The sequence below is a fragment of the uncultured Phascolarctobacterium sp. genome (assembly GCF_937920985.1).
In the GTDB taxonomy this organism is placed as follows: domain Bacteria; phylum Bacillota; class Negativicutes; order Acidaminococcales; family Acidaminococcaceae; genus Phascolarctobacterium_A.
The window spans coordinates 57,672-112,374 of sequence record NZ_CALDXR010000013.1; the positions used below are offsets into that span (position 1 = coordinate 57,672).

A 54,703-nucleotide genomic window follows, 5' to 3' on the forward strand; every position below is an offset into this window, starting at 1 on the left:
CGTACTACTATTCCTGCTACGAAACCGAGGATGAGGTTGAAGTAAGCGACAGAAAGAGAGTAGTTGTACTCGGCTCCGGTCCTATCCGTATCGGTCAGGGCGTAGAATTCGACTACTGCTCCGTACACTGCGTATGGGCGTTGAAGGAAATGGGCTATGAAACCATTATCATCAACAACAACCCGGAAACCGTTTCCACTGACTTCGATATTTCCGATAAACTGTACTTTGAGCCGCTGACTGTTGAGGATGTTCTCAACGTTATCGACAAAGAAAAACCGGAAGGCGTTATCGTTCAATTCGGTGGTCAGACCGCTATCAACCTGGCAGGCCCGCTCTCCCGCGCTGGCGTGAAGATTCTGGGCTCCTCCGTTGACAGCATCGACCGCGCCGAGGACCGTGAACGCTTCGACGAGCTGCTGACAAGCTGCGATATTCCGCGTCCGCAAGGCCACACCGTATTCGATACCGAGGGTGCACTGGTTGCTGCTCACAATGTTGGCTATCCGACCATGGTTCGTCCTTCCTACGTACTGGGCGGCCGTGCTATGGAAATCGTTTATAACGATGACGAGCTGCGCAACTACATGACCTATGCCGTTAAGGCTTCTCACGAGCATCCGGTACTGGTTGACCATTACCTGCAGGGTACTGAGGTAGAGGTTGACGCTATCTGCGACGGCAAGGAAGTATTAATCCCCGGCATCATGGAACACGTTGAACGTGCAGGCGTACACAGCGGTGACTCCATCGCCGTATATCCGCCGCGCAGCCTGAGCGAAAGTGTTATCCGCACTATTATCGAATACACCAACAAGATGGCTCTGGGCCTGGAAGTTAAGGGCATGATTAACATTCAGTACATCGTTCGTGACGAGCATGTATATGTAATCGAGGTTAACCCGCGTTCCTCCAGAACTGTACCGTTCCTGAGCAAGATTACCGGCATCTCCATGGTAGACGTTGCTACCAGATGCGCAATGGGCATGAGCCTCAAAGAGCAGGGCCTGCAAGCAGGTCTGCGCTTCTTCCCGGACTACTATGCTGTTAAAGCTCCTGTATTCAGCTTCAACAAGATGAGCAATGTTGATATCACCCTTGGACCTGAAATGAAATCCACCGGTGAGGTTATGGCCTGCGACTACCAGTACAGCCGTGCGCTGTATAAGGCCTGCATCGCTTCCGGTATCAATGTACCGCACGAGGGTGCAATCCTGATTACCGTTGCTGATATGGATAAGCCTGAGGCAGTTGCTATTGCCCGCGGCTTTGAAGAACTGGGCTACACCGTTATCGCAACCGACGGTACTGCGGAATATCTGCAGCAATACGGTGTAACCGTTGAGGTTGCTACTAAAGTAAGCGAAGGTCATCCGAACCTGATTGATGATATCAAGAGCGGCCGCATCGGTATGGTTATCAACACCACCAACCACGGTCGTGACGCTGAACGTGACGGCTTCAAGATCCGCCGTTCTACCGTAGAGCATGCAATTGCCTGCCTGACCTCTATGGATACTGCACGCGAGCTGCTGAACGTTATGAGCGCAATGCGTCGTCGTAGCGTTGTACGCGTTACCGCTCTGCAGGATCTGACCTGGGAGGATTGATTATGTCTAAAACTATTGCGAGTGCCAAGGTAATTGGTCAACGAGTTTTAAATAGTACGACAAAATTAATAAATGTTTATGCACCGGAAATCGCTGCCGAAGCTGTCCCCGGACAGTTCGTCAACGTGAAGGTGTGCAAGAATACTGCTCCGCTGCTGCGCCGTCCCTTCGGCGTAGCAGGAGTTAACAAGGCTGAGGGCACCATCACCATGATTTATCGTATCATCGGTGAAGCAACTCATATTCTGGCTGACGTTTGCAGCGGCGACGAGCTGAGCATCGTCGGCCCGCTGGGACACGGCTTTGATATGAGCGCCAAGAAACCGCTGCTGGTCGGCGGCGGTCTGGGCCTGGCTCCGCTGCTGTTTTTGGCAGAGGGCTTCGGTGAAGGCAATACCGATATCCTGATGGGCGGCCGCAGTGCCGAGGAATTGTTCTGGACCAAGCTTTATGAAAGTCTCAGCAAAAATATTTACCTGACCACCGATGATGGCAGTGTCGGCACCAAGGGCACCGTAATGGCCCTGCTGCCGCAGCTGTTGAAAGAGGGCGGCTATGACTGCGTATACGTTTGCGGTCCTGTACCGATGATGCGCGCAGTTGCCAATGCCTGCTTAGAGGCTGGCGTAAAATGTCAGGTATCTCTGGAAAAATACATGGCCTGCGGTCTTGGTGCGTGCCTGTCCTGTGCCTGCGAAGGCATCGGTAAACGCATTAAGGTCTGCAAGGACGGCCCGGTATTCTGGGCAGAGGAGGTAGGAGAATGGTAAAAGCATTGTATGATGGTCGCCTGGCAGTTGATATTGCCGGTGTGAAGATGGCTACACCTGTTACTACCGGCTCCGGCACCTTTGGCTTTGGCCTGGAATTTACCGATTTTCTCGACCTGGAAAAGGTTGGCGCTGTTACCGTAAAGGGTACATCCTTAGAGCCTGCAGCAGGCAATAAGGGCCAGCGTGCAGTAGAAACCCCGTCCGGCATGCTGAACTGCATCGGTCTGGAAAACCCCGGCAGCGAGTACTTCTTGGAGCACACTCTGCCTGAGCTGAAAAAATATAATGTTCCTGTTATTGTCAACATCTACGGCCATTCTCCCGAGGAATACGGCGCTGTTGCCAAAAAGCTGGACGTAGATGGTGTTGATGCTGTAGAAATCAACATCTCCTGTCCGAACGTCAAAGAGGGCGGCATTGTTTTCGGCACTGTGCCGGAGGCAGCTGCTGAGGTTGTACGTGCGGTTAAGGCCAACACCAGCAAAATGGTTATCGCCAAGCTTTCTCCTAACGTAACTGATATCGTGGTAATGGCCAAGGCTGTAGAGGCAGCAGGTGCAGATGCAATTTCCATGATTAACACGCTGCTCGGTACCAAGATTGATATTGAGCGTCAGCGTCCTGTGCTCGGCAATGTAACCGGCGGCCTCAGTGGTCCTGCTGTACGTCCGGTAGCAGTGCGCCTGGTTTACCAGGTAGCGCAGGCTGTGCATATCCCCATCATTGGCATGGGCGGCATCATGTGTGCCGAGGATGCAATTGAGTTCATGCTGGCAGGCGCAAGTGCGGTAGCAGTTGGCACCGCAAACTTTGTACAGCCTGATATCGCTGAAACCATTGCCCATGGTATGCTGGCATATCTGGACAGACACAACGCGCAGAATATTTCCGAAATTGTCGGCCTGGCATTACCTGAAGGTAAAAAAAGCATGCCGTTGTTTAACGAAGCTGAATAACGACGATTTATAACGTTATTCTCCGGCGTCTTGGAAAAATATATTTAATAGGGAGATTTTCTCATGCAACATGATGATAGATTAATAGTCGCACTCGACTTTCCTACCTTGGAGCAGGCTAAGGCTTGCGTTGTCGAATTGGGTGACGCAGTAAGCTACTACAAGGTTGGCATGGAGCTTTATTATGCAGTAGGCAGCGAAATCATCCGCTTTTTAAAGGAACAGGGCAAGCATGTTTTCCTGGACCTCAAGCTGCAGGATATTCCTAACACTGTTGCTCATGCACTTACCGTACTCAGCGATTTGGGTGCAGACATGATGAACGTTCATGCTGTCGGCGGCAAAAAGATGATGGCAGAGGCTGTTAAGGCTGTGCATGAGGCTGCTGAGGCAGCAGGCCGTCCGGCACCGAAGCTGATTGCTGTAACCATTCTTACCAGCATGGATGATGAACAGTTTGCTGATTTGAATTATAAAAATACCATTGCCGAGCAAGTTATCAGCCTGGCTAAGCTGGCGAAGGAAGCAGGCATGGACGGCGTTGTTGCTTCTCCTAAGGAAGCTGCAGCTATCCGTGAGGCTTGCGGTCCTGAGTTTTTGATTGTTACTCCGGGCGTACGTCCTGCGGGCAGCTCTCTGGATGACCAGAAGCGCGTAGCAACACCGGCAGGCGCTCTGCAAAACGGCAGCAGCCACATTGTAGTAGGCAGACCTATTACTAAGGCTGAAGCAAGACAGGCAGCAGCATTGGCAATTGTAGAAGAGATTAAAGGAGTGTAAGCAAATGGCAGTTTTAGAAGAAAAAGATGTTATGAAAATGCTCGAGGAAACTGAAGCAGTTCTCCATGGTCACTTTTTGCTGACCAGCGGTCTGCACAGCCCTATGTATGTTGAAAAATTCAACGTACTGCAGCATCCTAAATATACCGAGCGCCTGTGCCAGGAAATCGCACGTCGTTATGAAAACGACAATGTTGAACTGGTAGTTGGCCCGATGACCGGCGGCATTCTGCTGGCTCATGAGGTTGGCAAGGCTCTGGGCACCCGCGCTATCTTCACCGAGCGTGAAAACGGCAAAATGACTCTGCGTCGTGGCTTCCAAATCCCGGCAGGCACCCGCGTACTGGTTGTTGAAGACATCGTAACCACCGGCGGCAGCGTTAAAGAGGTTATGGAAGTAGTTAAAGAGCATGGCGGCGAGCTCGTAGGCGTTGGCCTGCTGGTTGACCGCAGCGGCGGCAAGGTAGACTTTGGCGTTCGCACCGAAGCTCTGCTGCACCTGAACGTAGAAACCTTTGATCCGGCAACCTGCCCGCTGTGCGCTAAAGGCGTACCGTTCACCAAACGTGGCAGAACTGGTAAATGAGACACAGTTTGTCGCAAGCGTAGCGCCGCGAGAAACTGAATGTCGAATTATCCTCGAAGAGGGCAAGTAAGCCAATCTAACCTAAATTTCAAAGCACCTGTTTATCAGCAAAATGATAGGCAGGTGCTTTTCCCTTACATACCAAAGCTTTCCCTTAAAATTACCCTATTTTTAAGGGAAAAACTTATAACTTCTTTCCTCTTGACAAAATCTGAAAAATCAGATAATATATATTCGTAAGATTTTTGCACGCCTGCCTGGAGTACGGTCGTCGCAGCGTCATTGAGAACGCCTTATGTATTATTGAAGTAGTACATAGGGCGTTTTTTTAGGAAGGGAGTTGAAGTAATGCAGACAAATGAAACAAGTCAAGAAAGCGAAATCAAGCAGGTCATTGGCAGCCTTTGCATGATGAACAATAGGTTTATGAATTTTATGCTAGATGACAACAAAAAAGCAGCGCAGGTTTTCTTGCGCGTTATCCTGAGAGATGATAAAATTAAGGTGAGAAATGTCAGGATACAGAGCTTTATCCAAAACATCTACGGACATTCTTCTCAACTGGATATTTTAGCGCAGGATAGCAAAGGACGTTATTTTAACGTAGAGGTGCAGAGAAGCGATGAAGGCGCACCTGCAAGACGCGCCAGATTTTACAGCAGTATCCTTGATACACACTTCCTGCAGCCTGGTAAGCTCTACGAAGAACTGCCGGATACCTACGTAATTTTTATTACAGAAAACGATGTCTTGCACGATAATTTGCCACTGTATAATATCAGGCGCAGAATCGATGAAAATGCGAAATGCTTTGAAGATGGTTCGCGCATTATCTATGTCAACAGCCAGCGTCGAGATAATACAGCGCTTGGTAAACTGATGCAGGATTTATATTGTACAGAGCCAAAGAATCTGCATTATCATGACTTTGCTGAGCGCATGGAGTTTTTGAAATACAGCAAGGAGGGCGAAGAAAAAATGACTGATGTAATTGAAGAATATGCTGCAAGAAAGGCCGAAGCATTAGCGAAAGAAGTAGCGAAAAAAGCTGAAGAAAAAGAGCAGGCAAACAGAATAGAGCTTGCCCAAGGCTTACTGGCTGACGGTATGAGTATCGAGTTCACCGTCCGTCACTCTAAGCTTACAGAAGCAGAGGTACGCGAATTGGCTTCTAAGCTGTCTGCGTAAGCTAAAAGGGTATTACCGCAAAAACAAAAATACAGTAAGTATAGGCACCTGTTTATCAGCAAAATGATAGGCAGGTGCTTTTTTTGCGCATTTTTTGCTATTTAACATGCTCTTAACATCGGCATAATACTTCCTTAACAATGATATATTATACTAGCATCATAAACCACGAACACTACTGATAAGGCGCAGAACTTATCGGAAATAAATTATTAGACGATGGTTGAAGGAGGAAATATATTATGAAATTGAAAAAAGTCGCATGTTTAGGTTTGGCAGCTATGGTAGCACTCGGTGCTCTGGGCTGCGGCAGTGATAACAAGGCTGCAGATAACAAAGCAGGCAGCAAGGTTACCGGCAGTGTAACCGGCAGCGGTTCTTCCGCACTTTTGCCGCTGGCAAAGGATGCAGCAAGCAAATTCAAAGCTATTAACCCGGATGTTTCCATCACCCTTAACGGCGGCGGCAGCGGCACCGGTCTGAAACAGGTTGCAGACGGCAGCGTTAACATCGGTAACTCTGACGTACCGGCAGAAAGCAAGCTGAAACCCGAAGTTGCTAAAGGACTTGTAGACCACAAGGTTTGCGTAGTTACTATGGCTCCGGTTATCAACAAAGACCTGACAGCTAAAGTAAAAAGCCTGACCAAGGCTCAGCTGACTGACATCTTCACTGCTAAGGTAACTAACTGGAAACAGGTTGGCGGCCCGGATGAACCTATCGTTCTGATTACCCGTCCTGCTACCAGCGGCACCCGCGCTCTCTTCCAGGAGTTCGCTCTGGGCGGTGCTAAAGAAGCAACCAACAAATCTCTGGAAACTGATGACTCCGGCACTCTGCTGCAAAGCGTAAAGGATAACAAAGGCGCTATCGGTTATGTTGCTCTGTCCTACCTCGTAAATAACAAAGACGTTGCAACCGTAGCAATCGACGGTGTAGAGCCTACTCTGGACAACACCTACAACGGCAAATATCCTGTATGGGGTTATGAGCACATGTATACTAAAGGCGAAGCTACCGGCGCTGTAAAAGCATTCCTGGACTTCATCCTCTCTGCTGATTATGGTAAGGAAATTGAAAAACAGGGTTATGGTGTTACTGCTAAAATGCAGGTTAAACGTTAAAATGGACTTCGGCTAAGGCGCATCTGCGTCATATCATGAGTCATTAAATTTATTACGCTTCCATCTAAATGGGAAGCAGGAAGACAGCATACGCCAAGAGATGCGTCTTACCGGTCTTCTCATCCCCTTTAGAATAAACATCAAGGCTGTGCCGGGCAGAAGCTGGTAAGTTATCAGCTGCGAGCCTTTGCATAGCCTTTAGTTTTACGAAAGAAATATTCACGAGTTATATCAGAGGAGAATAGTTTATGCAACAGGTTACAACAAATGCTTATAGGCAGGATGCGTTGTGGCGCTATATTATTACCGGCTGCGGCCTGGCGCTCATTGTTCTGACGCTGTCTATTGGCGCTTTCCTGTGCTACAAGGGCGTAGGCACGTTTACTACATACAACCACAGTATTGCAGAGTTTCTTTTTTCAGCAGATTGGGAGCCGAGTGACAGCACTGAGGGCGGCGGCAAGGTTGGTGCAGCCATCTTTATTTTCGGTTCTGTTATTACCTGCGCGTTGGCGCTGGCGATTGCTACACCGTTCAGTTTGGCAACCGCAATTTTTATGACGGAGATTTCGCCGGAGCTGGGCAAGCGCTTTGTCCAACCGGCTGTGGAAATTTTTGTCGGCATTCCTTCCGTAGTTTACGGCTGGATCAGCCTGACCATTTTGGTACCGCTGATTAAAAATATTTTTAACCTGCGCTTCGGCTTTTCCGTATTAGCGGCAGGTATTGTACTGGCGGTGATGATTTTCCCGACCATCACCAGTCTGGCGGCAGATGCACTGCGCAGCATCCCTAAAAGCTACCGCGCTGCTTCCTATGGTCTTGGCGCAACCCGTTGGCAGACTATTGCCAAGGTGGTAGTGCCTGCGGCAGTTACCGGTCTGATGACGGCTGTTATCCTGGGCCTGGCGCGTGCCTTCGGCGAAGCGCTGGCTGTAGCGATGGTTATCGGCAAGATGCGTGCCTTTCCAAGCTCGCTGCTTGCTCCGACCAACAATTTGACGGCGGCGATTGCGGCAGATATGGGCGGTGCCATGGAGGGCAGTGAATACAACATTGCTTTGTGGACAATGGCGTTGCTGCTGTTTATCATTTCTCTGGCCTGCATCTTTGCCATCCACTTTTTAACTGCTAAAGGAGGGAAGCAGGCATGAACGACAGTATAGCGCGTGCAAAGTTTATTGATAAGCTGATGACAGCTGTGTTTTATTGCGTAGCAGGCTTCTTTATCCTGCTGCTGGTAGCCTTTGGCCTATATGTTATTATTAACGGCTTCAAGGATTTCAGCTGGAGCCTGATATCCTTTGAGGGCAGCGGCATCGGTAATTTGTTCTTCAACACTATTTATCTGGTTTTCCTGTCGCTGCTGGTGAGCGTGCCCTTGGGTGTCGCTGCCGGCATCTATATGGCGGAATACGCTAAGCAGGGCAGTTTCACCAAGTTTCTGCGTATGTGTATCGAAACGATGTCCTCATTGCCGTCCATTGTTGTCGGCCTGTTCGGTTACCTGGTGTTTATCGTGATGACCGGCTCGCAGTGGAACCTGTTCAGCGGTGCGCTGGCAGTTTCTATCCTCAGTATTCCGCTGATTATGACGGTCACGGAGGATGCCTTCAAATCGCTGCCGCAGGGCTATAAGCGCGGCAGTCTGGCCATGGGCGCAACGCTGTGGCAGACTATTTACAAGGTGCTGCTGCCGGCGTGCCTGCCGCGTATCATGACTGGCGTGATTTTGGCTGCAGGCCGTGGCTTCGGTGAAGCGGCAGCTCTCTTGTATACCGCAGGCATGAGCACCGATATCAACTGGAACAGCTGGAACCTGCTGTCTCCGACCTGCCCGCTGAACCCCTTCCGTCCGGGCGAAACGCTGGCGCTGCATATTTGGGCATCGCGTACCGAGGCGTTGGCTGCGAATGCGGCGCAGATGGCCAACCTTTCTTCAGCAATATTAATGCTGCTTGTGCTGTCCTTTAGCCTGGGCGCACGTTACCTGAGCACTTATTTAGACACAAAAACCGGAGGTAGCAGAAAATGACGATTGATAACGCTGCAACTAAATTTTTAGTGCAGGATCTGGATTTGTATTACGGCAAATTCCAAGCGTTGAAAAAAATAAATCTTGATATTAAGGAAAAGGAGATTACCGCGCTTATCGGTCCTTCTGGCTGCGGCAAATCCACCTTTTTGAAAACACTGAACAGAATGAACGACCTGGAGGAGGGCGTGCGCATTGAAGGCAGCATTGCACTGGATGGCAAGGATATTTTTGCGGAGATTGACCCTATCAGCCTGCGTCACCGCGTTGGTATGGTCTTTCAGCAGCCTAACCCCTTCCCGAAAAGCATTTATGACAATGTTGCCTACGGTCCACGTATTCATGGCGTGACGAAAAAGAGCGAGCTGGACGAGATTGTGGAGCGCAGTCTGCGTCAGGCTGCCATCTGGGACGAGCTGAAGGACAGACTGAGCAAGAGTGCGCTGGGCCTGAGCGGCGGCCAGCAGCAGCGCCTGTGCATTGCGCGTACCCTGGCTGTGCAGCCGGAGGTTATCCTCATGGACGAGCCTACCAGTGCGCTGGACCCGATTTCTACGATGAAGATTGAGGATTTGGCTCTGGAGCTGAAAAAGGATTACACCATTGTTATTGTTACGCATAATATGCAGCAGGCTGCGCGTATTTCTGACAAAACAGCCTTCTTCCTTTTGGGCGAGCTGATTGAGTTCAACGAAACGAAGCAACTGTTTGCTAATCCGTCTAATCCTAAGACAGAAGAGTATATTACCGGCAGATTCGGTTGATGCAAGAAGAGGCGCGTAAATGCGACACGGAAAGGCTCTCCTAGGGGACAAAGTAAGGTATACTGTCGAAATGCTAATAAGTGCAGTCCCCTCTCAGTCGCCCTGTGGGCGCCAGCTCCCCCCAAGGGGAGCCTCTCATGTATCGCTGCTTACTTTGCATTTAAATTTGTTGAGAAAGGAACAATAAAATGACACGTAACAAATTCAACGAGGAGCTGAAGCAGCTGCTCAACAGTGTGCGCGTGATGGGTGTAAATCTGGAGGATACCCTGGATAAGGTTATCGCCAACCTGGAGCAGAAGGACGCAGCCTTAGCGCAGCAGATTATCAGCGATGATGATAATTTTGACAACAGCGAGGTCAATATCGAAAAGCAATGCCTGGAGCTGGTGCTGACACAGACTCCGGTAGCAACTGACTGGCGCGAGATTGCCAGCTGCCTGAAGCTGGTGGGAGATATGGAGCGCATTGCGGACCATTGCAGTGACATCAGCCAATACACCTTGAAGCTGATAGAAAAGGAGCCTGTGCCGCTGCCGGATAACTTTATGGCTATGCTGCAGGTAATGCGCCAGATGGTGTATGATAGCATCAGCGCAATCAGCGAAAATGATTTGGAGCTGGCCAATAAGGTTATTGCTACCGATGATGAGGTAGACAATTATTTTGCCGAAATGCGTCAGCATCTGACTACTGTTATGCAGCAAAAACCGCAATATGTACCCCAATATGTTGACTATCTGATGATTGCCAAATATGTGGAGCGCATTGCCGACCATTCCACGAATATCGCCCAATGGGTAATGTTTGTGGTAAAGAACGAACTGAAAAACTGAGCTTTGAATGGCAATCACGGCCTCTGTAGCAATGCGGGGGCTTTTGTTTATGCTACGGTTGTTGCGGCGTTAGCGGGCCGCGTCATTTGGCAGACTGGTTTTCTATATTCGTTGATTTGTGTTATAATATAATATTAGAGTATTTGCGGACAGGGCAGCGTCATGTGTTATTACAGGCACTGGTTTTATGCATAGACATATGCTGTAGGCTGCACTTGTCACGATTTAAAATGATAATATTTTTAGAGCAGATTCAGGAGGGATTCAATGCATATTGATAGACGATTAGAAACTATTGCCAACCTGGTGCCGCAGGGCTGTGTGCTGGCTGATATCGGTACAGACCACGCGTATCTGCCGGTTTGGCTGCTGGAAAAGCAAAGAATTTCCCGGGCAATTGCCGGTGATATTGCCGCAGGCCCCTGCCAGGCTGCGCGCACTACCGTGGCACAGTTTGGCCAGCATGAGCATGTTGATGTTCGTCAGGGCAGCGGCCTGAAGGTGCTGAGCCCCGGTGAAGCAGACTGCATTGCTATTGCCGGCATGGGCGCTTCTACTATTATCAGCATTCTGGAGGATGATATGGAGGTAGCGCAGAGCGCCAAGCTTTTGGTGCTGCAGCCTATGGCCGGTGCTGCATCCCTGCGCGCGTGGCTGTGCAGCCACGGCTGGCAGCTGGCTGCCGAGGAGTTGGTGGATGACGCTCCGCATTTTTATGAGATTATTGCCGTTAAGCGCGGCTCTGCGCCTGTTTACAGCGCGGCAGAGTGCGCTGTAGGCCCGTTGCTGCTGGCGCAGAAGCATCCGCTGCTGGCTAAGCAGCTGGCACGCCAGCTTGCTACCTGCAGCCAGCTGCTGGAGAATATGGGACGCAGCGAGCGCGCACGCGCGAGCGAAAAGTATAAGGAAGTACAGGCGTTGAAGACAGAACTGGAGGTGTTGCAAAATGGCAAGCGTAGTGACAGTAAATGATATCATCAACCTGCTGGAGGAGATGGCGCCGCCGGAGCTGGCGGAATCCTGGGATAACGTCGGCCTGATGCTGGGCAGACGCCATAAGCCTGTGCGCAAGCTGCTTTTGGCACTGGATATGACACAGGAGACGGTGACGCAGGCCTTGGCGAAAAAGGCTGATATGCTGATTACGCATCATCCGGCAATTTTCCATAAGCTGGGCAATGTGACGGATGCCGACTGGCAGCAGGAGCTTTTGCTGCAGCTGGCGGAAAACGGCGTTGCTGTTTACAGCGCGCATACGAATCTGGACTGCGTGGCGAACGGTGTCAACAGCGTGCTTGCCAAAAGACTGCGTTTGCTGGAACCTGACGTACTTGATACAGTAAGCGGACTGGGACGCATTGGCGAGCTGGCGCAGCCGACCAAGCTGCAGGACTTTGCACTCTTTGTCAAAAAGGCTTTGCAGGCCGATTATCTTACCATAGGTGATGCGGGCCGCAAGGTTCGCCGTGTGGCTGTTTGTGGCGGTGCCGGTGCTGATCTGATCGGTCTGGCATTGGCGCAGGGTGCAGACACGCTGGTGACGGGTGATGTGAAGTATCATGAGGCACAGCAGGCTGTCTTTAGCGGGCTGAATATTATCGATGCAGGCCATCAACCGACGGAGCTGCCGGTGCTGGACGACCTGGCTGACAGATTATCGCTGCGTTTTACGGAGAAGCATTGGGACGTGGCAATTCAGGTAGCACGCGAAACACTGCTGCTGAAGCATATATAGAAAACAGGTGATAGAAGAATGATTAAGGATTTTAAGGCCGGCACTAAGGTATGCCAGGCAGTTTTAGTAAGAGTACAGAAGGTAGGCAATTCCTCTAACGGCGGCGTATTTGCCCGCGGCATGATGGAGGATAACAGCGGACGCATTGCCTTTATCTGTTTTGATGCAGTGCTGGTAGACAAGCTGCGTGAGCTGGAGGGCCCCACCGCCTTCATGATGGGCGGCAACGTCGACATCAACAAATTCAATAACGATATGTCGCTGCAGGTGATTGTGCAGCGTCTGGAAAACCTGCTGCCACAGGACGATATCAGCAATCTGCTGCCTCAGGGTGATTTTGATGTAGAGGCTTATAAAACTAAGCTGACAAATTATATCAAGGCAGTGCGCACTCCGGGACTGCGCATGCTGCTGGAAACTATCTTCAGCGGTGCCACCTATGAGCGCTTTGTGACCAACCCTGCAGGCATGCGCATGCATCATGCTTATCTGGGCGGCCTGCTGCAGCATTCTATTGATGTTACCGGCCTGGCAGTGGCCCTGGCGGAGCAGATTGAGGGCGTAGACAAGGACCTTGTTATTGCTGGCGCTCTTTTGCATGACATTGGCAAAATCCGTGAGATTTCTGCGGAAATCGGCTTCCCTTATACCAGTGAAGGACGTCTTTTGGGACACATTACCATGAGCTGCATGATGGTGCAGGAGGCCGCTGCCAAGCTGCGTCTGCCTGCTTCCCGCCTAGAGCAGCTGCAGCACATTCTGCTGGCACACCATGGTGATAACGAAAAGGGTTCGCCGGTAGCCTGTGCGACGCGTGAGGCCTTTGTGGTGCATTACGCTGATGAAATCAACGCTGTAATGAACCAGTTTGACGTGCATGAAGGCAAGAGTGCCTGGGAGTTCAACCGTATGCTGGGACGCAATATCCTGGTAGACAAGCTGTGAGCAGCAAAATAATACGCCAAACAGCGTTGAAGCTGCACGGTCTGACGATAAATCTGCAGTTTAAGCTGGTCAAAAATATTACGCTGCGTATCAAGGAGGATGGCGCCATCTTTCTTACTGCTCCCCTGGGAATGAGCATAAGCGAGGTGCAGCAATTTCTGGAGAGCAAGGAGCAGTGGCTGCGCCAAAAGCTGCAGCTGGTGCTGCAGGCGCAGCAAAAGCAGGAGAAGAAGTACAGCATGGGCGAGCTGCCCTTTGACGGCCAGCATATATGGCTGTGGGGCAGGCGGCTGCCGGCGTGCTTTGTGCTTAGCAGTAAAAAGCACGGCACCTATGAGGTGCAGGCGGACGCTGTCTGTTTTTATTACCGCAGTGAGCTGAGTGCGGAAGCCCGGTGTGCTTTTGTGGAATTCTTCTATAAGCAGGAAGTGCTCTACAGTGGTGCGCAGCTGATGGCAGTCTGGGCAAAGAAAATGGGCGTGCGTCCTACAGGCCTCAATGTGCATCGCATGAAAACGCGCTGGGGCTCCTGCAACGTGCGCACCGGCAGTATCAATTTGAATACGCTGCTGGCCTGCTGGCCCAAAGAGTGTCTGGAATATATTGTGGTGCATGAGCTGGCGCATTTGCAGGAAGCAAATCATTCACCGCGCTTCCACGCTATTGTTGCCACCTATTTGCCGGAGTGGCGCAAGCGCAAAAAGCTGCTGGAGGATTTTAAGCCTGTTTTATAGCCGCTTCAAGCATAAGGTATAAGCATTTTCTGTGACAAATAATGCATTTTGCTTTGTATTGATGATAAAAACAGTATATATATGTAAATCTTTTGTGAAAGCATACTAAGAAAGCAAGTATTTGTGCTATAATTATAGTAACATCTTGTAGGGCTCTGTCATTTGCTGTAATAAATAAATGACATGAGTCAGTTCAAAGGCAGGAGTGATGATTATGGCAAAACAGAAAATATTGATTGCTGATGATGAGGCGCAGATTCGTGAGATTTTGCGCATATATTTTGAGAAGGAAGGCTTTGAGGTTATTGAAGCTGAAGATGGTGCTGCCGCAATATTGAAGGTGCAGTCCGAAAAGCCGGATATTTTGCTGCTGGATATCATGATGCCCGTTCTCGATGGCATTGAGGTTTGCAAGCAGGTACGCAAGATGTCGGATCTGCCGATTATCATGGTTACGGCTAAGGACGATGATGATGACCGCATCGCCGGTCTGGAAATCGGCGCTGATGATTATATCACCAAGCCGTTTAATTCGCGTGAGGTTGTGGCCCGCGTGAAGGCTGTGCTGCGTCGTGCAGGCACCCAGGAGAAGAAGGGTGAGGTTTCCCGCATCACTTATCCTGGTCTGATTATCGATATGGACCAATATCAGGTAACAGCCTTCGGCAACAAAATGACCTTTACGACTAAGGAAATGGAGCTTTTGTGGTGCCTGGCATCTAACCCTGGCAAGGCCTTCAGCCGCAACCAGCTGCTGGAAACAATCTGGGGCTATTCCTATTATGGCGATACACGTACTGTTGATACGCACATCAAGCGCATCAGACAGAAGCTGAATATTCCGCCTGATTCCAAATGGGATATCACGACTATCTGGGGTGTTGGCTATAAATTTGAATTAAAGGACAACTAAATTATGAAAAAATCCCTAAGCACACGCCTGATGTATAGTTTTATGACTATCATAATTATCGTCGTTGTGGGGATTACAGCAGGCATATCGTACCTGATTGCCGACTACTTTTTCCAGATTAAGGAGCAGGAGCTGGCGGAAAAGGGAAATGAGATGGGGGAAACAATTGAAGCCTTCATCCGTCTGCAGGACCGTGATATGCTTTACCGATATATTTTAGCTGTAGATAAGCTGGTTGGCGCACGCATCTGGCTGTTTGATGATAATTACGAGCTTTTGGCGGCCTCTAGTTTTGAGTCCGTTAAGGAGACCGGAGAAAATGCCTCTATGAAGGAATTTCTCAGGTATGGCGCACCCTCCAGGCAGGTATTGCAGGAGAGCGTCAGAAAACTGGATCAGGATATGAAGAGCAGTAATTTATCGTATCGCATTAAGGTGATACTAAATGATGTTTATGCCGGGAAGTCCTTCAAATCGCAGATTTATCATCCGTATTACAAGGAGCAGGTGATCCTGGTTGGTGTTCCTTATACCTTTGGTAATGGGCACACAGGCGCTATTTTGATGATTGAGCCCTTGAGCGGTTTCGAAAAATTCTTGCGAAATGTTTACATTTATATTATGATTGTAGGTATCATTGCCATTATTTTCAGTTTGTTTTTAGTTAAGCGTCTGTCAGGCCTCATTATCCGGCCGGTGCTGGATATGAAGGACAATGCACAGGCGATGGCTTCGGGAGATTATTCCCGCAGGCTGGAGGTGCATGGTGATGATGAAATTGCTGAGCTGGGGAATGCGCTCAATTCTTTAGGCAAGGATTTGGGTGATTACATTGCCAAGATGGAGCGGACGGAAAAAATCCGCCGCGATTTTGTGGCTAATGTATCGCATGAGCTGCGGACACCGATTACGATTATCCGTGGCTACAATGAGGCAATTTGTGATGGTATGGTAACGGATACTGATCTGATTCAGCGTTATCGTGGCCTGATAAATGAAGAGACAGTCCGCCTGGAGCGTATGGTACGCGAGCTGCTGGATATCAGCAGGCTGGAGTCCAGTGATCCGCTGACTGTCAGCAATATGGATGAGCTGCCGCTGGCCGGTATCATCCGTAATGTCGCCGAAAAATTATCGGTGCGCTGCGTGAAGAATAATGTTACGATTAGTGTTCATGCCGACGATAATATCAAAATTTTGGGCGATGGAGACCAAATGGTACAGTTAATTATGATTTTGTGCGATAATGCCTTGAAATATTCGCCAGAAAATGGTACTGTATCAATAGGTGCGAATAAGCTTGACGATGGCAGCGTGCTTGTAACAGTTGCTGACCAGGGCAAGGGTATTCCCGAAGAGGATATTCCCTTTATCTGGGAGCGCTTCTACAAGGTTGAAAAATCGCATTGCCGCAGTGTTCCGGGAACCGGTCTGGGGCTTGCTATTGCCAAAGAAATTATTCGCGTCCACGGCGCCAGTGCCGAGGTAATCAGCAAATGTGGTTCTGGTACCACGTTTGAAATAAAATTTCCAAAGGATAAGGTAGTATGATTTTAAAGTATGTTTGCCCCGATTACAGAGTAAAAAGTTTATTTGACATTTCCGCAAAATGGCTGAAGCGCAATGGCTACACCAAAATTGTTGTTGATATTGACAATACCCTGCTGCCGCGCGACAAGAACCTGGTAGGCCCTCGTGCTATGACCTGGATTCGTCAGCTGCATCAGATGGGTATCAATGTGGCATTGATTTCCAATAATGGTGGTGACCGCATTAAGGGTATCACCCGTCAGACTGGTCTTGGCACCATTATGCGTGCCGCTAAGCCTTTGCCGATGGCTTACAAGCAGATTACTAAAGCTATGGGCGGCGGTAAGATTCTTTTTATCGGTGATCAGCTGTTGACCGACGTTTTAGGCGCTAAGGTTGCCGGTCATCCTGTAGTCTTTGTTGAATCCTTAGGCGGTAAGGAGCATTTTATTACCCGCTGCACCCGCAAGCTGGAGAAATTCTTCCTTGGTCGTCTGAACAGCAATAATATGATGCCTAAGGAGCGCGTATTATGAAAATAGCTTTGCTGCAGCTGGAGGTTCTGGAAAAGAATAAGGCGGCCAACGTGGCCCATGGTCTGCAGCTGGCAGCGGAGGCTGCCAAGGAGCATGATTTACTGGTGCTTCCCGAGGTGTGGACAACAGGCTATAGCCTGGGACACCTGGAGCAGGATGCTGAACCGCAGGCTTCGCCTGTGCTGGCGCAGCTCGCGGAGCTGGCGCGCAGCGAGCAGTGTGCAATCCTCGCAGGCTCGGTACCGATGCGTCATGCTGATGGCAAGGTTTATAACACCTCTGCGGCTATCAATAAAAATGGTGAAATTGTCAATCTTTATGATAAGGTACATCTTTTCGGCCTTTTCCATGAAGAGGATTTCTTTGCTCCCGGCAATAATTTTCAAGCCTTTACATTAGATGGTCTGTGCTGCGGCTCGACTATCTGTTACGATTTACGTTTCCCCGAGCTTTTCCGTCACCTGGCTTTGCAGGGAGCACAGCTCATTTTCTGCCCGGCTGAGTGGCCTGAAGCGCGGGGAGATATCTGGCGCTTGCTGGCACAGGCACGTGCTGCCGAAAACCACACCTTTGTGGTGGCGGTAAATTGTGCGGGCAGCTTTAAGGGTGCGCCGTTTTACGGTCATTCGATGGTGGTTGCGCCCAGCGGCAGGATTCTTGCTGAGGCAGGGATGCAGGAGGAGGTTGTTTCCTGCGAAATCGATCTGGCAGATGTTGCGAGAGTACGTAGCAGGCTTAATGCTTTAGCTGATGTACGCAAGGAGCTGATTCAATAGTGAATTATCGAAATTTGCTGGCCGGCCTGGCGGCCGGTCTGCTTTTCTATGTCCAGACGGGAGCGGAGCTTGCTTTGGCTGCTGTGCCTAATGATGCGCCGAAGGATATTAAGTATATTCTTGGTTTTTATTATGGCAATGGCGAAAATATTCTTATCCGTGAGAATAATGGCCGTCTGGAGCTGTTATACCGTACTGCGCAGGAGGACAGGTCTTTTGCTGCGGCTAATCTTTATCCGCTGAGCAAGGTGCATTTTGATTCCTATACGCTGCAGGAGTCCGGTCCGATGAGTAATACTGAGGCCAGTGTGCGTTTTGAACGTGACAGTGATGGCTATGGTATTTCGTGTCGCGTTGGTGGTAATACGTACAGCCGTTACTTTTTTGGTACGACGCAGGGGGAAAGGGCGAAGCCTTTCCGCCTGGAGGAGCGCAGTGCTGAGGAATGGGCTAAGCTACGCGAGGAGGCTGCGAAGGCAGCTGTTCCTGCGGTCTTGGCAGCAGGGGAGCAGGCGCAGCTGGTTGATGCTGCTTCTGTTGCCGGTGTGAAGGTTAATTCTGTTTACGCCGGTAGTGATAACCTGTTTGGTGCACCGCTTTATACTACGCCGAAGCTCTTTGTTTCTAAAGAGGCTGCAGTTGCTTTAGGCAAGGTGCAGCAGCGCTTGGCACCTTACGGTTACGGCCTGGTGCTGTGGGATGCGTACCGTCCCTGGTCTGTGAGTAAGCTGGCTAATCTGGCTTTGCCTGAGGGTAAGAAGGATATGCTGGAGGATCCGGAGGTTAAGGGGAGCACGCATAATACTGGTAATGCTGTGGATGTGGGCTTGTATAGCCTGGAGAGCGGCGAGGAGCTGGATTTGGGCTGCGGCTTTGATGAGCCGTCGCTGCGCCAGTACGCCAGCTATGCTGGCGGTACGTCGCGCGAGCGCTATCTGCGCAGTTTGCTGCGCGAGGAGATGGAGCTGCAGGGGTTCAAGGGGATTGAGATGGAGTGGTGGCATTTTGAGTTTGGCGACTGCTCTAAGTTTGCCCATTTGAATGTAGGTATGTGAGTGAATCGTAATAGCGTCGCAAGCGATATGTCACTTGCTTGCGTTGGCGTGCTGTAGTGGTTGTATAAGTGTCCCTGTGTTGATGTGTAGTATTTTTCTATGTTTGTTTCTTACGTTAGTGTAAAAATATATTATTAGTGAGGTGTTTAGTTATGAACGTTTATGATAATGCAAATGATCTGGCTAAGGCTATGCGCGAGAGCCACGAGTACAAAAAGCTGAAGGAAGCTGCTGTTGTTCTGGAGAAGGATCCGGATACCAAGAAAATGGTTAATGAGTATCTGATGGCTGCTCAGGAGGTTGAGTTTGCTAAGCATCAGGGTAAGACTCCGGATGCTGCTGCTATGGATAAGCTGGAGAAGCTGCAGGGTATTTTGAATCTGAACAGTGATGCTATGCAGTATCTGAATGCGTTGATTCGTTTCCAGATGATGCTGATGGACGTTACTAATACTATTCAGGACGTTGTTAAAGAGGCAATGGGAGATAAATAATGACGTTGCAGGAGATTTTCGCAGGCTGTACTGCTAAGCCTTTGTTGGTGCAGGAGCCGATGGCGAAGCATACGTCCTTCCGTATTGGCGGTCCTGCTGACCTGATGGCTATGCCGCAGAGCGAGCAGGAGCTGCAGCAGCTGCTGCAGCGTGCCGGTGAGGCAAAGGTGCCGGTTACGCTGATTGGCAATGGTTCTAACCTGCTGGTGCGCGATAAGGGCATCCGCGGTCTGGTTATCAAGCTGGGCAATATGCTGAATGATGTTGTTGCTGATGGCTGCACGCTGACTTTTGGCAGTGGTGTTTCTTTGGCTGCTGCTTCCCGCAAGGCTGCAGAGCTGGGCCTGAGCGGCATGGAGTTTGCTGTGGGCATTCCCGGAAGCATTGGCGGTGCTGTTTATATGAACGCCGGTGCTTATGATGGCGAGATGGCCAAGGTTGTTACCAGCGTGCGCGTGATGGAGCTTGACGGCACAATCAGCGAGCTGCCTGCTGCAGCTCTTGATTTTGGCTATCGCCACACTGCGCTGCAGGGCAGCGGTAAAATTGTTACCGCAGTAACTGTGCGTCTGATTGCAGGCGATAAGCAGGCTATTGCCGATAAGATGGCTGATTTCAGTAACCGCCGCATCACTAAGCAGCCGCTGGAGCTGCCGAGCGCAGGCAGTATGTTCAAGCGTCCTCCCGGATATTTTGCCGGTACGCTTATCGACCAGACCGGTCTTAAGGGTTACACTGTCGGCGGTGCGCAGGTTTCTGAAAAGCATGCCGGCTTTGTGGTGAACATCGGCGGAGCTACGGCAGCAGATGTGCTGCAGCTTATCTGCGATGTGCAGGATAAGGTGTTTGCGGCGCATGGTGTACATCTTGAGCCGGAGGTTTTGGTCCTCGGCGAAGAATAAACTAGGGGAGAGCGCCTATAAGACGTCATCTGCGTCGTCAGGACTCCTAGGAGTATATGAGTGGCGCTTTCTAAAGAAAAAAGTATTGGTAGGCTTTACTGGTTTACCGATAGTTTACAGGAGAAGAGAATTTTGGAGCAGCAGCTTTTAACAGAGCAGGAAATTCACGAGCTTGGCTTGCAGGCTCTCGTTCCCTGGCTGGAAAGTCATAATTTTAAAATTGATTATATGCAGACTGATATGAATACTGTACCGCATATTTTTGCCCTGAGCGGCAAAATCCTGACGGTTATCATCGTAGCAACGGCAATGTACCCGCATAAGGGCGTTGTCGGTGAAGCAGACAAGGCTTATGCTATGCGTGTAGCAACACAGCTTGGTGCTCTTTGTGCTACCGCTTCTATCGGTCTGGTAAATGTAGATGGTTTGCCTGACGATAAAAAGCTCATGGGTACGCCTATGCGCAACGGTCATTATAAGGCAGATTTTAGTGGACTGGAATACATTCACTATACCGATAATGCACTGTGAGGTGACGTTATGGACTTGTTAACAGTTAATCAGGAGAAATGCCTGCGTTGTGGCATTTGCGTAGAATGCTGTCCTTCCTGCATTCTTTCGATGGGTGAAAACGGACCGGAATGCAATTTTGACCGTGGCTGTATGAGCTGCGGCCAGTGCGTTGCTATCTGCCCTGTAGGAGCGTTGGATAATAAATATACGCCGCTGGCGGAGCAGCGTCCGGTGACGATGCCGTTGCCGACGCCTGAGGTTGCTTATGAATTTTTGCGCATGCGCCGCAGTGTGCGCAACTTTAAGCCGCAGACACCGACGGATGAGGAAATTACCCGCATGCTGGATGTGGCACGCTATGCGCCGACTGCCGGCAATTCACAGGGTATGTACTATATCGTTATCCGCGATAAGGAGCAGATTCGTGCAATTGCCGATGCTGTTGCCGACTGGATGGAGGACGAGGTTGCGGCAGGCACTGAAAACAAACGCTATTTTCAGGTGGTGCTGCGCGCTTACCGTGAGCGTGGACAGGATATCATCGCGCGTAATGCGCCCTGCCTGATTTTTGCGCTGGCACGCCGTCTGAACATTACCGGTGTGAGCAATGCAGAGCAGAGCTGGGCCTACGCTGAGCTGTTTGCCCCGACCATCGGTTTGGGAACAACCATCGCCGGCTTTATCCAATCCTGCGGTATTGCAGGCTATCAGCCGCTGTTGGATTTGATTGCGGTGCCGCCGAAGCACAAGATTGTGGGTACGCTGATGGTTGGTTATCCTAAATACAAATATCAACGGATGCCGGAAAGACAGCATCTGAAGGTTGATTTTCGCTAGTTTATTTAACCTAATCCGCCAGAAGTCCTCCACCTCTAAGGTGGTGGAGGAAGGCGGGTCTGGCGAATTTACGTAAGTAATTGAGCCAGACAATTGCTCCGTAGATAGCTTTATGATATAATCAGTCATAGAAGTGAAAGGGCTGATTATACTATGAAATTAGACAATAATAACCATTCAGTGTTCTTGCTGTGTTACCATCTTGTTCTGGTAGTAAAGTACCGTCGTAAGGTGTTTTCCGACCAGATGAGCCAATATGCAAAAGACATATTTGTTCGCATAGGCTCTTCATATAACGTCACATTGGAAGAATGGAATCATGATCAAGACCATGTACATATCATGTTTCGTGCCCATCCTAATACAGAGATGTCTAAATTCATCAACGCTTACAAAAGTGCCAGTTCTAGGCTAATCAAAAAAGATTTTCCAGAAGTTAGGCGTAATTTGTGGAAAGAAATGTTTTGGTCAAGAAGCTATTGCTTGCTGACGACAGGCGGTGCTCCTATTGAGACAATTCGTAAATACATAGAAAATCAAGGCAGGTGATTATAGTGAATAAGGCATACCGATACAGGCTCTACCCGACAATTGAACAGAAGATTATGTTTGCCAAGACTTTCGGCTGTGCCAGATTCATCTATAACAAGATGCTTGGAGATCGTCTTGATTACTATAAGGAAACAGGCAAGAGGCTTAACAATACACCTGCACAGTACAAGAAAGAATTTCCTTGGCTGAAAGAGGTTGACAGCCTTGCTCTCGCCAATGCCCAAATAAACCTGAACAAGGCGTATAACAACTTTTGGAGCAATAGGAAGCATTTTGGCAAGCCACACTTCAAGTCGAAGAAAACAGGTCATGCTTCATATTCTACGAACAACCAACATGGCTCAGTAAGAATCGAGGGAAACAAAGTCAAGCTGCCTAAAATAGGCTTGGTGAAGCTGTGTCTGCATCGTCCATTGATGGAGAATAGCACCATAAAGACTGTAACCATAAGCAAAACACCGTCAGGAAAATACTATATCAGCATTTTGGTGGAGTATGAAAACCAAATACTTCCCATTATACCGAAGAATTTTCTTGGATTGGATTTTGCTATGCACGGGCTGTATGTTGCTTCCGATGAGGACAATGCCGATTATCCAAATTTCTTACGGGAAGCCGAAAAGAAATTGGTCAAGGCACAAAGAAAACTCTCCAAGAGACAAAAAGGGAGCCGTAACAGGAATAAACAAAGACTGCGTGTGGCTGTACTCCATGAGAAAATTGCTAATCAACGCCGTGACTTCCTGCATAAGAAAGCTCGTTATCTTGCAGACCGCTATGATGCGATTGGCATAGAGGACATTAGCGTAAAGGCCATGGCGAAGCGAAAGAAGGGTGGCAAGTTCAGCTTTGGTAAATCCATATCCGACAATGGCTGGAGCATGTTCACAAGTATGCTGGAATACAAACTTGCATGGCAGGGTAAGCAACTTATCAAGATAGACAAATGGTATCCAAGCAGTCAGCTATGCCATGTCTGTGGCTACCAGAACAATGACACCAAAGACTTATCTGTGCGGGAATGGGATTGCCCTAAGTGTGGCAGTCATCATAACCGTGACAAGAACGCTGCAATAAATATTAGAGAAGAAGCTAGGCGAATATCTGCCTAGCGTAACTCATAAAGTACCGTGGGTCGCACGGGAATCTACGACTGTGGAGAGAGTGTAAGTCGCCATAACTCTTCGGAGTTAGTGGTGCTGTTCTCGCTGAAGCAGGAAGCTCCCGCTTCTATAGGCAGGGGTACGTTCACGCATGAACTATTGCCGTGGTTCATGCTTTTTTATTCTTGTGTTATTTGCTAAAGAGTTCCTAATTGCATGAGATGCGGGACATGATTTATTGTAGAGCCTGCATGGGTGTGGTATAATATATAAGATTGAGTAAAGTATAGTATACCTAAATTTATTTGAATTTTATGATGAAGTATGAGCATGAGGTGTATGTATGTCAGAAGCAGTTTTGAGTGTTAATCATTTATCTATAGGCTATGGCAGCCGCTGCGTTATCAGCGACGCCAGCTTTACTATCGGCAAGGGTGAGCTTGTGGGTATTATCGGCTGTAATGGTGCCGGCAAGAGTACTCTCTTGAAAACAATCCGCGGTATGCTGCCGAAGCAGAGCGGTGAGGTTTTGTTCTTTGATAAGCCGATGGAGGAATATACCGACAGAGAGCTGGCGCGTGAGGTTGCGTATCTGCAGCAGCAGGTAGAGGTAGGCTTTGGTTATACAGGACAGGATATTGTTATGGCGGGCCGTTATCCTTACCTGAAATGGTGGGAGCGCGAAAGCGAGGACGACAAGCGTCTGGCGCTGGACTGCATGGAATATACCGGTACACGCGAGTTGGCAGAAAAGCCGGTGACAGAGGTTTCCGGCGGTCAGAAGCAGCGTATTCTGCTGGCGAAGGTTTTGGCGCAGCAGACTCCGGTGCTGTTCCTCGATGAGCCTACTACCGGTCTGGATATGGTTTACCAGGAGGAGATTTTCCGTTTTGCGCGTGAGCTGGCGCTGATGGGCAAGACGGTGCTGATGGTTGTGCATGAGCTGAATTTGGCAGCCAAATACTGCAGCCGTATCCTGCTATTGGGCGAGGGCAAGCTGCTGGCAGACGATACTCCGAAGCGCGTATTTACGGAAGCTTTGCTGAGCAGAGCATATTCTGCTGATATTGCCGTAAGCCGCAATCCGGTGAATAATAATCTGGAGATTACAACGCGTGTAGATGAGGCAAGTAAAGAAAAGGATGCAGCTTTACTGAAAAAGATTTGCTGCGAATAGGTGAAGTATGAGAATCTTATATATCCTGCTGGCGCTGCTGTGTCTCACGCAGCAGGCCTTTGCAGGCGTAAAGCTGGAGGCAGTGTATCCCTACAATTTGGATAAGAGTGCCGCACATGTAGTACACGGCGGCAGCACAATGCCTTTATTTATCAATATTACCGGCTTTGATGTACCGCATGAGCAGCCGGCGCATTTGCGTGTCATTTTACCGGAAGGCTTTAAGGCACTTGCCAATGGCAAATGGCGTTTGGGAAGCGCTGACGGCCGCCAGACGGCGGAGGCAGATTGGGTGCTGCCGGCAGATTTCGGACAGAGCTTTGATTTGCTGTATATTCAGCCGCAGGCAGACCTTGCACGTGGCGCAAAGCAGCTGACGGTGGAGGTCAGCGGTGAAGGCTGGCATGAGCGCAAGGAGCTGAGCTTTGGTTATGAGCCGGCGGCGGCAGCAGCGGTAGCTGCGGAACCGACGCAGGGGAAGAAGCTGGACCGCAGCAAGTTCAACTGGTATATCCAGAGTGTTACTCTGCCGGTAGATAATTTGGGCAATAAGGATGACCGCGCGGCAGAAGGCGTGGTTTTTATCCGCGATACTACGCTCGAAGGCTTCCGTAACCGCATGACGGGCGATGGTGCGACGAACTGGTCGGCAGTGTTTAACCACCCTGCGACTTTTCTGGTGCTGGATATGCGCAATCCGCAGCGCGATGTGCGCCTGCTGAAATTTAAGGCGGAGCTGATTGATAAAAAGACAGGTAAGGTTATGCCCGGTCTTTGTACCGCCGGCAAAAACAATGAGGATTCCGAGCATGGCTGGGCCGGTGATACCGGCAGCGTCAACGAAACTACGGCGCTGATTTCACTGGACGGCAAGAAAACTCAGGCCTTTATCATTCCGTTATACGTAGATTATTTTACAGTGTTGGAGGGTGATTACAGCCTGCGTGTGACCGTAAGCGGCAACGGGCAGGAGAAGGTGCAGGAGGTACCGCTGACAATCGCCAAAAAGCATAATCTGGGGTTGCTGGCAGTAGGCTTTTCCTTTATCTGCCTGCTGGCTGTGCTGGCCTTTAGCTACAAGCTGAAGGGCTGCATTTACCGCATCGGTGCGCGTGGGGCTATTACTGTGGCACTGTTTGCGGCGCTTGCTTTTGGCGGCATTACGCTGCCGACGACGCTGATCGGCGATTTGCTGCATGTATTCTTAGGGCCTTTCTCCGGCTTGGTGACAGGCATTCTGAGCGGTATGCTGCTGTATTTGCTGGTAGTGGCGCTGCTGGTGCTCTTCCGTGCGCCGGGCGTGCTGACACTGATGTATTTTGTCAAATATATGCTTGCCGGTCTGATGTTCGGACATTTTACACCGTTAGGACTTTTGAGCATGTGTGTAAACGTAGCGATTTTGGAAACGCTGTTGTATCTTTCCGGCTTCTACCGCAGGCAGGAGCTGGGCAAGGGCTATATGCTGTTTATCTGCCTGCTGATGGGCGTGGGCGATGCACTTGTCACCTTCGTCAATATGGAGCAGATGATGTTCTTCTACCGTTTGTATTACGCAGATTGGTATCTGGCGCTGTATATGCTGGTCAACGGTCTTTTATACAGCAGCATCGGTGCCTGGCTGGGTGCTAAGACGGGCAGTAAGCTGCAGCAGGTTATGGGGGAATAGAGATGCTAAAAATAGACAATTTATCTTATCGCTATCCCTCAAGGAAGCAGTTTACCTTAAAGAATATCAACCTGACGCTGGCAGACGGTGAAATGCTGCTTTTGGCAGGACGCAGCGGCTGCGGCAAGTCGACGCTGATTAAAGCAATCAGCGGCCTGTTGGGCAGCGAGGAGCGTGGCGAGCTGCAGGGAGCAATTTATCTGCAGGGCGAGGATATCAGCAAATGGCCGCCGGAAAAAACAGGTCAGATGGTAGGCACTGTGTACCAGTCGCCTGATGACCAGCTATTTGCGATGACGGTGGCGGATGAAGTGGGCTTTGCATTGGAAAATCAGGGCGAGGAGCCTGAGGTTATCGCACGCAAGGTGAGCGAAACTCTGGAGCTGGTAGGCTTGGGCGGCTTTGAAAATTACAGCATTCACAAGCTGAGCGGCGGCCAGAGGCAGCGCTTGGCACTGGCTTCGATTCTTGTTACCAGGCCGGGACTTTTGATTTTGGACGAGCCTGTGAGTCAGATGAATCCGCAGGGCGTGCAGCGCTTTATGCAGCTTTTGGTGCGCCTCAACCGCGAGGCAGGCATTGCTATTTTGATGATTGAGCATCGTGTGAACGAGCTATGCAAATATTTTTCGCGTCTGGCTGTAATGCAGGAAGGACGCATTGTGTATGACGGTCTTGTTGCTGACGCCTGGCAGGCGATGACAGGACGCAGTGATTTGGGCTTGCGTGAGCCGCAGACGGTGAAGCTGTGCCGCGCACTGCAGCTGTCGGAGCTGACAACAGACCAAGGAAGAATTGTGCAGATGCTGCGCAGCGAATGCGAGCCTGTAGAAGCTGCTGCGCAGGCACAGCCTGCAGGGCAGCAGCCTCTTCTCGAAGCACGCGATTTGTATTACACCTATCCCGGCAGCAAGGAGCCGACGCTGAAGAATCTGCAGTTTACGCTGTACCAGGGGCAGATTACCGCGATTATGGGCTTCAACGGTGCCGGCAAAAGCACGCTGATGAACCTTTTGGGCGGCCTGACGCAAACGCAGCAGGGAAGCATGCTGCTGGAGGGAAAGCCTGTAGACAAGCAGCTGGGCAAAATCGGCTACCTGCGGCAGGAGCCTGACCTGATGCTTTTGGCAGACACAGTACGCGAGGAATTGTGCTGGAAGAACCACACGATTACGCAGCAGGAGCTGCAGCAGCTGTTGGAGCATATGAATCTGGCGGAATACGCTGATGATTTTCCGCTGGCGCTGAGCAAGGGACAACGTTTGCGCGTCGTTTTGGGCGCTATGCTGGCGAAGAAGCCGGCGCTGCTGCTTTTGGACGAGCCTACGACAGGACAGGACGAGCAGAGTCTGGCGGAAATCCGCCGTCTGCTGTTGGCTTATAAGGAGCAGGGGGGCAGTATCTTCATCTGTACGCATGATATGGAGCTGGCGGCACAGGTTGCTGACAGCGTAATTGTTTTGTGTGCGGGGCAGATTATTGCCGACGGCCCGACAGATGAGGTTTTGAGCAATAAGGAGCTGGTGGAGGCCGGCGGTCTGACACCGTCAGCGCTGCTGCCGGTGTGCGAGCAGGCGGGGCTTCCTCCCTGCATCACGGTAGAGGGGGTGAAGCGCTATGTCCGTAAGACAGCTGTGGGAAGGCACTGATGCCGCAGGTTGGGCGCAGAAGCTTAACGGGCGTACTAAGCTGCTGTTCCTCTTCCTCTTTGCGATTTTGATGATTACCGTGGATAATCCGCGGACACTCTTTATTTTATTTACGTTTACCTTATTACTGCATCTGGCAGCGAAAACTTCCATCTACAAATGGAAGGTGATGGCGATTCTGCTGCTCTTGGGCCTGTGGGGCTCCATGTTCAGCCAGGCGCTGTTCTTTGCGCAGACGCCGCGTACACCGCTGTTTGTGCTGATTGCTCCGGAGGCAGGCTTTATCGGCCAGCTGACGGGCGGACTTTTCATCTACCGCGAAGGCATTTTGTACGGTGCGGTGCAGGGCTTGCGCAGCGCCAGCATGCTGGCCTTGGGGCTTTTGGTCTGCTGGACGAGTGACCCGCGGCAGCTGCTGCAGGCCTTGCTGGCCTGGCGCCTGCCGCCGCAGCTGGCGTTCATGCTGGTGACGGCGATTCGCTTTTTGCCGGTGCTGGCAGCCGAAACAGGCGAGGTCATCACAGCGCTGCAGCTGCGCAGCGACAGCCAGAGCGGACGCACTGCTGTGCTGCGTCATTTGCCGTATATCGCCAAGCCTTTGTTGGCGCGCTGCCTGAGGCGCGCGCAGACGCTGGCACTTTCGGTTGTAAGCCGTGGCTTTTTCGCAGGCGGAGCTGCAAAGCGACGCCAACAGTGGGATGCACGCGAAAAGGCAAGCTGCCTGCTGCTGTTTTTGGTAGTAGTTGTTGTTGTAAGCAGTAAAATTATTTACCTGTTGTCGGAGCAGGGATTCTACTTTGGCGTATTTCGCCAAATCTATGATTGGACGGTGCTGTATCTATGAATAAGATTAAAGGCTGGCTGGCGCTTGTGCTGCTGCTGCTTTCCTGGTGCGCACTGTACTGGATTACCGGCAGCAGAACGCCATGGAACCAGTTTCATGTTGACAATGATGGCTCCGGTGTGAGCGTTTATCTGGGTGATATCCCGACACAGAATTATGACCGCATGGGCTTTACGAAGGCGGTGGTGCGCTATGCTGCCGACGAAGAAGGCTGGATTGTCGGAACGGAGCGCGGTGAGCTCTTCCTCTTTGACAACGAAGGACGTCAGAAGTGGAAACGCTCCCTTGGCATAGGCAAGCTGATAGCACTGTGCCTTACGCCTGACGGCAAGCTGGCGATAGTAGGCGAGCAGAGCGCTGAAGGTAAGCTCTATGCTGTTGATGTTCATACGGGTGATATCCGTTGGCAGTATAAGAGTGCTGACTTTGTCGGCTCCGATGCTTCGCAGCGTTCCTATCCGTCGGTGGTGCATATTGCAGTCGATAAGGAAAACAATGTCTACGCCAATGCTTACCGCTTTTTGATGCGCAAGGACGGCAGCAGAGGCTACAATGCCAAAATGCTGGCGGTAAACGAGGAGGGCAAGCTGCTGTGGCAGTTCCCTAAGAATGAGGTTATCGACAGCTGGATAAACTGGTGTGATGTCAACGATAACAACGGCAGAGCTGTGTTTTCTACCTCCGCCTATGATTACCGTGAGGATATGAAGTATAAGGATACGATGTATTTCCTCGATAAAAGAACCGGCGAACTGCTCAATTCAACGCATGTGCCGCCGATTCCGCCTTTTGATAACACCGTTATGCGCGGCAGTCCCAACTTCAGTGCGGACGGCAAATATCTGGCAGCAGCTGCCAGTGACGGACGTGGAATTTTGTTTGACGAAACCGGCAAAATCATTTGGACAAGGTCTGTATCTAAGCCGCAGCAGGTGGATGGTGCATATGTAAATGCCAGCGGCCGCGACGGTTTCGTAACACCCTACGGCGTGCTCTTTACCACGATTAATACCTTTAACCGTGAAAATTGGCAGCTGCCGACACCGGTAGAGCATCCGAGCAACAACAGTATTTTTGTTTTCAATACAGACGGTACCTTCCGTTATCAGTATATGGCAGACGGTACGATGGAGGAAATAGCCTTCGCCGGCAGGCTGGCGGCCTGCGCGGTGGGGCGCAACGTGCGCACGCACAATTACAAGGCGCATGGAGCACTGGTGCTGGACCTGGAAACAGGCAAAAAGTACAGCTATTTCCCAACCGAAGGACCTTGTCAGGCGATTGGTATTTCACCTGACGGACAGTGGCTGGCAGGCGTGGAAGCGCCGGCACTGACTCCCGATGGTAAGATTATCGGTGCTTACCGTTTACATATCTGGAAAAATAACGCAGGAGGAGCAAGGTAAATGTTGCAAAAAATAATTCATTATTATAAGCCCTATAAGCTGATTTTGCTTTTGGTGCTGATGGGCTCATGCTTCTCGGCCTTAATGGAGCTGCTGTTCCCTTATATCGTAAGGCAGATGCTTAATGTTCAGATTCCTCAAAAGAATATTGACGAGCTGCTTTACTGGGCTGGGATACTTTTAGCTTTATATGTTGTAAACTTTGGTCTGCTTTTTTCTATCAACTATTATGGTCATGTGATGAGTTCCGGCATTGAGAACGATATGCGTCGCGATTTGTTCGGACATATGGAAAAAATGTCCTTCCGCTTTTTTGATAATGCCCGTACAGGACAGCTGCTGTCGCGCATTACAAGCGATATCGTGGAAATCAGCGAGCTGACATTTAAAGGACCTAATGACCTTCTTGTCTGCACCATCAGTATGCTGGGTACTATTTTCATGATGCTGTATCTGAATCCGTATCTTGGCTCTATTATCGGTGCCATGCTGATTATTAAGGCGGTGCATTCTGTTTTCGTCAACAGAAAGATGAAGCGTGCCTTCCGCCGCAGCCGTGAAAAATCCGGTGAGGTTTCCGCGCAGGCAGAGGAGGCTCTGAGCGGTATCCGCCTGGTAAAGGCCTTTGCTAATGAACAGCTGGAGCTGGAGCGCTTTATGCGCAAGAGTAATGAGCTTTTGCGTGTGCGTACCGAATCATTTGCGATACTTTCATATTTTTCGGGAACTATTACCTTTTTTACCAACGCAACCAATCTGGTAGTTTTGGTTTGCGGTGGTATGATGGTTGCCAATAACCAGTTGGCGCTTAGTGATTTTGTTGCCTTCTTCCTTTATGTTAATATCTTTATGAAGCCTGTTTTCCGTCTGCTGATGTTTACGGAAATGTACCAGCGCGGTATGGCCGGCTATCACCGCTTTAATGAGATGATGCAGCATAAGGTGGAGATTGACGATGCGCCTGATGCGATTGCTGCAGGTGAGATTAAGGGCCGTATTACCTTTGAGAATGTAACCTTCGGCTATCTGCAGGATAAGCCGGTGCTGAAGCATTTTGACCTGGACATCGCTCCCGGTGAAAAGGTGGCCTTTGTAGGTGCTACGGGTGCAGGCAAGACAACGCTGGCAAGCCTGCTGCTGCGCTTTTACGAGCCTACGCAGGGCAGAGTACTGCTTGACGGCGTAGACATCAGAAAATATAAGCAAAGCTATTTGCGTAACCACGTTGGTCTGGTGCAGCAGGATGTATTTCTTTTCAGTGATTCCGTTAATTTTAATATTGCGTATGGCAAGATTAAGGCGAGCGAGCAGGAGATTGAGCAGGCTGCCAAGCTGGCGGCGGCGGACGATTTTATCAGCGCTCTGCCTGAAGCCTACGAAACTAAGGTCGGCGAGCGCGGCGTGAAGCTGAGCGGTGGACAGAAGCAGCGTATTGCTATTGCCCGTGCCTTCCTGAAGAATCCACCGGTGATGGTATTTGACGAAGCGACGAGTGCGCTTGATACCAAAACGGAAAAGCAAATCCAGAAGTCTTTGGATAAGCTGGCTGAAAGCCGCACGACGCTGATTATCGCACATCGTCTGTCGACGATTATCAACGCTGACAGAATTGTGGTGCTGCATAACGGTGAAATTGCGGAAATCGGCACGCATAAGGAGCTGATGGCCCTTGGCGGCATTTATAAGCGCCTTTATGAGCTGGATGAACAGGATTAATGGCGGCTTCGTTTCTGAAAAATACATAGCTCGATGCTTATAGTTGCGGTGTACGATAATATAGCTTTGTGCTATAATGCTATATAGGAGATTAGTCAAAACGGAGGAGGTAATGGAAATGGGCTTATTTCTTAATCCTGATAACAGAGCCTTTCAAACGGCGATAGATTCGGAAATTTACGTTGATAAAACCGGGCTCATAGAATTTACCAACAAGGTTTTGGGGACGCAGCAGGCCTTTATCTGTAACAGTCGCCCACGCCGTTTTGGTAAATCAATTACAGCTAATATGCTGGCTGCCTATTATAGCAAGGGCTGCAATTCGCAGGAGCTTTTTGCCGGACTGGCTATCGAAAAAAGTCCTGCGTATCAAAAGCAGCTCAATAAATATGATGTTATCCATTTTGATGTGCAATGGTGCTGCAAGGAAGCAGGCAGTGCCGAAAAAACGGTTGCCTTTATTTCGCAGGTGCTTATGGAGGAGCTGCGTGAGGCCTATGGTGAATATATACCGGAAAAGGTGACTAAGGTTTCCACTGCTTTAGCTTATATCAGCGATGCAACCGGTAATCGTTTTGTAATTATTGTTGATGAATGGGATGTGCTGATTCGCGACGAGAGCACGAATAAAATTGCGCAGGAAGAGTATATTGATTTTCTGCGCAGTCTGTTCAAGGGTATTGAGCCGACACGCTATATAGCCTTAGCTTTTATGACAGGCATTCTGCCGATAAAAAAATTCAAAACGCAATCTGCGCTGAACAACTTTGATGAATATACTATGCTTGATTCCGGCGTTCTTGCTCCGTATATTGGCTTTACGGAGAGCGAGGTGCGAGGCTTGTGTGAGAAATATCACAAGGATTTTGCGGAGGTAAAGCGTTGGTATGATGGTTATCAGCTCGGCGGCTATCATGTTTATAACCCCAGAGCGGTGGTAGGCGTAATGCTGCGGGGAACCTTTCAGAGCTATTGGTCACAGACGGGTACATATGAATCCATCATTCCGCTGATTAATATGAATTTTGATGGGTTGAAAACGGATATTGTTACCATGCTTTCCGGTGATGCAGTTTTGGTGCGCACTAATTCATATCAAAATGATATGGTGACCTTTAAGAATAAGCATGATGTTATGACGTCGCTGATTCATTTGGGCTATTTGGCATATGAGCAGCAGGAGCACAAGGCTTATATACCTAATGAAGAGGTTCGCAGCGAATTTGTTAATGCTTTAGAGGAAACAGCCTGGGATGAATTTGCTGATTTTCAGAGGCTGTCACGCGAGGTGTTAAATGCTACGCTTGACATGGATGCAGCTGCTGTGGCGTCTATGATTGAAAAGGTGCATATGGAATATACATCTGCGATTAAGTATAACGATGAAAATTCGCTTAGCAGTGTTTTGACCATCGCATATCTGAGCGCTATGCAGTATTATTTCAAACCTGTACGCGAAATGCCGTTAGGTCGCGGTTTTGCTGATTTTGTGTTTATTCCTAAGCAATATTATGCTCATAGCTATCCTGCTTTGCTGGTGGAGCTGAAGTGGAATAAAAATGCAGATACTGCCATGAGGCAGATGAAGGAAAAGAAGTATCCTGTAAGCTTGCAAAATTTTACTGATGAAATTTTATTGGTGGGTATCAATTATGATAAGAAAACCAAGGAGCACACCTGCAGTATTGAAAAATTTATTGGAGGAAGCAATCAATAAAATAACCAAATAAGCTTATGTATAATGCTGTAGCTGCAGATAGCGGTTGCAGCATTAGCTTTTCTGAAACAAAAAATTGCGCTTGCTGCTCCGTTTTTTCTGCCAAGCAGGCGCTCTCAATTGCTTGCGCTTATTGACATTCACAGGCAAAAATTATATAATTTTTTTATATGCAATCTTTGTTTGCTGCGGCATTTTCCGCAGCAATGCAGTATTATTTTTCGAAGGAGCGAATGAACTACTATGAAATACATGACTGGTAACGAAATCCGCGAAAAGTTTTTGAAATTTTTCCAAGATAGAGGCCATCTTATGCTTCCGAGTGCTTCCCTGATTCCTCAGGATGACCCGACTCTGCTGATTATCGGTGCTGGCATGGCACCCTTTAAGCCGTTTTTCACTGGCAAAATGAAACCGCCTGCTACTCGTATCACCACCTGCCAAAAATGCGTGCGTACCGGTGATATTGAAAACGTTGGCCGCACTGCGCGCCACCATACCTATTTTGAAATGCTGGGCAACTTCTCCTTTGGCGATTACTTCAAAAAAGAGGTTATCCCCTGGAGCTGGGAGTTCCTGACCGAGGAGCTTGGTCTGCCTGTCGACAAGCTGTACATCACCATCCACACTGAGGATGATGAAGCTTTTGATATCTGGCACAATGTTGTAGGTGTTCCTGAAGAGCGCATTGTTCGCCTGGCTGATAACTGGTGGGAGATTGGCAGCGGTCCGTGCGGCCCTGACTCCGAAATCCACATCGACCTCGGTCCTGAACGCGGCTGCGGCAAACCGACCTGCGGCCCCGGTTGTGACTGCGACCGCTTCCTGGAAATCTGGAACCTGGTATTCACCCAGTTCAACCAGATGCCTGATGGCACCTATCCGCCGCTGAAAAATAAGAACATTGATACCGGTGCCGGTCTGGAGCGTTTGGCAAGTGTTGTTCAAGGCAAGCCGTCCAACTTTGAAACTGACCTGATTTTCCCGATTATTGAATATGCAGCTAAGATTGCCAATGTTGAATATGCCAAGGACAAGGCTACCGACGTATCCCTGAAGGTTATCGCTGACCATGTACGTAGCATGACCTTTATGATCGGCGACGGCATCCTGCCGTCCAACGAAGGCCGTGGCTATGTACTGCGCCGCATCCTGCGCCGTGCTATCCGTCACGCTCGTCTGCTGGGCATCAACGAGATGTTCCTGACCGGTGCTGTTGACGTTGTTATCGGCATGTTCGGCCATGCGTACCCCAACCTGGTAGAGAAGGCTGACTTCATCAAAAAGGTTGTGGAAATGGAAGAAGCCAGCTTCCTGCGCACTCTGAAACAGGGCTGCGAGCTGCTGAACGAGGAGATTGAAAAGCTGAAGGCTGAAAACAAAACCGTTCTCGACGGTGCAACTGCCTTCAAGCTGAACGATACCTTTGGCTTCCCCTGGGAGCTGACTGAAGAAATCCTGGAAGAAGCTGGCATGACTATGGATAAAGAAGGCTTCGACGCTGCGCTGGAGGTTCAGCGTAAAATGGCGCGTGAAGCACGCAACGATAAAGAAGGTCGTCCGATTGTTTATAACACCAGCGGCATCAATGTTGCTGAGCTGAAGGTTGACGAAGCTGCAACCGAAGCTAAGATTGTGAAGATGTATCCTGCGCATGACGCACAGCCGATTGAAAACGCTGCTGACGGCACTGATGTTGCTGTTATCTGCGACGTTACCGCTTTCCATGCTGAGGGTGGCGGCCAGCTGGGCGATATCGGTACTATTACCGCTCCGACCGGCGTTATCGCTGTAAATGTTACCAAAAAGCTGCCTGACGGCGCTGTTATTATGATCGGTTCCGTAACCGAAGGCACTGTTGCTGTAGGCGACGCTGTAACCTTTGCTGTGGACAAGGCACGCAAGATGGATATCGCTCGTAACCATACCGCAACCCATCTGCTGCATGCTGCTCTGAAACAGGTTCTGGGTGCTCATGTTAACCAGGCCGGCAGCTATGTAGGTCCGGATCGTCTGCGTTTTGACTTCTCTCACTTCTCTCAGGTTACTGCTGAGGAGCTGAAGGAGGTTGAGGCTATTGTCAACGAGCAGGTGCTGGCTGGCAAGGCTGTTAATATTGAAGAGCTGCCGATTGAGGAAGCTAAGAAGAAGGGTGCAACCGCTCTCTTCGGCGAAAAGTATGGCAACATCGTTCGCGTTGTTACCGTTCCGGACTTCTCTATGGAGTTCTGCGGCGGCAGCCATGTAAGCAATACAGCACAAATTGGTATGTTCAAAATCGTGAGCGAAGGCTCCAGCGGTGCAGGCGTGCGCCGTATTGAGGCTGTTACCGGTCATGGTGCTGTGGCTCATGTCAATGCTACCGAGGAAATGGTGAACGGTCTGGCTGCTGAGCTGAAATGCCGCTCCTGCGACGTTCCGACTCGTCTGGAGGCTCTGCAATGCGAGCTGAAGGCTGCTCAGAAGAAGGCTGAAGAGCTGGCTGCAGAAATCGCTAAGGCTCAGGTAAGCAATGTTGCTGACCAGATTAAAGATGCTAACGGCGTTCCTGTTCTGGTACAAAAGGTTAATGCTGACAGCGTTGACGCTCTGCGTAACTTGGGTGACCAGATGCGCGATAAGGTGGGCGGCGTTGTTGTGTTGGCTGCTGTTATGGGCGAAAAGGTAAGCATTCTGACCATGGCTACTAAAGATGCTGTTGCTAAAGGCGTTCATGCGGGCAACATCGTTAAGGCTGTTGCTAAGCTGTGCGGCGGTGGCGGCGGCGGTCGTCCGGATATGGCACAGGCCGGTGCTAAGGACGTAGCTAAGGTTGATGAAGCACTTGCTGCTGCTTTTGATATCGTTGCTGCTATGGTGAAATAAGCTTAGCGCTGAATTTTACGTATAAAAATAAACTGACGAGGCAATTTTGCTTCGTCAGTTTTTTTAGCTTAATTTGTTATGATTTCTACTTTCTTGCCGCTGAAGGCAATACCATATTTGTAAATAGTTTTGATGTTTTGCTTGCGTAGCTCGGTATCATATTTTTTGTTTTCTATTTGCGCTAAGGCTTCTACTGCTAACTTTTTCAAACTTGCATCCGAAGAATCAGCAGTTGCTTTTATTTCAATGATTATACCTGGCATATCTATGTTTTTAGGCAGGAGCTGGATATCATATCTGCCCTCGCCACTTTCACGGTTAGAGCTGATGTAATAGGTATTAGTGAATAATCCTGTCATACCTAAAAGCAGGCCCTGGTAATAGTTTTCTTTAAGCGTGTCATAGTAGCTGACAGTTTCTAAAAGAAACTTTTTCAGCACATTTTGCAATGCTGGCCCATTTTTAGTTATGAGATATTGCTGGAGTAAATTAATCGCTGTACTGTCAATCTTGTCTGCTAGCAGAGCGACAATCTCCTGACTGTAAACGCTTTTAATTTCTTTATTGGGAATACTGAGCTCACATAGACAGATGCCGTTGGCTCTTGTGGTTTTTATAGATTTCAAATAGCCTGTCATTAGCAGAAAGCCAAATATATTAGTTTGTTGCTCCTTTAGCTTTGGATAGATGATGTTTGTATCAACTATAGATTCTACAGCAGAGCCATTTAACAAAGCTCGAAGATTTTCACAGGTGCTGTTATCAAGACCGCTGATAATCTCACGGATAGTGGAGTTTTCAGAAGTTTGTACCCAATATGGTTCTGCTTCACAATAATTGTTGAAATATTTAAGAACAGACCAGGGATTGTAAATCTCCGTATTACCAAACCTGTAACCATCATACCATTCTTTGATTTCGGGGATTTTATCAATCGCTTGATAGTATGCAGCCATAGCATTTACTTCAGTATCGGTGAAGCCAAAGAAATCACTATAGCGCTTATCTAACAGCGAGTTAACGTTTACATTGTTAAGACCACTAAAAATACTTTCCTTGGCAACGCGTAGAATACCTGTCAAGAAGCCGAAGGAAATGTGCTGGTTGTCTTTCAGAACAGAGGAGAGCAGGTCGCGTGTGAATTGTATTGTTGCATCATAAAAACCGTGAATATAACCTGCCTGGATAGGCGTGTCATACTCATCAATAATAATTATAGGTGCTTTGGCATAATGCTCATGCAGCATTTGCGAAAGGCGGAGCAGACTGGTGGCATAATCCGTTTCCGTACCCAGGCCGCTGGTAATTTTTTCGTAGAAAGCAGGATTAGATAAAATTTTGCTGTCTTTTAGTTCCGAATGACGCATAAATTCATCTCTTATCGTTTCTTTCAGCCTCGCATATAAGTCTGGCCATTTATTTTTATTCGCATCCTTAAAGCTTAAGAAAATAACAGGATACTGGCCTTGGTGCTGGGTATATTTTTCACCTGTCTGCCAAATATTTTTATTAATAAAATATTTACTTGTATCGTCTTTGGCTTTTTCGAAAAAGGTACGCAGCATATCCATGTTTAGAGTTTTACCGAAGCGGCGCGGGCGGGTGAAAAGAGTAACCTTCGCTTGCTCGTCAAGAATATCCTTTATAAGTAGTGTTTTGTCAACATAGTAGTAATCCTGGCTGACTTTTTTGTAATCAGATGCGCCAATAGGTAATGGTAATTTGTTTTGCATGGAGTACAGCCTCCTCTCATTATCATTTTCCTTTATTATAACATTTTTAGATTTAATGGTATAGAGAATATGGTTTAGAAATACTGCTCGCCAGACGGATTATTATGTGTACGTTGAGTTGCGATTGATGCAGGATGTAGTCATCAGCCGTTTTGCCAGCGGCGATGGTGTCGCTGTATCTGTTGTAGCGGTCGGTGTTTTTCTCTTCGTAGATGTAGGCGTTACTGTACAGGTTGGCGGCGCACGTAACGGACTGGATGCTTATTGAGGGTGTTGGGGTGGATGCCCGTGCCTTTGTAGTTTGAATTAAGAAAGAACGTCGTGAGGCTATGGGCTTGATGTTTGCCCCCGATACCAGATGCACGGTATTGGGGGTATTTTTATGTTATGCAGTCAGGAGTATTACAGAAGGCGTGCAGAATTATATCGACAGGGGAAATGGTCGCAGGCGCTAAAAGATGTTATAATATAGGAAGAAGCAAAGAAAGGGGAATTCTCATGCAACAGACAAGATTGCCGCTGCCTGTCGGCACTACTGACTTCAAAAGAATCTGCCGGGAAAATTATTATGTCGACAAGACGTTGCTTATAAAGGACCTGCTTGATGAAAAGGTGAGCAACATTCTTTTTACGCGTCCGAGGCGTTTTGGCAAGACCTTGAACATGGATATGCTCCGTACTTTCTTTGAGAAAACAGACGCAGATACCAGTAGCTATTTCAAGGATAAAGCAATCTGGCAGCAGGGCGAAAGCTATACGCAGCAGCAAGGGCAATATCCTGTTATCTTTTTATCGCTGAAGGATATAAAGGCGCAAGATTGGGAAACAGCATATGAACTGTTGAAAATGATTATCAGCTCCGAGTATGCAAGACACCCGGAATTGCAGGCTGGTAATGAGATATCCCAACAAGACAAGGATTTTTACGAAAAAATAGTCAATAAAAATGCTAATAAAGCAGATTATATGCTCAGCCTGCAGATTCTTAGCAGAATGCTTTATCAGCATTACAAAAAGGCTCCTGTGATAATCATTGACGAGTACGATACTCCTATCCAGGAAGGCTTCGTCAATAATTACTATAATGAAGCTATTGAGTTTATCAGAAATTTCTTTTCGGCTGCCTTGAAGGATAATCCTTATATAACTATGAGCATTATGACGGGTATCCTGCGTGTCGCTAAAGAGAGTATCTTCAGCGGGTTGAATAATATCCGTGTTGATTCTGTACTTGATGATACTTTTAGTGGTTATTTTGGATTCACTGAGGGTGAGGTCAAGACTATAACGCAGTATTATAATGTAACTGAAAAGCTGGCAGAAATCAAAAGCTGGTATGATGGCTATAGGTTCGGCAGCACTGAAATCTATAATCCGTGGTCGGTGATTAATTATATAACGAGCAGCTGTAAGGCTATCCCGTATTGGAGCCAGACTTCGGAGAATACTATTATTCATGAAATACTGAAGAAGTACAATGAAGCAACTTACAGGAATCTTCATGAATTGCTTAAAGAAAACGGGCAGGTAAGCTCTGTAATTAAAACGAATATCATTTATCCTGAACTTAAGGGGCCTCAGACAGATATTCTTGGTTTTCTTCTGATGACGGGTTACTTGAAGGCAACGGAAATGACTCTTAACGAAGACGGTGAGCATTTGTGTCGGCTTAATATTCCCAATAAGGAGATACGCACGATCTATCGTAAGGAAATTATTAGTCTGCTGATAGCGGAAGTCGGTGATATGACGGTAACGGATTTAAGAGACGCTTTATTAAATAAGGATAGTGCTGTCATCAAAGAGACGCTGGGAAGATTTATGATGCAGACAATCAGCTATTATGACGGGCTTAGGGAAAGCTATTATCATGGCCTGATGCTGGGACTTATAACTATCTTTGAATATACTCACTTTATCCGCTCCAATAGAGAAAGTGGAACTGGCAGATATGATATTCAGCTTATTCCTAAAAACGCAGGTATGCCAGGGATTATTATTGAAATAAAAGCTGGTGAAGCAAAGGACGATGATGGTGCTTTGAGCAAGCTGGCGCAGGTTGCGTTCGACCAGATTGAAGAAAAGAAGTATGATACTGAGTTGCGTTCACTGGGCGTAAGTGTTATACACAAATACGGTATTGCGTTTGCTAATAAGAGGGTTGAGTTGAAGACGAATTAGATATTGTTTTTTACAGCAAAAAAGCCGCCTGCGAAGGCGGCTTTTGGTGTGTAGTCTTGCCTGCCCCTTGGGGAAGGTGTCGAGCGAAGCGAGGCGGAAGGGGGCGGAGAGGGGACTGTGAGCGACGCAATTAAATATCATTCCAGTCAGTAGCAATTTTCCCGTGCCATAGGGCACAACGCAAATTTCGTGCGGAACCAGGACGAAGCATCGGTAAAATTTGTCAGACGGTAAGAGAAAGTTACGTACCCTTGCTTCTATGGTTCCAAGCACTCATTTGCTAAAATTGCTATTCCTTACACGATATATTAATTGCTCGTCTAGCCTTCTTGCCTCTCCTAGGGGAGAGGTGGCATCGCGAAGCGATGACGGAGAGGGGACTGTGGCGACGCAATTGATATATCGCGTTGCAACCCTTCCACCTTCCATTTTAGGGAAGATATGTAGGCAGGTTTTAGAACCATAATTTATTTATTTATTTATTTTCATAGAATCCATTAGAGCTTAAGGTTCTCCATGTAGCGTACATTGTTTCATAGTTATCTTTTATGAATTTTTGGATAGAAGTGATTTCTCTATCCTTTAATCTGCCTCGTACTGTTAATTTGGAACTACCATCACTACGAACAAAGAATTTTGCAGAACCTGGTTCTGTAAGTTCTTCGTTGCTGGCATGTACATGCATACATTCTACTACGCAGTGAGCAGTAAAGTATAAGTAATAACCACAAATTTTAAAGGGAAAGTATTTAGGCATTCAGACTCTCCTTTAATAAATCTTTGTTGCGATTATAATACTTCATGACAATATTATCTTCTTCATCGCTCATTACAGATTCCACGAGTTCATCGTTTTGAATAACAGCTGTTTTGGTTATATTGCTTAAGTCGGTGATTTCTATATAATTATCTTGAACCTTATAGGCATATCCAGCAACAATCATATCTGCTTGGTCAGCAATTTCCTGAACCTTCATAACACCTTAACCTCCTTAATATTATCAAATATATCTTTTGGCAGTCTTAAGCGTTTGGCAATGTAACGCAAATCAATGTATTCTTCTATAGGAGTATCTAACGTAGAATATTTTGCCATGCATTCGATATAGCCGTTGTTCCATTTAGTAATGGAAGTATATTTTTGTAAAAACGGGGAGGTTTTAAATTTTATTTGCAAATCTCCAATTTTAAAAATGCTGAATTTATCTGTGTTTGTTAAAATTCCAATCATAAAAGATCCTCCTTTCGTTTCGTTTTTGCTTGATTAAAACATAAAAATGAATTAGGTCACTTTGAAGTAAATATCTTCTTTCAAGTGCATTATACTTCACTGGCTTAGTAAAAGCAAGTGAATTTATATAGAAGTCAAAGTAGTTGGAATATATATTATCTGAGTATTAAATGCAGTACTTAATATACACTAAAACGTGAAAACACCGACGTCTGCCGTACCAGGGGTACGGCGGATGTCAGTGTTTTTTGTTGGGCGGAAGGGGGCGGAGAGGGGACTGTGTGGCGACGCAATTAAATATCATTCCAGTCAGTAGCAATTTTCCCGTGCCATAGGGCACAACGCAAATTTCGGCGGAACTAGGACGAAGCATCGGTAAAATTTGTCAGACGGTAAGAGAAAGTTACGTCCCCTTGCTTCTATGGTTCCAAGCACTCATTTGCTAAAATTGCTATTCCTTACGCGATATGTTAATTGCTCGTCTAGCCTTCTAGCCTCTCCTAGGGGAGAGGTGGCATCGCGAAGCGATGACGGAGAGGGGACTGTGGCGTCGCAATTGATATATCGCGTTGCAACGAAAAATTTTCCAGCGAATCGCTTACTGAGTTATATGTTTGATGCTAAATGTGAAGAAGCGATTTGCGGACGGTAATTTCGTGTGGAACCAGGACGAAGTGCCGCAAAACTCGCGCTATGCTAAGAGATTTTGCTATAGTAGTAAGCTTATCGCTCAAACAGTTGCGACACTTCTATGGTTCCAGACACTCATTCCCTAAGATTTTTATGTTTTCACTGCGATATGTTAATTGCTCGTCTAGCTTTCTTGCCTCTCCCCTTGGGGAAGGTGCCGAGCGCATCTCAACGGAAGGGGACTGCGAACCGCGGAAGAATTTCTCCACTATTTTACAAAAACCTGACCGGCATTTTAAAATATTTTTGACTTTATCTGTTATATTAATAATGTAGACTGCTAGTACTGAATGCATAAAATAAAATAATATCATATAAAGCATACTTGAAAAAACAACGGATAAAACGGTGCGTTGTGTTTTGTATACAGTAAAAAATCTTATTTGAACTGATTGACTCCAAAACTTCAAAGTAGTACAATATTCTTAAATGTAACTGAGTTTGATTCTTCTTGTTTTTGTACATTAGTATTACATAAAATAAAAATCAGGCTCTAGTATAAACAAAGGTAAGATTTCTCTTGATCGATATTCATTCCCACATTATTTTTGGAATAGATGACGGCAGCAAGGACGAGGTAATGAGCCTGAAAATGCTGCAAAAGGCTGTGGATTCCGGTACGACTTCCATTTTTGCAACGTCGCATTTGCTACAGGATGCACACAATCCTGCATGGCAGGATTTTTTAGTTGGTGCAGAAAGGCTGCGCCAGCTGGCGGGTGAGCACAATTTACCGCTGGCGATTTATTCCGGCTGTGAAGTGTTTATGGATTGGGATTTGCTGGACATCATTGCTGAGAATGGCAGCTTTTGCCTGAACGGTGATGCTTGGGATGCAGCGAGGGCCAGTTATATCCTGGTGGAGTTACCTATGTATTTCATACCGAATTATGCTGATGACTTTTGGTATGAGCTGCGGTTGAAGGGGGTTGTGCCGATTTTAGCACATCCGGAGCGTTATACTGAATTAATGGCGAAGCCGGACCTGCTGTTGCGTTGGCGACGTGAGGGCTTGCTGCTGCAATGCAATATTGGCAGCTTTGCAGGGAGCTTTGGCGCGCATGCCGAGCAGGCAGCGAAGCTGCTTTTGACGAACGGTCTGGTTGATTTTGTGGGCAGTGATGCGCACAGGGACAGCGGGCGCGATACGGATATGCGCGCCGGTGCTGCTGTAATTAGGGAGCTGGCCGGTGAGGCTGTGCTGCAGCAGCTGACGCAGATTAATCCGCAGAGGATTATTGACGGCACTCCTTTGAAAGTTAAGGCACCGCAGCAGTTAATTGCAAGGGAAAAGAAATCTAAGTGGTGGAACAGGTTATTCAAATAATAAATCTGCCATTTTTTTTGTTTAAAAAGTTTGATAAAGGAGTATGAAATGAAAAAGTCATTAGTAGTATTGGCATTGGCGCTGGCGTTAGGGACCGGCAGCGCTGCACAGGCGCAGGTGCAGGATTATGTGATGTGCCCGGGCGATGTGCTGCAGGTTGTGGTATATGGTCACGAGGATTTGAGTACGCTGGCGGGTAATACGCAAAATTCGCCGTATGTGGTGCGCCCCGACGGCAAGGTGTCCTTCCCGCTGATTGGCGATGTGGATGTTACTGGCAAGACAGTGACGCAGTTCCGTGAGGAGCTGGTGAGCCGCTTCGGTTATTACCTGGTGCAGCCCCGTATCAGTGTGAATGTGGTGAAGCTGGGCACGACGCGTGTGTATGTGCTGGGTGAGGTTAAGCGCCCAGGCCTGTTTGAGCTGGAAAAGAGCCACCGTGTGCTGGATGCACTGGCTAAGGCGGAGGGCTTTACCGAAAAATCTGCCAAGAGGAATGTCTTTTTGGTGCGTGCCGGTTCTACCGAGGTGCAGCAGCTGAACATCAACAATTATCTGAGGAAGGCTGACCAGAGCGCAAACCTGGAGCTGCATGAGGGCGACTGCCTGTATCTGACCAGCAACCATAAGGTTATCTTCAGCAAGGATATTATGCCGTTCCTGACCGGTGCATATTACATCAACGAAATCAAGAATAATGACTGAGGAGAATAGATGTGAATAAGGATTTACATAATGACGAAGAAATTACTATAGACCTGCTGGAAATAGCCAATATTTTGAAGCACAATGCAGGCAATATCGCCCGCGTTACCGGTGTTTTTGTGGTGGCAGCAGGCGTGTACCTGGCTGTTGCAACGCCGGTGTATGAATCGCAGGCTTTGCTGCGCGTTAAGCAGCCTAAGGGCATTGGCACCAGCCTTTTGGAATCCATGCCGATGGGCAATGCCATGGCCAACACACAGCTGATGAACACTTATGCGGAGATTTTGAAGAGCCGCAGTGTTGTGGTACCGGCAATCCAAAAGACGGAGAAGCCTAATAAGGATGGCAAGTATCCTGCTTATGAAGCTTATGTGAAGGGACGCATTACTACCGCGCCTTTTAAGGATACCGAAATCATGCAGCTGACGGTGCGTGCAAATACGCCGGAAAAGGCCCAGGAGGCTAATAAGCTGATTGTGGACGGCTTTTTGAAGCGTTTGACGGACCTTTCGCGTGACCAGCAGAAGGCTACCCGTGGCTTTTTGGAGGAGCGTGCTGTGGCTGCCAAAAATGAGCTGCAGACTGCGGAAGATAAGCTGACGGATTATAAGAAGAAAAATAATATTATTGCTCCCGATGATGCTGTGAAGCTGGCGAGCGAGAAGATGAGCATGGTGGATAAGCTGAGCGCGGAAAACAAGGTGGCGCTGGCTACTGCCAATGCGCGTCTGGCAGCGGCTAACGGTCAGCTGCAGGGCGAGGCTGTTTCCATTGCGGATAACAGGACGATTCAGGCTTATAATGCGAAGCTGGCAGAGCTGGAGGGCGAGCGCATCAGCTATATGGATAAATATACTGCCAACCACCCGAAGGTGCAGCAGGTGAACCAGGAGATTGCCGGTCTGAAGACTAAAATTCAGAACGAGATTAACAAGGTTGCTGCTTTGCAGGCTCCCAGTGATAACCCGGTACACCAGCAGCTGCTGGCCAGCAAGTTCAGCAGCGAGGCTGAAGCGAGCGTGGCACAAAGCAACCTGGCCAAGCTGGCGCAGATTGACGGCGAAAACAAGAACGGCTTAAAGGAGCTTTCCGATAAGGAGCAGCAGTTTGTAGGCCTGCTGCGTGATGTGACGGTGGCTAACGAGATTTACGTTATGTTGGCCAAACGCCTGGAGGAGGCCAAGGTTGCGGAAGCAAGCGTTGCCACCGAGGTGCAGGTGGTGGACAGCGGCACACTGCCGGAAGCCCCTGTGAAGCCGCGTAAGGCGATGACACTGCTTTTGGCAGCACTGCTGGGCATTTTGGCAAGCAGTGGCTTTGTAGTGGTGCGCGAGCTGCTCAACAGAACGATCAAGACTGCCGATGATGTGGCACAATACCTGGATTTGCCGCTTTTGGGCAGTGTTCCTGATTTAGAGGATTTGCAGAAGAATATGCAGGAGAAGGATAAAAAACCTGGCCTGGCTGTGAGAATGTGGAGGAAAATATGGAAGGCATAAACCTGATTGCATATAATGATTTGAAGAACCCGGCGACGGAGGCATACCGTGTTATCCGCACCAGCATCCAGTTTGCGCAGGCCGGTAAGGAGCTGAAGACGCTGGCTGTTACCAGCTGCACGCCTAACGAGGGCAAGAGCACGACTATTGCCAATTTGGCGGTGGTGCTGACGCAGGCTGGCAAGAGCGTACTGATTATAGATTGCGATATGCGTAACTCGACTGTGCACAAGAATTTTGGCCTTTCCAATAAGCTAGGGCTTTCCATCTGCATCAGCATGGACACACCGCTGAGCGCTGCAGTGCAGGCTACGAAGGTGGATAACCTGTATGCGTTGACAAGCGGCGTTATTCCGCCGAACCCGAGCGAGCTGCTGGGCAGCGAGCGCATGCGGGAGCTGCTGCAGGAGGCCAGAGAGATTTATGATTATGTGCTGATTGACCTGCCGCCGGTGCTGCCGGTTGCGGATGCACTGGTTTTGGGCGCTGTGGTTGACGGCGTGGTGCTGGTTATCGACAGCGGCGAGGTGAAGGTTGACCTGGCGCGCGATGTGAAGAAGCAGCTGCAGCATGCCGGGGCGAATATCCTGGGCGTTGTGCTGAACAAGGTGCGCAGCGAGCACCATGGCTATGGCTATGGCTATTACTATTACTACGGAAGCAAGGAAGCTTCCAACGGGGAGGGGAAGTAAGCTAAACGGCTGAGCTGACTGATTTAAGTTGTTATTTTAATTGATGTGTTTTAAAGAAAGTGTTTGTGATGGATTCGTATGAGAATTAATGAAGTTAGCAAAAAATTAAAGATAAGATGGCTGCTGATGGCTTACGACATCGCGATTTTCCTGCTGGTTGTGTTTTTTATGGTCAGCGCTTACGGAATTCATTCAGAAGATATAACGGAGTTTGTGGAGACTGTTATTGCCACGCTTGCTTGTCTGCTGTTTTGCCGCATTATGGGTAATGTTTACCATATGGTAATCCGTTATGGCGGCGTAGGCGTGTATATGCGTATTTTTGCGACAGATCTGACGGCACTGCTGTTTTACTTCCCGTTGAAGTACGGTTGTGGCCTGCGCAATATTGAAAGCAAGACCTGGCTGATTGTTATTATGCTGAACCTGTTGGGTGCTGTGGGCATTCGCCTGATGTACCGTTATTGCTACCGCTACGGCGTACGCAAGGATAAGAAGGGTGAGTTCCTGCGCTGGCTTTTGGTGCTGTGTGCCGGTGAAACTGTTATCAAGGAGCGCCGCAATGAAAATAAGCGTATCCGTGTGGCGGTGCTGGGTGCAGGGCGTTTGGGCGCTGTGCTGGCGGATGAGCTGTTGAGCAATGACAGTGCTGCCTATGTGCCGGTTTGCTTTATCGACCAGGATCCCAACAAGACAGGACGCGAGATTATGGGCTTGCCGATTTTGGCTGAAGGCGAAGATACCCTGGATGACCTTAAGGAGATGGGCGTGCAGGAGATTGTTTTTGCGATTACCAATATCGTGAATACGAAGAAGGAGATGCTGTTCAACTTCTATCGTAAGGCAGGCTACAAGGTTAAGGTTTATGACTTTTCCGTGGCGGACGTTGCCAAGAGCGGCAAGCGTATGCTGCGTGAGTTTGATATTGATGAATTGCTGTTCCGCCAGCCTATTGTAGTAAACAATGAGTTTGTTGCTGATTATTATAAGGGCAAGGTTATTCTTGTTACCGGCGGCGGTGGCAGTATCGGCAGCGAGCTGTGCCGTCAGCTGGCGAAGATGCAGCCTAAGCAGATTGTGGCGCTGGATATTTATGAGAACGGCGTTTATGACCTGCAGCAGGAGCTGCGCTTGCGTTATGGCGCTGAGCTGGATTTTAAGGCAGAAATTGCCAATATCTGCTGCGAGCGTTCCATGCGCAGGATTATGGAGGAATACCATCCGCAGATTGTGGTGCATGCTGCAGCACATAAGCATGTGCCTTTGATGGAAAAGAACTGCATTGAGGCGGTGTTAAACAATGTTTTTGGTACGCTGAATGTGATTAAGCTGTGCGAGGAGTATGGTGCGCAGCGCTTTATGATGGTTTCTACAGATAAGGCGGTCAACCCCACGAATATTATGGGCGCGACAAAGCGTATGTGTGAGATTATCGCAAGGGCGCACAGTGCATCCGGCAGCAGTGTTGTGTTCAGTGATACGCGCTTTGGCAATGTGCTGGGCAGTGCAGGCAGTGTTATACCGCTGTTTAAGCGCCAGATAGCCAACGGCGGACCGATTACGCTGACGGACAAGCGCATTATCCGCTATTTTATGACGATTCCGGAGGCCAGCCAGCTGGTGCTGCACAGTGGTGCCATCGCCAAGAACGGCGAGCTGTTTGTGCTGGATATGGGCCAGCCGATTAAGATTTATGACCTGGCGGTGAATATGATTAAGCTTAGCGGGCTGGAGCCGTTCCGCGATATTGATATTATCGAGACAGGCCTGCGCCCCGGTGAAAAGCTTTATGAGGAGCTGCTGGTGAAGAGCGAAACACTGCGCAAGACGGATAATGATTTAATCTTCATCGAGAAGGACGAACCAATCAGCATGGAGGATTTGCAGGAGCGCTTAGATATTTTGCGTGAGGCTATCCGCTCCAACGATGATGAGACGGTGCGTGCTGCGATGCGCAGGGTTGTGCCGACGTACAAAACGCCGGAAGAGGTTAACTGCAGGGCTGCGCAGGCAGCGGAGATGCAGAATGCGAAGGTTGTAGAATAGAAAGAGGGGCATTTAAATGTTTGTAAGAAAAGCAGATTTTAAACCGTTTGACAAGAAGGTATGGCTGGCTACACCGACCATGCATGGTGAGGAGCTGAAGTATGTTACCGAAGCTTATGAAACTAACTGGATGTCGACTGTAGGTGAGAATATCAACGAGGTTGAACGCATTGCAGCGCAAAAGGCTGGCGTAAAATACGCTGTAGCACTGGCTTCCTGCACTCCGGGCCTGCACCTGTGCGTGAAGCTGGCAGGCGAAAAGCTGTATGGCAAACCGGCAATCAGCCACGGTGCACTGGAAGGCAAGCGCGTTTTCTGCAGCGATATGACCTTTGATGCTACACTGAATCCTGTTGTTTACGAAGGCGGTATTCCTGTTTTTATTGATACTGAACGTAAATCCTGGAATATGGATCCTGTGGCTTTGGAAAAGGCTTTTGAGATGTATCCTGAGGTTAAGCTGGTTATCAGCGCTGAGCTTTATGGCTTCAGTGGTGATATTAAGCGCATTAAGGAGATTTGCGAGGAGCATGGCGCACTGTTGATTGAAGATGCAGCAGAAGCTATGGGTGCAACCTGGGACGGCCAGCCCTGTGCTTCCTTTGGTGATTATTCCGCTATTTCTTATAACGGTAACAAGATTATTACCGGTTCTGCCGGTGGTTGTCTGTTGACCAATTCCCTAGAAGATGCTAATAAAGCACGTAAGTGGTCTACCCAGTCCCGCGAAAATGCTCCCTGGTATCAGCATGAGGAGGTTGGCTACAACTACCGCATGAGCAATGTTATTGCAGGTGTTGTACGTGGTCAGTATCCGCATTTGGAGGAACACATTGCGCAGAAGAAGGCTGTTTATGAGCGTTATAAAGAAGGCTTGAAGGGCTTGCCTGTGGAGATGAACCCTTTTGATGCTGAACGCTGCGAGCCTAACTATTGGCTGAGCGCGCTGATTATCAAGCCGGAGGCTATGTGCAAACAGGTACGTGGCGAGCAGGATGTTTGCTATGTTGCTGAACATGGCAAGAGCTGTCCGACAGAGATTTTGGAGGCCATTGCAGGTATTAATGCAGAAGGCAGACCTATTTGGAAGCCTATGCATATGCAGCCCATGTACCGTATGCATGAGTTTATTACGGTTGATGGCAGCGGCAGATGCAGAACTAATGCATATATTGCCGGTGGTGTAGAGGATGTTGGCGCTGATATTTTCCAACGTGGTCTGTGCCTGCCGAGTGATAATAAGATGACGCCTGAGGAGCAGGACAAGATTATTGAAGTGATTAAGGCTTGCTTTGAGTAAACTTATATTGACTAAAGGTGCTTGGTATGAATAAGACGACTAAGGAAAAACAACATATAGTTCCACAGTTTGTGCTTAGAAATTTCTCCGATAAAGGCAGGATTTATACGTTTGATAAGCAAACAGGAAGAGCCTACTGCTCAAATGTAAAAGATAGTGCCTGCGAGCGAGGCTTCTATGACTTTGAAACTGAAATTGGTGGAGAAAAGATTGTCGGAACAATTGAAGGAAAACTATGTGAAATAGAAGCTAATGCTAGTCGTGTTATAAAGAAGATTCTCAAGCAGGATGATGTAAAAAATATTACCGATGAAGAAAAGGAGCATATGGATTATTTTTTAGCTGCGCAAATGATGAGAACTAAAAATGTTAAGGAAAATTTTAAATCAATGCCAGAACAATTAAGAAATGCAATTAGACAGAGAATACCTAAATTAGCTAACGATGTTGGTTTAGATGAAAAATTTCCTGATTTTGAGGATGATGCTCTAAATTTGCATTTTGACGTGTTGATAGCAAATTCAACAGAAAGATTAAAAGCTTATTTTAAAGGTTTAGAGTGGATTTTAGTTAAAACGGATGAGAGTAAACCTTTTCTTATAGGTGATTCTCCTGTTATTGTGTATAACGAGCTTTACTCTGATGAAGAGGAATCATTTTATTTTTCTAAATATGCAATAGGTTATAAAGGCAGTTGTGTATTTTTTCCTATTTCTCCAACCAGAGCTTTATGGCTTGTTTCTCCTGAATTAATAGAGACGTATGTTAAATCCAATAAAGAGCTTCTGAATCTATTTTTGGTAGGAGTGAAAGTTGCTAAAGATGTTATTAAGATGGGAACGCAAGTACAAGATTTCATAAATATAGAAGAAGGTTTTACAAAAACTAAAAAACTTACTTTCTCTAGCCAGTATGTGGATAAATACAACTATTTTGAAATTATAAATGCTGAGAGAAAAATATTTTCAAAGTTTCCTGACTTTAATCAAGTTGAAGAACTAATAAAGCAAAATGAGCATTATAAGCATGGTATAAGAGTAGTATGTAATTAGCTTTTAATATGCTTGTTTAGTTAGGCATAGTCAAGCAAAGTATTATTCATAGAAGGGAAATTTTTAATAATATGTATCGTAGTTTCTTTAAAAGAATATTTGATGTTTTTTCGTCTGGGTGTGCTTTAGTTTTTCTATCCCCTATATTGCTATACACAGCATATCTTGTAAAAATAAGACTTGGTTCACCGGTTCTGTTTACACAGATTCGCCCTGGCAAGGATGGCAAGCTGTTCAGAATGTACAAGTTTCGCTCTATGACAGATGAGCGTGATGCAGAAGGCAACTTGCTTCCTGACGATGTGCGTTTGACAGAGTTTGGTAAAAAGCTGCGTGCAACTTCAGCTGATGAGCTGCCAGAGCTGATTAACATTTTTAAGGGTGACATGAGTGTAGTAGGCCCTAGACCGCAGCTTGTGCGCGACATGGTTTTCTTTACGGAAGAAGAGATGAAGCGCCAGCGTGTTTATCCCGGTCTTACCGGTTTAGCACAGATTTGCGGTAGAAATAACATTACGTGGAAAGAAAAATTTGCTTTTGATCTGCAATATATCAAGGATATCAACTTTTTTGAGGATATGCGGATTATTTTCCGTACAGTGTTTAAGGTTTCAGCGCAGGAGAATATCGCTACTGACGGTATGGAAACCGCTGAGGATTATGGTGATTGGCTGCTGAGAACAGGACAGATTGAAAAAGAAGAATACGATAAGAAGCAGGCAGAAGCGAAGAAGATGTTGGATGAGTTTGAAGGGTAGATTATGAGTGATTTAGTTAGTATTATTAGTCCGAGTTACAACTGTGAAAAGTTTATCGGAAAGACAATTGACAGCGTTTTAGCTCAGACCTACGAGAACTGGGAGCTTATTATTGTTGACGATTGTTCTACAGATAATACCGATGCGATTGTAACAAAATACAATGATAACCGTATTAAGTATTTGAAGAATGAAAAGAACAGTGGTGCTGCGGTTTCACGTAACAAAGCTTTGCGTGAAGCTAAAGGCCGTTGGATAGCTTTTTTAGACAGCGATGATTTGTGGTTACCGCAAAAGCTTGAAAAGCAGATTGCTTTTATGGAAGCTAATGACTATCACTTTTCATATACCAATTATGAAGAAATTGACGAAGATGGTCATAAGTTAGGTGTAAAAGTGACTGGTCCTAAAGTGATTTCTAAAACAGGTATGTTTAATTACTGTTGGCCAGGCTGTTTGACAGTGATGTATGATGCTGAAGCTTATGGATTACTCCAAATTGAAGATATTAAGAAAAATAATGACTATGCCATGTGGCTTAAGGTTTGCAGGAAGATGGACTGTTATTTGCTAGACGAGTGTTTAGCTGAATATCGTAGAGGACGCAAGGGATCAATAAGCACACATAGCTATTGGAAGCTTATCGAATGGCATTATAAGCTTTGGCATGATGCAGAAGGCATGGGATGCATTCACAGTTGGATTAATACTGGCAGAAATTTAGTGTTTGGTGTTTATAAAAAACTTATGTATGTGATAAAATAATAATCCTTTTCTAAGCACTTTTAACAAGGAGGCTACTGATGAGAGAAGATATTAGAACGTTGAAGGTTTACGGAGGTAATTTTGTACCGGAAGCAGTTTTTAATTTTTTTGGTAATGATACTCAGGTAAATAAAAGAACTCCTTGTTGCCTTTTGTATGGTAGAAACGGTTCTGGCAAAAGTACAATTGCTAGAGGTTTTCGCAAAATTGCTGGTGAAGAAGAAGAATCTATTAATAATGCTATCCTTTGTAATGAAAATGGTAATGAAGTTTCTCTTGGTGAAGAAGAGAAAAGTAAGATACATGTTTTCGACCAAAAGTTTATTGATGATAATATCAGATTTGAAGAGGATGGACTTGATACAATAGTCATGGTTGGTAGCCAGGTTGAATTAGATAAACGAATAAAGCAACTAGAACATGATATTAGTTCTCAAGAAAAAGAATTGGACGGTCAAAAGATTACTTTTGATGAATATAACGACGCAAGGAATCCTCAAGCCCCTAAATATTATGTAAATAAGATGATAGAGGCACTTAAAGGTGATGATAATTGGGCTGGCCGTAATAAATTGATAAAGGGTACTCGAATCAATACTTCTGTAAGCAATGAAAGTTATAAAGAATTCATTGGCTTAAAGCCAGAAAAGACAAGGGATGAATTAATAGTAGCTTTTAAAGATAAATATAAAGAGTTAGAAAGTGCAAGGAATGGAGACCAACGTATAGAATTTCGTGTTATAACCAATATTGATGAAATTGATATAGATAGAATCAACGAGTTATTACTACAAAAAATTGAAGAACCAGAATTAAGTTCTAGAGATAAGTTTCTGATAGATATTTCCAAGAAGCGTAGCATGGATTTTGTTAATGATATTAAAACTACTTTTTCTAATAGTGATGTCGAGAGATGTCCTTTCTGCGCAAGACCTATAAATGAGGATGAAAGGGAAGACATTATAAAAGGTATTGAAAAAATACTTAGCAAATTAGTTGAAGAGCATCAAAAGACACTAGATTTTTTAAGACCAAAGAATGTAGTAATTAATTTGGAACCTGTCAAGCGATTTAGTGAAGCAACAGCTAAAAGTATAAGGGTATTGGAACAATATAATGATTACATTGATAGAATAAATAAACAGATTTCGGTTAAAATAGGTAATCCTTATGAACCTATTTCTGATGTAGTATCTAAATCAGAACTTGATGCATTACGCCAAGAAGTTATAGAAAACTTAACAGCTTTAAAAAAAGAGAAGAATGCTTATAATGATAGAATCAGCGATACTAAGCAAATTATTTCTGAATTAACATGCATTAATTCAGAAATAGCATATTGGGATATTCATGAATATTATGAAGTACATCAAGAACAAGTTGAAAAAAAGGACTCCTTTACTTCAAAATACGATACTTTGAAGGAAGAGCATGAGAGTTTAATACATAAAAAGGAAGAGTTGGAGGCACAAAAGAAAAATGTAAATATAGCAGTGGATTTTATCAATCGTAGCTTAAGGTACATTTTCTTTTCTAAGGATAGGCTAAAGCTAGAATATGTTAATGGACTATATCAGCTAAAAGTAAATGGTTTTACTGTTAAACCTAATCAAATTTCTACAGGTGAGACTAATGCCATAGCTTTGAGTTATTTCTTCAGCAAGGTTGTTGAAGGCAAAAAAGCAGAAGGTTTTTATAAAGATAGCTATTTGGTAGTGATTGATGATCCTATAACCAGCTTTGATGCTGAAAATAAGGTAGGAATGTTATCTTATTTAAAGAGCCAGGTACATAGGTTTGTATTAGGAAATTTAGAAACAAAATTCTTGATAATGACGCATGACATGATGACCTTCGAAAGTATTTATCATATTACTGAAGAATTGGCGAAAATTGTAAAGAAAGAGTATTCTAATACTGGTTTACAACTGAAAAATAAATATTACTTATTATATTCTTCCAAGTTAGAAGAGTATGATGATAGAAACAACAATGAATACTCAAAACTATATAATTTAGTCTACTTGTTCCTTAAAGATGAGAGTGTTGAAGATAGTATTCCTATTGGTAATGTAATGCGACAATTATTGGAAGCATTTTCAACTTTTCAATTTAAGGTTGGTATAGAGGAATTATCGACTAAAGAAGACATTATTGAGTTATTACCAGAAGATGACTACAAAAGATACTTTAAGAACTATATGTATAGGCTAGTGCTTAATAGTGGTAGCCATAAAGAAAATGAAGCTAAGTTTAATTTAGATATGGATTTTCAGAATCTATATACATTAGAGGAGAAGAAACGTACTGCTAAATCAATATTGTGTTTTTTGTATTTACTTAATAAGGAGGTAGATTGTATAATCAACTTGAACAAAAAATAAAATAAAAAATCCACAGTGGA

50 protein-coding genes (1 of these 50 running past the window's edge) are annotated in these 54,703 nt (G+C 47.3%); 46 read left to right on the plus strand and 4 right to left on the minus strand.

The genetic code is table 11. The features are described from left to right. The 34 genes from carB to alaS all read left to right on the plus strand — a co-directional run. Positions 1–1,610, plus strand: partial view of a carbamoyl-phosphate synthase large subunit gene (gene carB, locus Q0612_RS02060; RefSeq protein WP_298880131.1) — the 3' portion only. Its footprint begins 1,600 nt before the window's first position; the window shows 1,610 of its 3,210 coding nt (coding positions 1,601–3,210); its start codon lies off the left edge, out of view; it ends in the stop codon at positions 1,608–1,610. Between the two features lie 2 nt (positions 1,611–1,612). Then, complete coding sequence (locus tag Q0612_RS02065; RefSeq protein WP_210684235.1) at positions 1,613–2,380, plus strand: dihydroorotate dehydrogenase electron transfer subunit; 768 nt, start codon at positions 1,613–1,615, stop codon at positions 2,378–2,380. After that, a complete protein-coding gene (locus tag Q0612_RS02070) occupies positions 2,374–3,339 on the plus strand; it encodes a dihydroorotate dehydrogenase (RefSeq protein ID WP_293828854.1) in 966 nt (321 codons plus the stop codon). The genes Q0612_RS02065 and Q0612_RS02070 overlap by 7 nt, the downstream gene beginning before the upstream one ends. 63 nt (positions 3,340–3,402) lie before the next feature. Further along, a complete protein-coding gene (gene pyrF / locus Q0612_RS02075; protein WP_021719580.1) occupies positions 3,403–4,119 on the plus strand; it encodes an orotidine-5'-phosphate decarboxylase in 717 nt (238 codons plus the stop codon). 4 nt (positions 4,120–4,123) lie between these two features. Continuing rightward, the gene (gene pyrE, locus Q0612_RS02080) at positions 4,124–4,705 is read left to right on the plus strand and encodes an orotate phosphoribosyltransferase (protein WP_210684238.1); all 582 of its coding nucleotides are present in this window, start codon (positions 4,124–4,126) and stop codon (positions 4,703–4,705) included. A gap of 348 nt (positions 4,706–5,053) precedes the next feature. After that, positions 5,054–5,893 (plus strand): Rpn family recombination-promoting nuclease/putative transposase, encoded by an 840-nt coding sequence (locus Q0612_RS02085; protein WP_298880140.1) that lies wholly within the window; start codon positions 5,054–5,056, stop codon positions 5,891–5,893. A 242-nt stretch (positions 5,894–6,135) separates the two neighbouring features. Then, positions 6,136–7,017, plus strand: coding sequence for a phosphate ABC transporter substrate-binding protein (locus Q0612_RS02090; RefSeq protein ID WP_298880142.1), 882 nt, complete (start codon positions 6,136–6,138; stop codon positions 7,015–7,017). A 248-nt stretch (positions 7,018–7,265) separates the two neighbouring features. Then, on the plus strand, positions 7,266–8,171 hold the full coding sequence (gene pstC / locus Q0612_RS02095; RefSeq protein WP_298880145.1) for a phosphate ABC transporter permease subunit PstC: 906 nt from the start codon (positions 7,266–7,268) through the stop codon (positions 8,169–8,171). Beyond that, positions 8,168–9,052 carry a phosphate ABC transporter permease PstA gene (pstA, locus tag Q0612_RS02100; RefSeq protein WP_298880148.1) on the plus strand — a complete coding sequence of 295 codons (885 nt, stop codon included), beginning with the start codon at positions 8,168–8,170 and terminating at the stop codon, positions 9,050–9,052. The genes pstC and pstA overlap by 4 nt, the downstream gene beginning before the upstream one ends. Then, a complete protein-coding gene (gene pstB, locus Q0612_RS02105; protein ID WP_298880151.1) occupies positions 9,049–9,816 on the plus strand; it encodes a phosphate ABC transporter ATP-binding protein PstB in 768 nt (255 codons plus the stop codon). The genes pstA and pstB overlap by 4 nt, the downstream gene beginning before the upstream one ends. A gap of 188 nt (positions 9,817–10,004) precedes the next feature. Then, complete coding sequence (phoU, locus tag Q0612_RS02110; RefSeq protein ID WP_293828839.1) at positions 10,005–10,652, plus strand: phosphate signaling complex protein PhoU; 648 nt, start codon at positions 10,005–10,007, stop codon at positions 10,650–10,652. 267 nt (positions 10,653–10,919) lie between these two features. Continuing rightward, entirely contained in the window at positions 10,920–11,624 is a 705-nt protein-coding gene (locus tag Q0612_RS02115; RefSeq protein ID WP_298880153.1) for a class I SAM-dependent methyltransferase, read from the plus strand. Then, a complete protein-coding gene (locus Q0612_RS02120) occupies positions 11,599–12,387 on the plus strand; it encodes a Nif3-like dinuclear metal center hexameric protein (RefSeq protein ID WP_298880156.1) in 789 nt (262 codons plus the stop codon). The genes Q0612_RS02115 and Q0612_RS02120 overlap by 26 nt, the downstream gene beginning before the upstream one ends. Before the next feature lie 18 nt (positions 12,388–12,405). Then, positions 12,406–13,332, plus strand: a complete 927-nt coding sequence (locus Q0612_RS02125) for a 3'-5' exoribonuclease YhaM family protein (RefSeq protein WP_298880159.1) — start codon at positions 12,406–12,408, stop codon at positions 13,330–13,332. Further along, entirely contained in the window at positions 13,329–14,066 is a 738-nt protein-coding gene (locus Q0612_RS02130) for a M48 family metallopeptidase (protein ID WP_298880161.1), read from the plus strand. The genes Q0612_RS02125 and Q0612_RS02130 overlap by 4 nt, the downstream gene beginning before the upstream one ends. 208 nt (positions 14,067–14,274) lie before the next feature. Next, entirely contained in the window at positions 14,275–14,979 is a 705-nt protein-coding gene (locus tag Q0612_RS02135) for a response regulator transcription factor (RefSeq protein ID WP_366517731.1), read from the plus strand. A gap of 3 nt (positions 14,980–14,982) precedes the next feature. Continuing rightward, on the plus strand, positions 14,983–16,530 hold the full coding sequence (locus tag Q0612_RS02140; protein WP_298880165.1) for a cell wall metabolism sensor histidine kinase WalK: 1,548 nt from the start codon (positions 14,983–14,985) through the stop codon (positions 16,528–16,530). Then, the gene (locus tag Q0612_RS02145) at positions 16,527–17,045 is read left to right on the plus strand and encodes a YqeG family HAD IIIA-type phosphatase (RefSeq protein WP_021719567.1); all 519 of its coding nucleotides are present in this window, start codon (positions 16,527–16,529) and stop codon (positions 17,043–17,045) included. The genes Q0612_RS02140 and Q0612_RS02145 overlap by 4 nt, the downstream gene beginning before the upstream one ends. Next, positions 17,042–17,821, plus strand: coding sequence for a carbon-nitrogen family hydrolase (locus tag Q0612_RS02150; protein WP_298880170.1), 780 nt, complete (start codon positions 17,042–17,044; stop codon positions 17,819–17,821). Before Q0612_RS02145 ends, Q0612_RS02150 begins: the two co-directional genes overlap by 4 nt. Continuing rightward, positions 17,821–18,876, plus strand: coding sequence for a M15 family metallopeptidase (locus tag Q0612_RS02155; protein WP_298880173.1), 1,056 nt, complete (start codon positions 17,821–17,823; stop codon positions 18,874–18,876). Before Q0612_RS02150 ends, Q0612_RS02155 begins: the two co-directional genes overlap by 1 nt. A 152-nt stretch (positions 18,877–19,028) precedes the next feature. Continuing rightward, positions 19,029–19,370, plus strand: a complete 342-nt coding sequence (locus tag Q0612_RS02160) for a YlbF family regulator (protein ID WP_293828821.1) — start codon at positions 19,029–19,031, stop codon at positions 19,368–19,370. Continuing rightward, the gene (murB, locus tag Q0612_RS02165) at positions 19,370–20,272 is read left to right on the plus strand and encodes a UDP-N-acetylmuramate dehydrogenase (protein ID WP_298880177.1); all 903 of its coding nucleotides are present in this window, start codon (positions 19,370–19,372) and stop codon (positions 20,270–20,272) included. The genes Q0612_RS02160 and murB overlap by 1 nt, the downstream gene beginning before the upstream one ends. Positions 20,273–20,332: 60 nt before the next feature. Further along, positions 20,333–20,803, plus strand: coding sequence for a hypothetical protein (locus Q0612_RS02170; protein ID WP_298880181.1), 471 nt, complete (start codon positions 20,333–20,335; stop codon positions 20,801–20,803). A gap of 9 nt (positions 20,804–20,812) precedes the next feature. After that, positions 20,813–21,622, plus strand: coding sequence for a nitroreductase family protein (locus Q0612_RS02175; protein WP_298880184.1), 810 nt, complete (start codon positions 20,813–20,815; stop codon positions 21,620–21,622). Positions 21,623–21,775: 153 nt separating this feature from the next. Further along, a complete protein-coding gene (gene tnpA, locus Q0612_RS02180; RefSeq protein ID WP_298880186.1) occupies positions 21,776–22,171 on the plus strand; it encodes an IS200/IS605 family transposase in 396 nt (131 codons plus the stop codon). Beyond that, on the plus strand, positions 22,171–23,286 hold the full coding sequence (gene tnpB / locus Q0612_RS02185; RefSeq protein WP_367181680.1) for an IS200/IS605 family element RNA-guided endonuclease TnpB: 1,116 nt from the start codon (positions 22,171–22,173) through the stop codon (positions 23,284–23,286). The genes tnpA and tnpB overlap by 1 nt, the downstream gene beginning before the upstream one ends. Positions 23,287–23,620: 334 nt before the next feature. Beyond that, a complete protein-coding gene (locus Q0612_RS02190; RefSeq protein ID WP_298880192.1) occupies positions 23,621–24,454 on the plus strand; it encodes an ABC transporter ATP-binding protein in 834 nt (277 codons plus the stop codon). A gap of 7 nt (positions 24,455–24,461) precedes the next feature. Further along, the gene (locus tag Q0612_RS02195) at positions 24,462–26,123 is read left to right on the plus strand and encodes a hypothetical protein (RefSeq protein WP_298880195.1); all 1,662 of its coding nucleotides are present in this window, start codon (positions 24,462–24,464) and stop codon (positions 26,121–26,123) included. 2 nt (positions 26,124–26,125) lie between these two features. After that, complete coding sequence (locus Q0612_RS02200; protein ID WP_298880196.1) at positions 26,126–27,772, plus strand: ABC transporter ATP-binding protein; 1,647 nt, start codon at positions 26,126–26,128, stop codon at positions 27,770–27,772. Continuing rightward, a complete protein-coding gene (locus tag Q0612_RS02205) occupies positions 27,741–28,616 on the plus strand; it encodes an energy-coupling factor transporter transmembrane protein EcfT (RefSeq protein ID WP_298880197.1) in 876 nt (291 codons plus the stop codon). Before Q0612_RS02200 ends, Q0612_RS02205 begins: the two co-directional genes overlap by 32 nt. After that, positions 28,613–30,022: a PQQ-binding-like beta-propeller repeat protein gene (locus tag Q0612_RS02210; protein WP_298880201.1), complete on the plus strand. Its 1,410-nt coding sequence runs from the start codon at positions 28,613–28,615 to the stop codon at positions 30,020–30,022. The genes Q0612_RS02205 and Q0612_RS02210 overlap by 4 nt, the downstream gene beginning before the upstream one ends. Then, positions 30,023–31,738, plus strand: coding sequence for an ABC transporter ATP-binding protein (locus Q0612_RS02215; protein ID WP_298880204.1), 1,716 nt, complete (start codon positions 30,023–30,025; stop codon positions 31,736–31,738). 118 nt (positions 31,739–31,856) lie between these two features. Further along, a complete protein-coding gene (locus Q0612_RS02220) occupies positions 31,857–33,455 on the plus strand; it encodes an AAA family ATPase (RefSeq protein WP_298880206.1) in 1,599 nt (532 codons plus the stop codon). A gap of 243 nt (positions 33,456–33,698) precedes the next feature. Beyond that, the gene (gene alaS / locus Q0612_RS02225) at positions 33,699–36,320 is read left to right on the plus strand and encodes an alanine--tRNA ligase (RefSeq protein ID WP_298880209.1); all 2,622 of its coding nucleotides are present in this window, start codon (positions 33,699–33,701) and stop codon (positions 36,318–36,320) included. A 68-nt stretch (positions 36,321–36,388) separates the two neighbouring features. Here alaS and Q0612_RS02230 read toward each other — a convergent pair whose 3' ends face one another. Further along, entirely contained in the window at positions 36,389–38,053 is a 1,665-nt protein-coding gene (locus tag Q0612_RS02230; RefSeq protein WP_298880212.1) for an AAA family ATPase, read from the minus strand. Positions 38,054–38,180: 127 nt separating this feature from the next. On the opposite strand from Q0612_RS02230, the gene Q0612_RS02235 reads away from it, so the two are divergent. After that, positions 38,181–38,321 (plus strand): hypothetical protein, encoded by a 141-nt coding sequence (locus tag Q0612_RS02235; RefSeq protein WP_298880215.1) that lies wholly within the window; start codon positions 38,181–38,183, stop codon positions 38,319–38,321. A gap of 230 nt (positions 38,322–38,551) precedes the next feature. After that, positions 38,552–40,234, plus strand: a complete 1,683-nt coding sequence (locus Q0612_RS02240; protein WP_298880218.1) for an AAA family ATPase — start codon at positions 38,552–38,554, stop codon at positions 40,232–40,234. Between the two features lie 475 nt (positions 40,235–40,709). On the opposite strand, the gene Q0612_RS02245 is transcribed toward Q0612_RS02240, so the two are convergent. From Q0612_RS02245 to Q0612_RS02255, 3 genes are read right to left on the minus strand one after another with little or no spacing between them, the layout of a single operon-like run. Then, positions 40,710–40,991, minus strand: a complete 282-nt coding sequence (locus Q0612_RS02245) for a DUF4160 domain-containing protein (protein WP_298880221.1) — start codon at positions 40,989–40,991, stop codon at positions 40,710–40,712. Continuing rightward, entirely contained in the window at positions 40,984–41,211 is a 228-nt protein-coding gene (locus tag Q0612_RS02250) for a hypothetical protein (protein WP_298880224.1), read from the minus strand. Before Q0612_RS02250 ends, Q0612_RS02245 begins: the two co-directional genes overlap by 8 nt. Beyond that, positions 41,208–41,465, minus strand: a complete 258-nt coding sequence (locus Q0612_RS02255; protein WP_298880227.1) for a hypothetical protein — start codon at positions 41,463–41,465, stop codon at positions 41,208–41,210. The genes Q0612_RS02250 and Q0612_RS02255 overlap by 4 nt, the downstream gene beginning before the upstream one ends. 1,210 nt (positions 41,466–42,675) lie before the next feature. Between Q0612_RS02255 and Q0612_RS02260 the strand changes: the two genes are divergently transcribed. From Q0612_RS02260 to Q0612_RS02305, 10 genes are all read left to right on the plus strand, one after another. Further along, entirely contained in the window at positions 42,676–43,482 is an 807-nt protein-coding gene (locus Q0612_RS02260; RefSeq protein ID WP_298880230.1) for a tyrosine-protein phosphatase, read from the plus strand. Between the two features lie 48 nt (positions 43,483–43,530). Continuing rightward, positions 43,531–44,187 carry a polysaccharide biosynthesis/export family protein gene (locus tag Q0612_RS02265; RefSeq protein WP_298880233.1) on the plus strand — a complete coding sequence of 219 codons (657 nt, stop codon included), beginning with the start codon at positions 43,531–43,533 and terminating at the stop codon, positions 44,185–44,187. Between the two features lie 11 nt (positions 44,188–44,198). Beyond that, positions 44,199–45,686 (plus strand): GumC family protein, encoded by a 1,488-nt coding sequence (locus Q0612_RS02270; RefSeq protein ID WP_298880236.1) that lies wholly within the window; start codon positions 44,199–44,201, stop codon positions 45,684–45,686. Continuing rightward, positions 45,674–46,378, plus strand: a complete 705-nt coding sequence (locus tag Q0612_RS02275; RefSeq protein ID WP_298880238.1) for a CpsD/CapB family tyrosine-protein kinase — start codon at positions 45,674–45,676, stop codon at positions 46,376–46,378. Before Q0612_RS02270 ends, Q0612_RS02275 begins: the two co-directional genes overlap by 13 nt. A gap of 78 nt (positions 46,379–46,456) precedes the next feature. Further along, entirely contained in the window at positions 46,457–48,424 is a 1,968-nt protein-coding gene (locus Q0612_RS02280; RefSeq protein WP_298880240.1) for a nucleoside-diphosphate sugar epimerase/dehydratase, read from the plus strand. Between the two features lie 16 nt (positions 48,425–48,440). Then, entirely contained in the window at positions 48,441–49,724 is a 1,284-nt protein-coding gene (locus Q0612_RS02285) for a DegT/DnrJ/EryC1/StrS aminotransferase family protein (RefSeq protein ID WP_298880243.1), read from the plus strand. A 26-nt stretch (positions 49,725–49,750) separates the two neighbouring features. Next, positions 49,751–50,776, plus strand: a complete 1,026-nt coding sequence (locus Q0612_RS02290) for a DUF4238 domain-containing protein (RefSeq protein WP_298880246.1) — start codon at positions 49,751–49,753, stop codon at positions 50,774–50,776. A 71-nt stretch (positions 50,777–50,847) separates the two neighbouring features. Continuing rightward, positions 50,848–51,534 carry a sugar transferase gene (locus Q0612_RS02295; protein WP_298880249.1) on the plus strand — a complete coding sequence of 229 codons (687 nt, stop codon included), beginning with the start codon at positions 50,848–50,850 and terminating at the stop codon, positions 51,532–51,534. Between the two features lie 3 nt (positions 51,535–51,537). Next, positions 51,538–52,299 (plus strand): glycosyltransferase family 2 protein, encoded by a 762-nt coding sequence (locus tag Q0612_RS02300; RefSeq protein WP_298880252.1) that lies wholly within the window; start codon positions 51,538–51,540, stop codon positions 52,297–52,299. A 38-nt stretch (positions 52,300–52,337) separates the two neighbouring features. Next, a complete protein-coding gene (locus Q0612_RS02305; protein ID WP_298880255.1) occupies positions 52,338–54,683 on the plus strand; it encodes an AAA family ATPase in 2,346 nt (781 codons plus the stop codon). The last annotated feature ends 20 nt before the right edge of the window (positions 54,684–54,703 follow it).

Coding starts and splice junctions, on each gene's coding strand:
- Q0612_RS02245 (WP_298880221.1), bottom strand. CDS start 40,991: ATGCCTAAATACTTTCCCTTTAAAATTTGTGGTTATTACTTATACTTT.
- Q0612_RS02090 (WP_298880142.1), top strand. CDS start 6,136: ATGAAATTGAAAAAAGTCGCATGTTTAGGTTTGGCAGCTATGGTAGCA.
- Q0612_RS02160 (WP_293828821.1), top strand. CDS start 19,029: ATGAACGTTTATGATAATGCAAATGATCTGGCTAAGGCTATGCGCGAG.
- Q0612_RS02135 (WP_366517731.1), top strand. CDS start 14,275: ATGATTATGGCAAAACAGAAAATATTGATTGCTGATGATGAGGCGCAG.
- alaS (WP_298880209.1), top strand. CDS start 33,699: ATGAAATACATGACTGGTAACGAAATCCGCGAAAAGTTTTTGAAATTT.
- Q0612_RS02120 (WP_298880156.1), top strand. CDS start 11,599: ATGGCAAGCGTAGTGACAGTAAATGATATCATCAACCTGCTGGAGGAG.
- Q0612_RS02220 (WP_298880206.1), top strand. CDS start 31,857: ATGGGCTTATTTCTTAATCCTGATAACAGAGCCTTTCAAACGGCGATA.
- Q0612_RS02205 (WP_298880197.1), top strand. CDS start 27,741: ATGTCCGTAAGACAGCTGTGGGAAGGCACTGATGCCGCAGGTTGGGCG.
- murB (WP_298880177.1), top strand. CDS start 19,370: ATGACGTTGCAGGAGATTTTCGCAGGCTGTACTGCTAAGCCTTTGTTG.
- pstC (WP_298880145.1), top strand. CDS start 7,266: ATGCAACAGGTTACAACAAATGCTTATAGGCAGGATGCGTTGTGGCGC.
- Q0612_RS02265 (WP_298880233.1), top strand. CDS start 43,531: ATGAAAAAGTCATTAGTAGTATTGGCATTGGCGCTGGCGTTAGGGACC.
- Q0612_RS02250 (WP_298880224.1), bottom strand. CDS start 41,211: ATGAAGGTTCAGGAAATTGCTGACCAAGCAGATATGATTGTTGCTGGA.
- pstB (WP_298880151.1), top strand. CDS start 9,049: ATGACGATTGATAACGCTGCAACTAAATTTTTAGTGCAGGATCTGGAT.
- Q0612_RS02235 (WP_298880215.1), top strand. CDS start 38,181: ATGCAGGATGTAGTCATCAGCCGTTTTGCCAGCGGCGATGGTGTCGCT.
- Q0612_RS02145 (WP_021719567.1), top strand. CDS start 16,527: ATGATTTTAAAGTATGTTTGCCCCGATTACAGAGTAAAAAGTTTATTT.
- Q0612_RS02285 (WP_298880243.1), top strand. CDS start 48,441: ATGTTTGTAAGAAAAGCAGATTTTAAACCGTTTGACAAGAAGGTATGG.
- Q0612_RS02085 (WP_298880140.1), top strand. CDS start 5,054: ATGCAGACAAATGAAACAAGTCAAGAAAGCGAAATCAAGCAGGTCATT.
- tnpA (WP_298880186.1), top strand. CDS start 21,776: ATGAAATTAGACAATAATAACCATTCAGTGTTCTTGCTGTGTTACCAT.
- Q0612_RS02255 (WP_298880227.1), bottom strand. CDS start 41,465: ATGATTGGAATTTTAACAAACACAGATAAATTCAGCATTTTTAAAATT.
- Q0612_RS02200 (WP_298880196.1), top strand. CDS start 26,126: ATGCTAAAAATAGACAATTTATCTTATCGCTATCCCTCAAGGAAGCAG.
- Q0612_RS02195 (WP_298880195.1), top strand. CDS start 24,462: ATGAGAATCTTATATATCCTGCTGGCGCTGCTGTGTCTCACGCAGCAG.
- Q0612_RS02300 (WP_298880252.1), top strand. CDS start 51,538: ATGAGTGATTTAGTTAGTATTATTAGTCCGAGTTACAACTGTGAAAAG.
- Q0612_RS02070 (WP_293828854.1), top strand. CDS start 2,374: ATGGTAAAAGCATTGTATGATGGTCGCCTGGCAGTTGATATTGCCGGT.
- pyrE (WP_210684238.1), top strand. CDS start 4,124: ATGGCAGTTTTAGAAGAAAAAGATGTTATGAAAATGCTCGAGGAAACT.
- Q0612_RS02210 (WP_298880201.1), top strand. CDS start 28,613: ATGAATAAGATTAAAGGCTGGCTGGCGCTTGTGCTGCTGCTGCTTTCC.
- Q0612_RS02150 (WP_298880170.1), top strand. CDS start 17,042: ATGAAAATAGCTTTGCTGCAGCTGGAGGTTCTGGAAAAGAATAAGGCG.
- pyrF (WP_021719580.1), top strand. CDS start 3,403: ATGCAACATGATGATAGATTAATAGTCGCACTCGACTTTCCTACCTTG.
- Q0612_RS02275 (WP_298880238.1), top strand. CDS start 45,674: ATGGAAGGCATAAACCTGATTGCATATAATGATTTGAAGAACCCGGCG.
- Q0612_RS02290 (WP_298880246.1), top strand. CDS start 49,751: ATGAATAAGACGACTAAGGAAAAACAACATATAGTTCCACAGTTTGTG.
- Q0612_RS02295 (WP_298880249.1), top strand. CDS start 50,848: ATGTATCGTAGTTTCTTTAAAAGAATATTTGATGTTTTTTCGTCTGGG.
- Q0612_RS02215 (WP_298880204.1), top strand. CDS start 30,023: ATGTTGCAAAAAATAATTCATTATTATAAGCCCTATAAGCTGATTTTG.
- Q0612_RS02115 (WP_298880153.1), top strand. CDS start 10,920: ATGCATATTGATAGACGATTAGAAACTATTGCCAACCTGGTGCCGCAG.
- Q0612_RS02175 (WP_298880184.1), top strand. CDS start 20,813: ATGGACTTGTTAACAGTTAATCAGGAGAAATGCCTGCGTTGTGGCATT.
- Q0612_RS02305 (WP_298880255.1), top strand. CDS start 52,338: ATGAGAGAAGATATTAGAACGTTGAAGGTTTACGGAGGTAATTTTGTA.
- Q0612_RS02125 (WP_298880159.1), top strand. CDS start 12,406: ATGATTAAGGATTTTAAGGCCGGCACTAAGGTATGCCAGGCAGTTTTA.
- Q0612_RS02065 (WP_210684235.1), top strand. CDS start 1,613: ATGTCTAAAACTATTGCGAGTGCCAAGGTAATTGGTCAACGAGTTTTA.
- Q0612_RS02190 (WP_298880192.1), top strand. CDS start 23,621: ATGTCAGAAGCAGTTTTGAGTGTTAATCATTTATCTATAGGCTATGGC.
- Q0612_RS02140 (WP_298880165.1), top strand. CDS start 14,983: ATGAAAAAATCCCTAAGCACACGCCTGATGTATAGTTTTATGACTATC.
- Q0612_RS02280 (WP_298880240.1), top strand. CDS start 46,457: ATGAGAATTAATGAAGTTAGCAAAAAATTAAAGATAAGATGGCTGCTG.
- Q0612_RS02230 (WP_298880212.1), bottom strand. CDS start 38,053: ATGCAAAACAAATTACCATTACCTATTGGCGCATCTGATTACAAAAAA.
- phoU (WP_293828839.1), top strand. CDS start 10,005: ATGACACGTAACAAATTCAACGAGGAGCTGAAGCAGCTGCTCAACAGT.
- pstA (WP_298880148.1), top strand. CDS start 8,168: ATGAACGACAGTATAGCGCGTGCAAAGTTTATTGATAAGCTGATGACA.
- Q0612_RS02240 (WP_298880218.1), top strand. CDS start 38,552: ATGCAACAGACAAGATTGCCGCTGCCTGTCGGCACTACTGACTTCAAA.